We start from the raw sequence: 57,671 nt of genomic DNA on the forward strand, positions 1-57,671 counted from the left end.
CCCCTAGACAACCTACAGTCAGCAGCAACCCACACACTACAACGTACTTTTTCCAGTTCATTAGACTTGCTCCCAGTTCCTCTTATTTTTCTTAAGTCTGGCATGAGGTAGTTTGGATGAGTTCGGATACACGTTCATGGGTAACAGCGTCGCCGGGGACGCTAGTAACGATATTGCTACGCTCGATCAACTCAAAAGTAGACTGGCAAAGCTGGGTCAGAGACAAAGAGCGGGACAGCTAGCCATAAGCTGATCGAACTCTGCAAATTCTGCCGAGCCCACAACTGCCACAACTTCGGATGTGACTTTTCCGGCGTCGATCACCTCCACAAAACCGCCACAACAGCAGGAGCAATGTGAGCGATCGGCACAGCCGAAGAGCGGGTAAAAATCCAGCTACTTGACACCTAGGATTCCCCATTCATAAGGGTGCATTGTTTTTGTTTCTGCGTGTAAAAGTCAGGTTTGTACGGACAAAAACATTGCTTGCTACTACTCAAGAACAGCCATAACCTGCCTCAACAGGCAAATGTACGCTCGACACAAAAAAGCAGTAATTTGGCATAAAATTGCAGGCATTTGCAGGATATTTACAGGCATTTGCAGGTAAAGTGCAGCCCCTGCAAATGCCTGTAATCTCACTGATTTTATACTGCAAACGCCTGACTTTATACTGCAAATCCCTGATTTTAACGCCCCACAAAATTTAGCTAATTTTTAGCCTTTTTAACAACAAGTGAATTGACTTAATAGTCAAGTTAGAGGATCTAAATTGAATAAAAAATCAAATTTAAGAGTATGAGAAAATTGGTAACACAGTAGCGGTTATACCAGCCTTGACAGTCGCGTAAATTGCTGTTGTCGGACTCGCGCTTTGCAATGGGCTAAACTGTTGTTGTCTGATAAAGCTTGACAGTTGGCTAAAGATTTATTCCCTGACTTGGTTTACAGCAGTCGCTCGACTCCTAGCTATTAATGGCGGTTATAATTCTCCACCCTATTAGTCCAGGTAGTAAGGGACTTGCGGGAAAATAGAATACCAGTCACTCTAGAGAAGAGGAGACAAAAAAAGGCGACGCTCTTGCTCCAATCACACTTGACTCAAATAAGGATGATACTCGACGCAACCGTTAAAGCTACGTTCAAGGATGCCAGTGAGAAACTTACGGGATACCGTAAACGAGACTTCATGGCCAAGGTCACCGAAGATTACTTCGATGGGTCGGCGCGCCAAGCGGAAACCGTCATGGGGTGGAATCGCCAGAGCGTACAACTGGGGTTAAATGAACGGCGAACAGGACTCATCTGTGTGGATAACTATCAAGCCAGGGGACGACACAAAAGTGAACAAGTGCTGCCCAACCTAGAAGCAGATATCCGCTCTTTGGTGGACACGCAAGCCCAAGCCGACCCGAAATTGCAATCTACATTTTTATATGCGCGTATCAGTGCCAGAGCAGTGCCAGAGGCATTAGTGAGTAAAGCTGGCTACAGAGAGAGCGAATTACCCTCTCGCCAGACAACGGGCGAAATTCTCAATCGCTTGGGGTATCGCCTCAAAAAACACAAAAAACGAAACCCCTGAAAAAGATTGCTCAAACCGATGCTATTTTCGAGAATGTGTTCCAACAGAATCAGGCATCGGATGAAAATCCCCACTCGTTGCGAGTGTCGATTGATACCAAAGCCAAGGTCAAGATTGGCAACCTGTCGAGAGGTGGTAAGGCACGGACGTTGGAACCAAAGAAGGCTGATGACCACGATACTCACTGGCAGTCGGTTTTAGTCCCCTTTGGCATTCTCAACACCCACAGCGAACAGTTATCGATTTATATGGGTCAGTCGGCTGAAACCAGTGATTTTATCGTCGATTGTTTAACCGCTTGGTGGAAAGACAATCAACTGGATTATCCCGATATCTCAGAATGGGTGATTGACCTTGATGGTGGTGCAGCAACTCGTAGTGACCGAACGCAATTTATCAAACGCATGGTTGAACTATCCAAAGCGATTGATGTAAAAATCCGACTGATTTACTATCCTCCTTACCATAGCAAGTACAATCCCATTTAACGCTGTTGGGCTGCTAAGCGAAAATTATTGGAACGGCGCAATTTTAGACTCGGTTGAAGCCGCTATACAGTGGGCTGCCAATATGACTTGGAAGGGCATTGCACCAATTGTGCATCACGTCGAAACCATCTATGACAAAGGCATTAAAGTCCTACCAACTGAGTTAGAACAGTACCATCCTTTCTGGCAGCGTTCTGAGACATTGCCCAAATGGGATATCACGATTGTCCCCGGTTGATTGGTACCTTATTTTCTTGCAACTCCCTAACGATAACAAAGTAGCGCTCGGTTGCAGATGATTGGAGGAGGTGGAGCTTCCCAAAAATTAAGCAGTTGCCCCGCTGCAATAGTGTGCCTATGTCCCTCATTCGCTCAAATGGTGTGATACTGTTGGGGGCGACATCACCTGCGATTTAATCATCTAAACATCTAGATGTCTGGTTAAATAATTCACTGAGGAAATTATTCGACTACTAGATGTATCGAACTGCAAAAAGCAGAGGTCACTACGAAGTTGTTTCGCTCGGTAGACGATCGCTCATAGATCCCATAAGCAAAGGAGCGCACGCCTACTGCTTCGAGTTACTGTTGAATACAGAGAAAGCAACGAGGTCCCGATGACACCCAGTCACAGAACCAATACAAATTCAACCACTTCCCCGCGCGTGGGGATGCTCGCCACTGTGCGTAACCGTCGCGCTCTGATCGCTTCAGTTGAGCCATTCGACGGCACCCCAGAAGGGCGAATCCACCTCGTGCGTCTGGAATATACCGATTCAGATGGTAATCTAGAAGACAGCATCATCTGGGAACGGGAACTCAACGCCACCCTCCTAGAACCAACCGCCCTCCCTCAAGTCGCGACTGACCCCCCCATGCCTGAAGCCGACTTTGATGCCCTACAACGGGCCACTCGCTGGACGGCACTCTCTCCTTTCCTGAACCCCGATCGCTCCGCTGCACTGCCCCACTCCCCCATCGCTTCGCCTTTTTTTGGAGCCGTACAGGTGGAAGACTTTCAGTTAGTCCCCCTGCTCAAAGCTTTGCGGATGCCCCGAATTTCCCTGTTACTCGCCGATGACGTTGGGTTGGGCAAAACCATTGAGGCGGGGTTAATCCTGACGGAACTCCTGCTGCGCCGGCGAATTCGGCGCGTGCTGATTCTCTGTCCCGCTGCCCTCCGCAAGCAGTGGCAGCAGGAGATGAAAGCCAAATTTTCCCTCACCTTTGACGTCATCGATCGCGCCGAAACTCACGCCCTGCAAAAGCGCCTCGGACTCGATGCCAACCCCTGGCGGACTTATCCCCGTATCGTCACCTCTTACCATTATCTGCGCCAACCCGATGTCTTAGAGCAATTCCGAGCCGCTTGCAGCCAGCCAGATAGCTCAGCGCAATTGCCCTGGGATTTATTGATTGTGGATGAAGCCCACAACTTGATGCCGTCAAACTTTGGCGAAGACAGCGACTTGTCAAAAATGTTGCGCTCTATTTCGCCTTGGTTTGAGCACAAGTTATTTCTGACGGCAACGCCCCACAACGGTCACACCCGCTGTTTTTCTGGATTGCTCGAACAGCTCGATCCCGTCAGATTTACGCAAACCAGCGAGTTTACAGACGCACTCAAACAGCGAATTTCAGAAGTGGTTGTGCGCCGGCTCAAGCGAGAACTCAACCAGCTTGACGAGCAAGCCGGCCGCGCGCCTCGGTTTGGCGATCGCATCCCCGAACCGGTTCCCCTCTATTTTGGAGCCAAAGAAAAACGACTCTCCGCCGCTTTTGGGGAATTTCGCGCGGCTGTCAAGTCGGCAATTGCCAGAGCCCAAAAAACCGACCAGTTAGCCGGGTCGTTTGCCGTGGAGGTGCTAAACAAACGCCTGCTGTCTTGCCCTTATACCTTGGCGAACTCTTGGTATCGCTTTAAAGAAGGAATCGAGCGAGACGAATTAGCACAACTGGCAGAAGTTCAAGCTGCAAAACGAGCGACTTTGGAAGATTTGGATGACGATCGCGAAACGGAAGGTCGCTTGCAACACGCCGCTAAAACTACAGGGGCTTGGCTAAAACCTCTAGTTCCTCACCTGAGTGAAGAAATTGCCAAGATTGACAGGGCTTTGGAACAATTAAATTTAGTTCCCCCAACTCCCGACTCCCAACTCCCAACTCCCTCAGAAGATGAGCGGTGGGAACGCCTAATGAAAGTTATCAAGCAGTATCTTCGCAACGGCAGCGAGTGGGTTAAGAGCGATCGCCTGGTTATTTTTACTGAATATAAAACCACGCTAGACTATCTGGAACGCCGCCTCAAGGAAACTTTCAAAAAAGACCCCCAAGCCATTCGCGTCTTGTATGGCGGTTTGCCGGACAAAGACCGGGAGGAGATTAAGCAAGCCTTTAATGACCCTGACGACCCCGTTCGCGTTTTAGTCGCGACTGATGCGGCATCAGAAGGGTTGAACTTGCAAGAAACGGCCCATCTTATTTTGCATTACGATATCCCTTGGAACCCCGCCCGTCTCGACCAGAGAAATGGACGTTTAGACCGGCACGGTCAGGCGCGGGATGTAATTGTTTTTCACTTTACCAGTGAAGATGATGCTGACTTGAAATTTTTAGCACACGTTGTTAGTAAAGTCAATACCATTCGAGAAGAATTAGGCTCGATGGGGGAAGTGTTCGATGCTGCATTTCAGCGCCGATTTGTCGATTTAGAAGACACTCATTCCATCATCCGAGGATTGGATGATGCGCTAGCAAAACAGCGCGATCGCGTCCAGATTCCGCGACAGCCTCCTGTAGAAAATGAGCGCGACTGCGCGATCGCTCTCAAAGAATTTGAACGAGAAATTGACCTCACCTCAGAAACGCTCAAAAGTACCTTAGAAATTGCTTTGGGATTGGGGATTGGATTGCCAAGGTTTGAAGGACCGGACGAACAAGGAAAACTGCGATTGCGAATTCCGATTCCCCCAAAATGGGAACCTTTGATTGACGATTATTTGCGGGTGGAAACGGATAGCGGTCAGCGAGGGACACTGCCAGCCCTCGTTTTTGACCCGCAACATTTTATCCAAAATCGCAGCGGTCGCCCCGTATTTCGCCCTGCCAAAGATACGGTATTGTTGCACTTGGGACACCCCCTCTTTCACCAAGCACTGGCGATGTTTGCGCGGGCGAGATTTCCCGGCAGCGTTGAAAATCAAGTGGCGAGTCGGTGGACGGTGCGTTATGGGAAAATTCCAGCGGGGGCAGATGCTTTGCTGCTGCTAACTGTGGAAGAATTGGCAGTCAGTGAACTGCGGGAACCTTTCCACCATTGGGTGCGAACGGTGCGATTTCCCGTGAAAAATGGAGAATTGGGCGAACCGCTGCCACACGTTCCCGCCTCGGACGATCGCCCCCTATCTCGTCCAGTCAGCGAAGCAGATATTCAGCGATCGCGCGATTTGTGGGACGAGATTTCCTTTGAGTTGAGGGAGATTTCTAGGCAACTGGAGAAAGAGTTAACTGAACGCCTGCAAGCTCAACTCAAGGTAAACAAGGAAATTGCCCTCAAGGAAGAAAAGGAACGGTTTAAGTCTCGCTTGTCAGAAGTGGAACGGGCGATGAAAGAGACGTCGCTACAGAAAATCGAGAAAGAGCGGGATAAACTATTGGAAGATATGCAGCAATTGTCTTTATTCCCTGAAGATACTCGCTCGAAAGAAGAACGCCTGCGCGACTTACAAGATGAACTGAAAAGGCGAGGCAGCCACTATCAGGAATTGCTGGATTTTCTGAAAATAGAGCAAACCCGCGTGATGGAAGGAATTTTGCCCAAACGCTATACTTTGCGAGGCACTGCCCGAGTTTTCCCCGTTACAGTTGAAATTCGCCTGCCGGAGGTGGCAAAATGATGGTAAATTCCCTACAAACTGTAGACCGTTATTCCTGGTGGGCTTCTTTAAAACACGGGGGGCTGTTGGTTGCGCCGTCGAAGCTGGCAGAGTTCTTTCCTGATGAGATTTCGCCCTTGCCGCGTCACGTTGAAGATCGGTTGCGGCGAGACGTGAATCGAGTTCGCAGCGGCGACGAAGGGGCGATCGTCTCTTTGCTCGATACTGTTTTAGAAGACGTGCTGCAACTATCGAAAGACTGGTGGATTAAAGGCAGTGGGGTCGATAGAAGCTGGACGCAACAAGCGATTACTAAAGAATCGATTAAACCGCGTCGCGTCTGGTTAGATCCGCAGGGGGGAATTCTGCCTGTTTTTGTGGCAGATGCAGAAAGCAGAGTGGTGGCGCGGTTGGGAATTGGCAAAGGACGGCGTGCCGTTTCCCGCGCGATCGAATGGTTGCGAAAAGCCAATCAAAAAATTGCTTTATTAACGAATGGCCGGCAGTGGCGGTTAATTCACGCCGGGACGGATTACGATGCTTGGTGCGAGTGGGATATTGACCTGTGGTTTGAAGAGGGGCAGCCGGGGTTGCAGGTAGCGGCGCTGCGCTTGTTGTTGGGGCAAGATTCGCTGCACCCGGAAAAAGTAGAGTCCCCCAGTCGGCTGATTGCCGCGATCGTCGCATCTCGTCAAGGTCAAGCCGAACTGTCTGGCGTTCTGGGAGAACGGGTTAGATTGGCAGTTGAGCTGTTGATTCGGGAATCGGGGCTCGGCAGTCGGGAGTTGGGAGTCGGGAATCGCGATATTTATATAGCTGCCACCCGCATTATCATGCGCTGCGTGGTGATTCTGTTTGCCGAGGCGCGGGACTTGCTACCTCGAAACAACCCGATTTATCACGGTTCCTACGGCATTCAAGGATTGCGCGAACAGCTCGATCGCCTCGCTGGGGGACGGGCAACGGAACGGTTGCGAAATGGCTTCAGCGCTTGGCCTCGGTTGCTGGCGTTGTTCCAGTTGGTTGATCGGGGGTGTTCTCACGAAGCGCTGCCGGTGCCACGATATGGGGGCGGACTCTTCACCCCAGGCGATTCGGACGCGAAAGACGCGATATTGCGATCGCTCTCGGCATTCGAGCACCCGGAAAACGCGCCTTCGGATGCAGTGATTTATCGCATTTTAGAATTGCTGTGCCGCAGCAAGGTGAAAGTGCGTCAGAGGCGCAGCACCACTTGGGTGGAAGCGCCGGTGGATTTTTCCGATCTGTCCTCGGAGTATATCGGCATTCTATACGAGGGGCTGCTGGACTTCGAGTTGCGTCGCGCTGGTGAAGATGACCCGATGATATTCCTCAATTTGGGCGACCAACCCGTACTCCCTCTAGCGCGTCTGGAAGGGATGGATAATGCAGCTTTATCGAATTTGGTAGAGAAGCTGAAGAAAAAGTCAAAACTGGCGGCGGGGGAAGATTCCGAAGCGGAGGAAGAGGAGACTGAGGAAGTTGAAGAGGAAGCTGAGGAAGAGATAGAAGAGGACGCTGCCTTAGAAGCTGACATCGAGGAACTGGAAGCAGATCTTGATAAAGTTCAGCAGTTGAGAGAACGTACCCATCAGTGGGCGATGCGGGCGGTGGAAGCGGGTAAGCTGGTGGCTAAACCCAGAGGTACAAAAGCGGAAGCTTTGACACGGTATCAGCAGGAAGTCAGCAAAGCAGGCGATCGCCTGATTGCGCGAATCGTGTTGCCGGGTGAGTGGTTTCTGGTGCGGTGGGGAGGGACGCGCAAGGGTTCCGGGACGTTCTACACTCGCCCTCAATTGGCAATTCCTACCACGCGGCGCACGCTGCAACCGCTGGCCTATCAGGGGGAGTTGCCCAAGTTGCCGGAAGAAATTTTAGCGCTGAAAGTCTGCGATCCGGCGATGGGTTCGGGGTCGTTTCCCGTAGCGGCGCTGAGGTTTTTGACCGATGCGCTGTATGAAAGTTTGCATTACCACAACCGCATTGAAGCGCACGGGGATAAAACTTTGTGCCGTTTGGCAGATGGAGGGGGGACAAACTCTCTGCTAGAAGAAACCCTGCCTGTTTTGCCGGATGCGGATGATTTTGAGGAACGTTTGAAAGCCCGACTCAAGCGGTATATTGTGGAACGGTGCATTTATGGGGTGGATCTTGACCCCTTGGCGGTAGAGTTGGCGCGTCTGTCTCTGTGGGTGGAAACGATGGACAGGACACTGCCGTTTAGCTTCCTCGACCACAAGTTAAAGTGCGGGAATTCTCTAGTGGGGTGTTGGTTCGATCGCTTTCAGGATTATCCAGCGATGGCGTGGGAACGGAAAGGAGGAGATGAAAATCACACCCGTTTTGTGCATCATTTCCGCGAGGTGAACCTGAAGGGGAAATTGCAGCAGAAGGGGGACAAGTGGAATCAGGCAATTAAGGATGCCAAGAATGATCTCGTTAAAGCAGAATTGAAGCGACTGGTTGAGGCACTCGATCCGATTCGCCGCCAGCAGTTGAGCTTGCCTTTGCCGGAGTTTGAACTGCCCCAAAGTCCCGATACAATTCACGATGAGGCGAAGGCAGTTTTTGAAGAATTGCACGATTTGCCGGTCTTTGAAACCGAGGAACGAGAACGGCGCTATCAAGAAGGAATTGAGGGAAGTGAAGCGATTCGTTTGTTGCGGTTAGCGTTAGATACTTGGTGTGCGGTGTGGTTTTGGTCTGGGGAAGACATTGAGATTGCGCCAACACCGGGACGCTTTTTCAATCCGCCAGCGGAAACTAGGGAAATGATTGAACAGTTAGCGGAAAAATACCAGTTTTTTCACTGGGAGTTAGAGTTTCCTGACGTGTTTGCCAGTGCCAATGCGGGTTTTGATGCTATTATCGGCAATCCGCCTTGGGAAACTTTACAACCGAATTCGATGGAGTTTTTCTCCAATATTGACCCGCTTTATCGCACCTATGGGAAGCAAGAGGCGTTAAACAAGCAGTTGGAATATTTTAATAAGGATGCGACAATTGAGCGCGATTGGTTGGCGTATTGCGATTGGTTTAAAGCCATAACTAATTGGTACAAACAAGTTGCTCTTCCCTTTGGAGATGAAGCAGACGGGGGCGAAAAATTCAGCCTGTCTAAGTCCAAGAAAGAAAGTCAAGATTTGCACGAAGTCTGGCGCAGACAGCGCCAGAAGCGTCAAGGTTATACCGAACCCCATCATCCATTTCTCTACCAAGGGGAAGGTAAACCATATACTTATAAAATGTTCTCGGAACTCGGCTATGCTTTACTGCGGGACGGCGGACGCTTCAGCTTAATTATTCCCTCTGGGATATACAGCGACAAGGGGACGGGAAGTTTACGGGCTCTGTTTTTGAAGCGATGCCAGTGGACGCACCTTTATGCTTTCCAGAATGAGCGATTTGTGTTCAGTGCTATCGACCACCGCAACAAGATGGTTGTTTTTACTGTTACCAAAGGAGGCAGTACCTCTGCGATTTTAACTCGTTTTCGTCTCGGGCCAGGAGATTCCCCAGAAGCGCACGAGCTAGAAACAGATATTCTCGATTCTAAGCGCTACCTATCCGTACCGGCAAAGCAAATAGCGAAGTTTAGCCCCAAAACGGGAGCGTTACTAGAAGTCCGAACTGAGCGAGACTTGACCATTTTAGAGAAAATGTATGTCAACGGCGTTTTACTGGGGGATGACAGTCCGCAAGGTTGGGGAATACAGTATCGACAGGGCGATTTTAATATGACGAGTGACTCCAAGTTATTTCCACCCCGTCCCCAGTGGGAAGCCAAGGGTTATCGTCCTGACGAGTACGGTCACTGGTTAAAGGGCAATTGGCAACCTTATGAAGCGGGAGGCGGGAGTCGGGAGTCGGGAGTCGGTTTTTCGATTTTGCAGCGTCCAGAAGGTTGGATTTTATCTGCTGATGGTAGTAGCGCCATTCATATTGATGAGGTTGAAGATGTAGCACTACCTTTGTATCAGGGAGTGATGATAAGCCAACTGGAATCAAATCGTGCTCGTTGGGTTTCAGGTACAGGTAATCAAGCACTTTGGGAAAAAGATTTACCCCCTAATTCTCCTTATGGTTCACAGTTCCTAATTTCCAAAGAATCTGTTTTGTCTATTTGCCCAAATGCTTTGAATCCTCGTTACTTAATGCGAAATATTGCCCGGACAACCGATATACGAACCATGATCGGAAGTCCTGCACCCGGATTTCCTGCAGGTCACAGTTTGGCAAGCTTAGAAGTAAATTTAGGTTCAACACTAACTATCTGGAAGTTAGGAGGGATTCTCAGCAGTTTGACTTTTGATTGGTCTTTTAGACAAAGATTAGGGGGGACTAACTTGAGTTGGTCTTTTTTGGAAGAAATACCCACTCCTATTAGGGATAAATTAATAATATCCGTTATTAAAAAATCAATGTCTTTGTCTGCTGCTAATTTAAATTTTGCAAATCAATGGCAAGTTTTAAAAGTAACAAGTTCTGACATCACTAAACATTTATGGAAGAGTCTATGGGCAATTACCCCCTACGAACGCCTGCGCCTGCGCTGCATCCTCGATGCCGCCGTTGCCGAACTCTACGGATTAGAAATTGATGACTTTGCCTGGATATTGCGAGACTGCGACTATCCTACCGCCCAAGTCTGCGATAAAAAATTTGCCCGCACCCTCGAACCCAAAGGTTTTTGGCGCGTGGACAAAGAAAAAGACCCGGAACTGCGCCACACCGTTTTATCCCTCGTCGCCTTCCATGAACTCAAACGCCTCGGACTGGAAACCTTCCTCAACCTCAACGATGGCGAAGGGTGGATGCTACCCGAAACCTTGAGGTTAGCAGATTATGGCATAGGACATGATAACCGCGCCAAGGAACTGCAACCCGTCGCCGCCAGATTGGGCGATCGCTTTTTACCTTGGCAATTAGAAGGTACAGTCGAGGAATCGTGGCAAGAGTGCGATCGTCACGCCCAGAACCTGAAGCGACTGCTAGGGGATAAACCTATAGCAACCGAAACAGAACCAGTAAGTGCGATCGGCGAATCTGGGATACAACTAGACTTTTTCAATTTGCTAGAATCACAGGACTCTTAAAGGTAAAGAATTATGACAGTAAGTGCGACTCAATATCGAGCTAAGAGCGAAGTAAAATGCTTAGATAACCACCCTAATCTGAAAAACACTTTTCTTCCTTTTAAGCGATTTTGTGCTCTAATTATCAAAGATTTGGTAAAGATATAATGCTGCTTTGTATATTCGAGCTGCCAAGGCGGGTGGGCGATCCGCTAGTCAGAATGCTTGTCAAGTGAGTCCAACTATCCCTGAGCGATTTGTAAAAATATTTACCTGAGCGACCTCATTCTTTATTGCACACAACTTAAATATTTGGAGAGTGCCCATGAGCCTTTTTTTCTTTAACCAATCTAAGAACACCTCATTATCAATGACTTTAAAGGAGTTAATTGAAAAAATATCTAAAGATTATCCAGACGATAAATGGATATTTTACGCTATGACTTGTTATTTTAAGCCCGATATAGCCAAAAATGTGACAACATTTCTACGTCAAACATTGAAAAATTTATCAGGCGTTCATATACTTATCGATCGTGAAGAATGGATTAGAAATTTTATAGATATCGATATGTTTGTGAAAGATATATGCGAGCGAACGGGCTTACCAAAAGACAAGATTTCCTTGACTCCAATTAAAGCCTCCACTTTATTTCATGCTAAATCTTACGCACTTATTAGCGAAGAAAAAATTAATGATATTCATCAAGGATTCGCGATAATTACTTCAGGCAATTTTACTCAGTCTGGCTTCTCTAGAAATCTTGAAATCGGGCAAATTACTACCGCTAAAGATTCTCCCTACTTTTTAGAAGAATTCATCAAAATTTTTAGAGAAGCGAAAACAAATCACGGCATTACAAATTTATCAGAAGATAAAGAACTGCTGTTTGCTAGTAAACTATTATCTTTAGGAGTATTTTATCACCAATGGGATCAATCCCATCAAACAGATTTAATGTTTCGTTTAACACTTTCTGAAACAGAAATCCAAAGACGCAAAAAAATGGCAGATCGTACAGAATATAACAATTGGAGCGTAAAACAAAGTGGTATTCTTTCGGACGATCCAATCAATATAAAATCTTTTTTTGAAGATTACCCAAAACCTATTCCTGATGGTTTTTTGGGATTTTTTAGTATAGAAACTTTATTGGGTAAATGGGTTCCCCTGAATATTAGCAATCTAATTGAAAAAGAATTAGAGATTTTTGTAAATTTTTACTGTAAAATTCTAAAAAATTTTATAGAAGAGAAGCTGCAAAATCATTTGAGAATCATAGAACACGAAATCCGACGCCTACAAGAACTTAATATTATAAAAAGTTTAAAGGAAAATGAAGTTCAAGAAAAAATTCGCGAGTGGGAAAAAAAAGTAAAAAGAGTAACTGAAAACTCTAATCTTTTAAGACTTTTAATCTGGGATTACGAAAAAGTTAATATATCTATCTCAAATCTTGATATGACGTTTATAACCGTCTTTGCTGATAAAATTCAAAGTTTCTACCCCAAACAATTAGATTATTTAGATAATAATGAAAATTTAGACAAGCGAAACAAACAATCAAAAGCTCGGAAAGGAGTTGGTAACATTATCTCCGAGCTTAACTGGGAGGAATCTGAGACAATCAATGATGAATTATTTCAAGAAAAAATTGATTTGGCACAAAAAAAATTAAACAAAAATAAGCTTGGAGATTTAGAAACTCTTATTAAGCAACAAAAATCAGAAAAAAATACTTCTAAAAAAACGAAAACAAATCAAATTGTTTTTCTTGAAAATCCAGAATCAGAATCAGAATCAGAAAAAAATGCAGAAAAAGATGCAGAAAAAGATGCAGAAAAAGATGCAGAAAAATCGCAAAATTTTGTAGCAATATTGAACAGTAACACAATAGTTAAAGGCACTTTTGTAAAATGGGAACAAGAAGAAAAAGGTTTTTATTATATAGAACAAGAAGGAGGTGTAGAATATTTTTTAAAAAAAGACGAATTAAGAACATTTAAATGCAAAAAAATAAGTAAATAGATATACAAGTAATTATGCTCAACCCGATCTCCTACACCGAGAAAATTGTCAGCGACTTTCTCAAATATCAACTCACCGCGTATCCTTTCGCCGATACCAACCTTTACGCCCAAATGCGCCACCTCCTCAACTTAGAGGAAACCAGGCGCACGCCCCTTTTTAAAGGGCCATATATCAGCCTCAGCCGCATCTTTCGCAAAGGTGCCAGTCTTGCTGACTTAATTTCCGAAGGCATCTTACACCCGCACCTCCGCCAGATTGCCCCTCACCCCAACGTCTACGGACATCAAGAAACAGCCATCCGAGCGATCGCCGATAGCAAAACCACCTTAGTTTCCACCGGCACCGGTTCCGGCAAAACCGAATGCTTCCTCTATCCCATTATTAGCCACTGCTTAGAACTACGAGACGAAGAAGCACCAGGGGGAATCGTCGCCGTCATTGTTTACCCCATGAACGCCCTTGCCGAAGATCAACTCGGACGCTTGCGGGAATTACTCGCCGGAAGCGGCGTTACATTTGGAATGTACGTCGGCAAAACCCCAGAGAAAACAGCAGACGCCTCCGGCAAACGCCTCAAACAAGGCTCCTCGCACCTCGACTACCGCAAAGAAGCCGAAAAAGCCCAAAAAGAAAAACAATCCTACGCCGTCTATCCCCCAGAAGAACGAGTTTCCCGCGAGGAAATGCGGAAATCTCCACCCCGCATCCTCCTCACCAACGTCAAGCAATTAGAACTGCTGCTTACCCGCCAGCGGGATGTCAAATTATTTAATAACGCCCTATTAGAATATCTGGTATTTGACGAAGCCCACACCTTCACCGGGGCTGCTGGTGCCGAAACCGCTTGCTTAATTCGCCGATTGCGGACATTTTGTGGCAAAAGCGCCACTGAAACCACCTGTATTGCCACCTCCGCCACCATAGCCGATCCCCTACTGGGTAAAGAAGCAGGGCGAGACTTCGCAGCGCGGTTTTTCGGGGTTCGGAAAGATAGCGTCGCGATCGTCGGTGAAGAATACGAACCCGACATCTGGGAGACTTCGCGGCAAATTCCCCTACCCCTGGCTGGCAACCCAGCCGTTCACCTGAAAAACGTCCTCGAAGCGGTAGAAGCCGGAGAACAGGCGGGCATTCTAGTCAAAGCCGTTTTCCAAGGAATGACGGGAACTTCCCTTGATGCCACAAACTGGCAAGAAAGTCTCTACCACCACCTAGCCAGCAACGAACTGGTATTCCAACTTGCCGAAGCTTTAAGAAATCCGCGCTTGCTTTCAGAATTGATTGCTGACTTGGAACGGCGAGTCAGACGCCCCGTACCGGAAACCGAAGTTCTCGCCTGGTTGGCATTGGGTGCCACTTCTCGCAAAAACAGCCGCCCCCTGCTGCGCCCCGTCATCCACGGCTTCATCCGGGGTGTCGGCGGTGCTGTCGTCACTTTTCCGTCAAGTTCGGGAGTCAGGAGTCGGGAGCAAGAACGCCCGCGATTGTGGTTATCTGCCGAAGATGCAGCCGGAGAAAACGGCGACGGCTTATTTCGACTTCCTGTAACCACCTGCACCACCTGCGGGCAGCACTATTTCATCCATCAGGTTGCCGACTTCAAATTCTTTGACAAATTGCCAGAAGGCGGTCAATTAGTTGAAAATCAAATTGTCTGGAAACCTTTAAGCACCGAACAGGGAGGAACTCGCGTCATCCTCCTCGATCGCCTCGTCAACGACGATTTCGATGAAGAATCGGGAGATGAGAGTCAGGAGTCGGGAGATGGGAGTCGAAAATCAAGAGATGGGAGTCGGGAGTCAGTTCGTGGGAATCAACATTATCCCAATTCAACGGTTCCAATTTACTTGTGTCGGTACTGCGGCACCCTCCATTCAACCGGCCAAGATTCAAAATCTAACATTCTCAAGCGCTGCGACGGATGCGATCGCCCTAGCAACCTTGTCACCCTTCTCGCCGTCCGCCAGAAATCGAAACACCCCGGAAAACTCGCATCTTGCGTCACTTGTCAAGCCTTGGGGCGTAACAGTGTCGGCGGTTTCCGCGAACCCACCCGCGAGGTTCGCGCCGTCACGGTGTCTGACGTTCACGTTTTGGCGCAAAATATGATTCACCACGCCGAACGCCGCCGCTTGCTCGTCTTTGCCGACAACCGACAAGATGCTGCATTTCAAGCCGGGTGGATGCAAGACCACGCTCGCCGCTACCGCCTGCGAAGTCTCATGTACAATCGCATCCAGCAAGGTGCTGTCTCGATTGGCGACTTAACCGCCTACCTGGACGATCTCCTAGACGCCGACGACGAACTCAGTCGTACCCTCGTCCCCGAAGTCTGGCGCATTCACCGCAAAGAAGCTGAAGGCGTCAGACACAGCGAAGAACGCAAGCGATTTTTGCGAATTCAGGTACTCCGAGAAGTCGCCACTGGCGTCAAGCAGCGCATCGGTTTGGAACCCTGGGGGCGGATGCAAATTGAATATGCCGGACTCGTCCCGGCAATGCCATTCATTCTCAAATGGGCGGTACAGTTGAGAATTGCCCCAGAAGAATTAGTCAATGGCATTGCCTCCCTGCTAGATGTCACGCGGCGGGGGGCAGTGTTGTGCGATCGCGAAGGGCGGATTTTTTCCCGGTTCTGGCAAGAAGGCGACTTCGAGATCCAGCGCGGCTATCTCCCCTTATTGCAAGGCGTCCCCAAAGCCCTTAAACTGCAACGAGAACCGGGAGATGATAAAAACCGCGTCCAGCAATGGCTCAGCAATAAAGGCAACACCCTAGCGCGTCAAGCCGCGAAGCGCTGGGGCATTCCCCAAGACGACATCCCAGAATTTTTTGAAGAACTCTGGCAACTGCTAGCGGAAGATTTGCAACTTCTCACACCCGTCACCCTGACAGGATGGCGCAACCGAGCCATTCCTGGCTGTGCGGGCGTCCGGCAAATCGATGCCGACAAATTGCGCCTCGCCCCCCACAAAGGCATCTACCGCTGCAACTTGTGCCGCCGCGCCCACATTCGCCCCACCCCTAAAATGGCGTGCATGGCTTGGCGCTGCACCGGCACCCTGCAATTTGAAGCCGAAAGCGGCGATGATTACGATTTGATGGTGCTAGACGAGCAGTTTGCCACAATTCGCCCCCGCGAACACTCTGCCCAGGTGCCGGCTAAAGACCGAGAAATTTTAGAGCTGATGTTCAAAGGAGAGAACGAGCTGGTAAATACCCTCGTCTGTACTCCCACCCTAGAACTCGGCGTCAATATCGGCGCTTTGGATGCAGTCTTGATGCGGAACGTGCCGCCCCTACCCGCCAACTACTGGCAACGTGCCGGACGTGCGGGACGGCAGCACCGCATGGCTGTTAATTTAACCTATGCCCGTCAAGCCAGCCACGATCGCGCCTATTTTAACGAGCCCCTAAAATTGCTGGGAGGTTTGATTACTCCCCCTCGCTTCAATCTCCGCAACAACCTGATGATCGAAAAGCACGTCCACGCTACAGTGCTGACGGCACTGCACCAGTTGGTGCGATCGGCGGGAGTTGGGAGTCGGGAAGGGGAAGAAATTAACAGGGTGCTGGAACAGTGCTTTCCTAACCAGGTGAAGCAATACCTCTTTGATGAGAAAGGACACGTCCGTTCTCAAGCCCTCGATGTCAGCGCCTTTACTGAATTAATTACCAAACACGAAACGGCGCTATTCGACTCGGTTCGCCAAGTCTTTGCCCAGGAATGGCCACCAGAAATTGCCAATGTCGTCTTGGATGAAGTGCTGCGCGACTATATTGCAAAAACCGGCGAACACCTGAGTGAAGTCATAGAACGAATCTGGCGCAGGTTGCAGTGGGCGCTAGACCAGATGAGTCGCCTAGATAACGTGCGCCAGCGCAAGGGAACTTTAGATCCCGATGAAGAAGCTCTCAGACAGCGGTGCGATCGCCTCGTCAAGCGGCTCAAGGGCATTCAATCCCGCAAGAAACGCGAAGCTGAGGGGTTCGACGACACGAACACTTACAGCGTCCTGGCTTCCGAAGGCTTCCTCCCCGGCTACGGTTTGGAGGGGGGTTCGGTGTCAGGAACGGCACAAGTGCCGCGACATTTAGTAGGGGTGTCGGACTTTGAACTGCCTCGACCTCCGGCTATGGCCCTGCGAGAATACGTTCCGGGGAATCTGATTTATGCTAATGGCAATCGTTTCGTGCCTCGCTTCTACCACTTGGAACCGCAACAGCAGATTACGCTGTTCCAAGTAGATGTGGCTAATGAGGCGATCGCGGAAGTGGGAATAAAAGCTTCTGGAATTAGCGCCGGTTTGGGAGCTACATCCCTACAAGCCGTGCCTGTCTGCGATGTAGATTTGCCCCACCAGTCTCACATTACCGACGAAGAGGACTACCGCTTCCAATTGGCTGTATCGGTGATTGGCTACGAACAAAATCGGCACGGCGGTGGCAAAGCGTTTCACTGGGGAGAGAAAACGGTGCAGTTGCGTTCTGGGGTACACCTGCGCCTGGTCAACGTCGGCGCAGCGAATTTGGTTTACAGCGGAACTCTGGGGTATCCCGTTTGCTTGGTGTGCGGTCAAAGCCGGTCGCCCTTAGCATCACCAGCGGATCGGGAGAATTTCGCCAACGAACACGCTGAGCGCTGCGGTCAGTCCGTGCAGAATACGGGATTTTTTGCCGACGCGATCGCCGATGCTTTGAGCGTACTCGATTGCAGCGATCGCTCTTGTGCTTACAGCATTGCCGAATCACTGCGAGTGGGCGCGTCCCTGGTACTGGACATGGAATTGGAAGATTTGCAGGTACTCGCGATCGCCCATCCCGGTCAAGAAAAAGTGGACGTGCTGCTCTACGACCCTATGCCGGGAGGTTCGGGGCTGCTAGAGCAAATGATTGAACGCTGGACTGATGTAACTTCTGCTGCTTTAGAGGTTGCGGCGCGCTGCTCTGGAGCCTGCGACAGCGCTTGCATTGATTGCTTGTTTACCTACCGAAATTCGTACTACCACCGCTACTTAAACCGCCACAAAGCTGCTGAAAAACTCAACGATTGGGGGCACAGTCTAACATTTAGCCACGATATTCCGCCAAAATTACCCAATACCTATGCTGAGGGAGGAAAGCCTGTTAATGACAAAGAAACTATTCTGCGAGATATGCTGCTGCGGGCGGGTTTTCCTACTCCTATCGCACAGCATCCGATTGACTTGGGCAGACCGCTGGGAACAAGCATACCTGATTTCTTTTATGAAGACCCGTTAGAACGTTCTGACGGCATCTGCATTTACCTCGACGGCATGAGCCGGAATCTTCACGGAGATCCAGACAGACAGCAGCGCGATCGAGCTATTCGCGACGAGTTGCGGAACCAGGGTTATGAAGTATTTGAAATTCCTGTCGGCTCTTTGGATGACCCTCAATCGATGGCTGCCCATTTCTTCCGAATCGGACGGATTTTATTGGGTAAAGCAAAGGCAACTACTATTCGGGATCGTCCTGATTGGTTTTAGTCGCCTGTTACAAGGGGTAAAGGTAGCGAAGCTGCAACAAAGTGCCATGTGATGGCTGAAACCTGGACGAGTAGGAGAGCGAAAAATTTTAGGGGAGGCTGACAAGTACCCGTCGCCAGATCATGGGGCTGATGCCCAGCAGCACCACCTTCAGTTGATAAATGAAAGGGAAAGATGACTCGGACATTAGGTCATCTTACTGCCAGTCCCTATCTCCCCCAAAATTTTTCGCTCTCCTTTATGATTTGATTGCAGAGCGATCGCGCTGGGATACTTGAGAATTCGCGACCACCAGACGAATGGGGGGTAGTCCTTTAGATCCGAAAAAGGGTACTCTGAGTTATTAAACGTATACGTTAGTTTCTGCACGATTGCTACTCAAACACCGTATTTGTATCTCGGCTCAATCCCATTTAGACTTTTTGCTTTCCATAGAAGTTTAGAAACCGTAGACCTTGATTTCTAGATCACGGATTGAGCTTTCGATATCCCTCACCTTCTCGTATTTCGAGTCGATCTTACGCTGGATATCTCGAATCTGCTCCTCCAAATGCTCTCGAATTTCTGAAGCTCTACCGCCAGGACGTAAGTTGGACATGGTATCCCATTTCTGGTTGATAATTTGCTCATCATGACGGATAGAATCACGAATACGGTTCGCTTGCTCCTTTTTATTGGCAATAATCTCCTTCATTTTTTCCCGCCATTCCGCCTGCTTGCGTTCCCGCTCTTGTCGATCCCACTCAAAAACTTTGTTACAAGCTTGACGGAAGCGGTCTTGTACCTGTTCCAGTCGATCTCGAGGAACATGACCAATTGTTTTCCAATCAGCTTGAAGTTGCTTTATTCGCTGAACAGAGTCCCGAACGTTTCCTGCTATTCTTGCACCGATAGCAGAGATATCTTCTGCCTCGGCACACATTCTGAGCTTACGATCTAAGTTTTCAAGTTGTTCTCGTTCTTGGTGATTGAAATACTCACTTCTCCGTTCATGAAACTTGTCCCTAGCTGACTTGAATCGCTGCCAAAGTTTCTCCTCATGGTCTCGTCCAGCAGAACCTGTTGATTTCCAGCGAACGCTTAAAGCCTTAAATGTATCTCCAGCTTTTTTCCAGTCAGTAAAGTAGAGCAGCGATTCTGCTTCTCTGCAAAGTTGCTCCTTCTTGCGTTTATTTTCCTCATACTCACACTCCTTCTGAGCAAAATGAGCTTTACGGCGTTCGTAAAACGCATCGATCGAATTCTTAAAACGAAACCAAATTGCCTCGTCAAACTCTTTTCCCGCAGATCCTAATTGCTTCCACTCAGACTGTAACTGCTTTAAGCCCTCCTCAGCTTCCTTCCACTTGTCTGATTTATTCAATGCCTCAACTTGGCTACAGAGTTCACTTTTTTTCCGTGCAAAATAAGCCCTACGACGTTCGTAAAACGTATCTATTGCATATTTGAAGCGCCCCCAGGCTACGTCATCAAAAAATTTTCCTGCAAACCCTAATTTTTTCCATTCAGCCTGCATCTTCTTCAAGCGTTCTTCGCCATCTTTCCAGTTCGTTGAGTTACTCAATGCCTCGGCTTGATTACAAAGCTCACTCTTCTTATGACGGAGCTCAGAAATCCTAATCTCCAAGGCATTACAGAGATTAAGAATTAAGTTTTCTTCTACTTTTTCTTTAGATTCAACTAGACCAATCCGCTCAGCTTCTTGCAAACATGAAAGTAGGTCAACCTTATCAACCCCCCTCTTCCATTCACATCTCCCGTTGTACCTGGGAGTCAAAACGACAATAGCAATCGACTCTGAAAGATCTGGATCTCTAGACAGTATCCAGCGCAGAGTAAAGGTTTTGCCACTAGCAATATCCGCAGCAATTCGAGCATTGCCGTATCCCTTAGCCTCCATGTGCTCCTGTAGGCGAGTATCAATAGAATTGGCTTTCCCCACATACAAAATTTCATAATCACTTCCATCAGAAATTAGATAAATGCCTGATTTACCTCGACAACTCCAACGACTAATAACATCGGGGTTGTCCTTGCCACCAGTAAATCGATGCAGTCTCGACCAACCCTTATCAAAGTTCACTCTTGGCATATCAATTCACCACAAGTTTGACGTTCATTAAAATTAGAGTTTAGACTAAGCAGGTTAAAAAGTGCGATCGTCACCCAACTTTTGAATCTCCCTCGAAGAACGTCAACGGTCGCTGGTATTTATTTTCTGTTTGAGTCTGATAGCTTTTCGCCAGCGACCATTGCCCTTCTTGAGAACTGTTCGCTAGTCTCACAGCGCTCGCACTTTTTGACCTGCTTAGTCTAAACTCCAAAATGTTTTGATTGCAGGGGTTTAAGCGTTTAGTATTGCAGGTCGCTACAAGTAAGGATTTGAGGCTTTTAAATTTCAGATAGATCAATTGGTACAGGTTTATAAGAAACCATCGCAATATTCAAAACGGCACAATCATTTCCTTAGCGTAAGTTTCTGTTCAACTGCTCATTTCACCCCGATCTCTTAGCAAGCATAACGTTTTTTCTACGGTTTTTAGCCCAATTCCCTCTGTTTCTAGGAATGCGGCGAGACTGTATGTACGAGCACCCTCTATTACTTCCCGCACTCGTTTGATATAAGCCTTACCCAAACCCGTCACCTCTATCAGTTCACTCTCAGATAGTCTTAGAAATTCTGTCTTTAAGTCGGTAAACAGATCATCAGGCGCGTCAGGGTCAAAGTGGTAAATCTCAACAGGGATGTCGCAATGGCTTAAATATTTCTGCATGATCGCTAAAGATTCATCTGTAGGGATTCCCCCATTCTGAGTACCGAGTAGAGGAAACGCGATCGAGGTAATCCCTTTTTCTTTGTAAGTATTGACGAACTTCTGTAAGCCTAGCTCAAGAAACTTTGCATCTGAAGGTTTTTTCCAATGGTTTTTCGTCGGGAAATTCAGCACCCAACAGCGATCGCTTTTATAAAGCCATAACTTACCAATCTCCATCTGCTTTTGTTTACAAAGCTCAACATAGCGTGTATACATCTCTGGGTAGCGCAGACGAAACTCCAGCGCAATCCCAGCACCCATTACACCAACACAATTCACTGTGTTAACCAGTGTTTGGCACTTGGAGGCAAATAAATTGCCCTTAATAATTTCGAGATTCATTAGTGTAGATTAACCATTTTTTTTCACGTTCTTGAAAGTATACCATTATCGGGGTGTTGGGATTCGATTGTAGCTGAATGCAGATTCTTGATCGGGCATTATCTTTAGAGCTAATTTTTCCTTCTAGTGAATTTGCTTTAACAAAGCTAAGGATTAATTCACCTTCAATTTTAAAATCATCATATTTTTCGATTTTTGCTTCTATAAAACCTGCGTTATCCTTAACCTCAACAAATGGATTTTCGTGGTGGAACAGGTCGCGACAATTAGCTGCTTCCTCTTTTTCTGTGAACACCCTACTAGCGTACTTCGAGTTTGGCCCGATCAAGCACATTAAAGTTTTTTTCTCCTGATCGTTTCGGCAAATGATGGTGATGTCATCTAAGCTCAACTTAGCAATATCTAGATATTCATGCACAACAAACTCTTGCTGTGATGCCCTTAGAAATGTTTCTCTTCCTGCTTGAGTGCAGTACACATTATCAAAGTCAAAGTATTCCAGAAACTCCATACTATTGCCATAATGAGAACCAGAAGCAGCGAGGTTTCCACTACTAACGCCACATTTACTGCCGTGTGTGTCCAGTACACGCTTGAGATTCAGTCTAAAAAAGATCGGCACGGGACAGAGGGCGTAAATTTGACCATTACGTTTGCCTAGCCCCTCATTGTGCCATTGTGTCGGTGTTTTCGGACGTAAATAGAAGCGAGCTAAGTTTTTTACATCATTACTTGTGTGAGCAATCAGGCTTGCACCTGCCGAGTCTACAAATTTATTACAACGGTTACGCGATTGCAGTTGCTCACTCTGGAGAATTGAAACTGCATTCTCAACGTGAGTAAAGTGGTAAATGTAGCCTTTCCAATGTGAATGCTGGCGCTCAAGTCCCGCTAGAAGCATCTCTGCAAATCCTTCAAAATCGGCAGGCGATCGGGATGAATAAAAGTCGTTGCTAGTACAACGAGTGCTGATTTCACTGTTTGGATCGTGATCTTGAAAATCTTTCTCTTCTTCTGAAAATTCAGGTTCATTTGGACTTAAATCGCTTGGTGGAACTCCATAATTTTCTTCTCGCTTAATCCCGATGAGTACCATTAATTCGAGTGTCTCTACAATATTACGATCATTTGCCATCCAAGAGCTTGCAAGATTTTCGTAAAGCCTTTTTGCAAGTTCATCCCGATGATCTCCATGTAACAAGTAGTGGTGTACTGCATTACGTTTTGTGGTCGTTTCTGCCTGTAGCGCCCATTGCACAAGAACTTCTATTACAACGCTATCTCTTCGGAAACGACAAGCATAGAAGAAATCTATGGCAGAGGCGATATAGTTGGAATGCAACAGGCGATCGTCAGGAGCGAAGCCGACTAAACGTTTTTCTTCGGGTTGGTCAGATGTGGCTGAAAGCAATTGTTCAGAGAGTAAATCATTACCAGCCTGTGCGTTAAACCGAATGTTACCCAAGAAACTTTGTAGATCGGGATGCTCTGGAGATGTGCTGAGGGTATCTAAAAAAGTTTTTGATATAAGATTTCCTATTTGTTTTGCCTGTTCGGGTGTTACCTTTGGCTCAATGGTTCCAATTTCCTTTTGTAATACATCTATTAGTCGCAGGTTAGTAAAAGTATATTTTCCCTCAAATTTTACACCAATCAGCTTTTTTGCCTCTTCCCATCGGGTATGGGAAATTAGGTTGCCTTGATAGTTTTGCTGGAAGTGTGACCATTTAGAAACTTCACAGAAGCAAGAATACTCAGCGAGTTTACCTGTCACTTTGAAGTAATTAATGTCACTATGAAGAGAAATTAATTGGCGATAGTGATCATATAATCCGTTTGGTAGGGCTTCACTGTGGGTGATGAGATATCCCATGCCGCGATCGCCGCCTAAAATACCGCTAATCAGGTCACGCTGCTCATTAGTACCGAGTTTTTGCCAATTAACGGCTAGTTCTTTCCAAAGAAATTCCCAAAAGCTGTAACTATCTACGCTAGAAAAACCTAGAGCCACTTTTACATCTTGCCAGTTGGCTTCACGCAATTTCTTTAGGAGTTGACCGAGCGCAATGCCAATATTATTAGCAAGTTCTTTGTTTTGTCCTGTTGGATCTAACTTTGTCCTTCCTGTTGTTACTTTAAAAGCTGCATTCAATATAAAACCAACGTCAAGTTTTTCTTGTGTTGGTGCTGTTACCCAAAAAGTCGGTGCACTCTTAGAAGTAGTGCAACTAAGCCTACCGTCTCTCTCGGTCATGTCTAATAGCAGAGCAGATCCCGATGCTGTTCGCAGGCAAAGTCTTAGTGAGTATTCACCGTTGATTGTAATTCTATTTATTTCAACACCTTGAATACCCAGAAAAGGTTTTCTTTCCCATGTAAATAATTTTGAGTAATTATCTTCAATCTCGTTAATAAAACGATATTTTGTAATAGCCCGTGAAAAAACAGTTAAAATACCTGCTAGTTCTTGAAATTTCGTGATAATTTCTTGCGGCTGAACACCATCTAACTCTAGTTCGACAATTGTTGCATCTGAAGGCATCTTGTATGAGTCTAATTTGTCTTTCAAGGCTTTAGTTTCTTCAGGGGAGAGGCGTGATGGAAGTAGTCCACCCTCGACAGCAAACCCTAAGCGCTTGCTTAAAATGCGCGGTCGTTTACATAAGAGATAAACACTTTTGAATCCTAAGCCAAACATCCCTGTTACGCCAACTCCCTTGTCAGAGATGTTAAATGCCAACATCTTTTCAAGGTCGCGATGGTACCCCTCATCGCGATAGTTTATCTGTGGATTATCTGAATGTTGGAAACACCCAATCGGTCTACCCGCATGAATAAATAAAAGCTGGCGATCGCTCAATACCACCACAAACTGTTTTCTTTCTTCCTCAATTTCTTTTGTCGATGACATTTTTTGCCATTCAACTACGGCATCATCGGCATTTTGAAATAGCTCAAAGGGGATACTCTGGGGACGATAGCCATACTGCGTTATCTTTTCTCGTACAGACTTTAGTAAACTCTCTTTTACGCCTTCATTATTTTTTAGCAAATTTGAAAATTCAGAGAGTTTTTCTTGAATCTCTTTTTCAGTAGCTTGTTTTTTTTCATCCAGACCTTCTAGTTCGTATTCGGCTTCTTTGTTACGCAAGTCGTCTAAGTTGTTCAAGAGCATTGTTACACTGAGATCATGTATTCTAAGCGTCCTCAGAATATACGAAGCACTCTTTATTAACAAGTTTTCAGCTACTCGGATATCAAGCTGATCGGAATTTAGCAAATTTTCCCAAATTGCTTCTATCGAATTGGTTTCGACTCCATAAACTTTTTCAAGAAGAACTCTAGTCGAGTCTTTAATAATTCTCACTAACTCAGTACGATCAAGTTGTTCTGGTTGTATATGCAACAGTTCTAGCCGTTTTGTATTGCTGGCTAATTCACCTTCATTTACGAAAAAATTATCCGGATTAGTTAGATTAGCAAGTTCAGCTTCAAAAGTACATCCCAGTATTGAAACCGCATCGCACGTACGATTTCCAGCCTGACCAATACGCACTTGAAAAACTCGAATGGGTTTTTCTGTATTTTTCAGCAAGCGTGCTTGCAAATGTTCTATATTACGTCTGCCTAGATAATATTCCGCCTGTTTCTTAATCTTATTGTCAGAACTCTTGAAAAGACTCAGAAACGCTCCAATGGGTTCTAATTGACAGTGATCCTCCCATTTTTTAAAGTAATTTATCAAGATGCTATTTTTGTCTTCTAAAACTTCATCTGATTCTGGTAAATCATGATTGCCTTGAGTCTCTGATTTCAAGAATGAATGTATAATATTTAACTGCTTTTCATCTAGCACATAAGTCTCATCAATATTGTTGCCTTCCTTTATTAACTTATTAGGACTTTTCCACTGACCTTTACGATTAAGGAGATGGATGTGGGGTAAAATATCTGTGCTGAATGTTCCGTAATTAATAGCTAACCCAAGATAAGTATTGAAAATTTCCACATTAGCGGCATTAGCAGCATCGACTTGAGAAGCGGGACTAGAAAGCGATATTAGAAGCTCGCGGAGCTTTGCCACGTCCATTTTATCTAATAGGTTTGGCAACAGATACGTTTTAAATTTCTCTTTTTTTGATAGATTATTGGCAAAGTTCCAGGCAGGTAGAAAGCTAACATCAAACTGCTTGAAAGCTTCTAAGCATTTATCTAAGGGAAACTCTTCTATTATAGAAAACTCTCCAATCTGATATTCTGGCGCTTGCTTCAGAAGTTTACCAATCTCAATTAATGCTTCATCTTCCGTGATGAATACTTCTTTGGTTAACCACTTCCAACAGTCACTACGACTAATTGTTAGTGCTAAGTCTGAAGATGAAATATATTCCGAAAAAACTGTTGGTAGTAGTAGCAAGTCCTCTATTTCTTTACTCAAATCTCGGTAATACAGCACATTTTCAGGATGCACTGCCTTATTTTTTTGTTCGGTTGCCAGCCATGCCTTTGTTTTGAGTTTTCCTTGATTATTGGCGTTAGGCAGTTTTTGTGGCTGTTGACTCCATAGACTACTAAATACATCAAGAATGATCTGATAGTTTTGATGTGGCTCTGTTTGGTTGAAGATATATTCAAGAATATCATTTTCATCCCATGTAGAAAAAAGTTTCTGAAGAATAGGATAATTTTTGTGTTTGGTGATCTTTAACGAAAGTTGTCTAGTTTCTGTGTATTCACCAGCACTCAAATCCACTAATGTTGATAAGTGTTTCTGGAGTTTTTCTGGGATGATCATAATTTTCGATGGAGAGATTGTGCCACCATCCCCATTCAAAGCAAGCCAGCTTTCTGTTTTGAGAGATTCTTTTAAATCATTTGAAATACGTGATAAGGCATCAAGGATAACTTCACGGAAATACGTCCAATATTCAGGCGTTTTCTGATTATGAGCAAGCACTTTTTTGACGACATTTTCCTCGTCCCAAAAGTCGAACAACTTTTGAACCCAAGTGTATTGATCGGCACTAGATAACGATTGTGGTAACTTGTTTTCGGGATATTTTGTGCTGTCTAAGCTGGCGATCGTGTCTTCGTATCGCTTTATACTATTTGGCAACCTGAGTATGTCTTGTGGACAATATCCATTTGGAGGAAGCCACCCAGAACTTTTTAAAGATTCTCTGTACAATTCTTTATTTTCATTATTAGTCATCCTTTGCAGTGCATGGAGAATGATGTCATAGTATTGATGAGGATTCGGTAGGCTAAGAACTTTTGCGATCGCTGCATCAGGAGTCCATAAATCAATCCAATCCTGGCGAATTTTCCCATTGGATCGAATTAGAACAACATGATCCTTAATTCGTAGATCTAAAGGAAAATTTGGGTTTTCTAGATACACTCGACCTGCTTGGACATATTCGAGCGTACCATCAACTGTTTCATGTAGTTTTAGCGATCGCCATAAATCCTTATTAGCAGGGTCTTGACTGATATAGCGGAGAAGTTCATATCGCTCATTTAGTTCTAACTTATTTTCATCAAGATAGTCTGTATTTAGACGGAGTAAATTGATAACTTCATCAATTTGAAGCTTTTCAATCTTTAAGTTTTTAAACTGAGTTGAAGGAATATGATCAACTAATACTGAATCAATCAAGCGCCAATCTTCTTTCCGGCTCTTGAGAACTTGTAACCCAATCTTTTGCCATAGCGTACTTTCTTGAGAGGCGATGTATAAGGATGTTTGTACATCATCATATTTTTCCTTATTTCCATGCAGCAAGTAACGTAATTCTTTAGACATAACGGATTAACTCCTTCAATAGATTTATGCGTTTGTAAGAATCAGCCAAATTTGGTTTTTTGTCAAGCAGGTTTTTACAGCTATCAAGTGTGAGTGAAGAAATACCTTTCATACTTGGAATTTTGTTAAGTATGCTTGCGAGATCCTCCTCAATGAATATGAAGTCATAATCAGGAATGGCTTCATTTAGGGCAGCCGCTATGGTATTGTATTTACCTGTGAAAAGAAGGTTTTTGGAGCGACTTTCGCATAGTTTAGCATAACTCCAAAGGTAAGTCTTTTTCTCGCGATATTTATAGCCGGGAAATAATGACTTCTCAGCTAGTTTATCAATAATAATTAAAGGAAAATCAAACTTGCTAAGAACTTGTTTAATAAGGTTACAAATGTATATAGATCTATCTTCTTTCAAGATATTACTAAGACAAGTAAGTACCTTAACTGCTTGCTCAGGTTTCAGTATTGCTTGACTAGGTTGTGATGCAGGTTCAAAAATTTCATAGATAAGCAACAGATCGAGGTTGAGTGCATACAGCTCGTTAAGAACATTATGCACGGCGGTTGGCTCATTTGCGTCAAATTTGGCGATCGCATAACGATTTTTCGGTGACAGAAGTTCTACTAATTTCTTTACAAAGGGAAGAATTTTATCCTTTTGTAGTTCTGCTATACCAAGTTTTGCAAAAGCTTTATGAAGAAGTTCTCTTAAGCTTACCTGCACTTTTTCATCATTTAAGATAACCTTAGTTTCTTTCTGACTTAAAAAAGCTTGGAGGAAGCTAAGATTATCTATATTCGAGAAAATTTTGCTAGGTTCGAGTGAATTTATAATAGCGCATATTTCGTCTGATTTCCATGTGAGAGTATTTTTTCCTGCAAGTAAGTTCGGTTTTCCTTCAACGGTTAAGCAGTATTGCTCGGCAAGTTTCTCAAGTCGTGGGAAAAATGCCCAGTTTGGTCGTATTTTAGGGAGTATGCGTAGATGAACTTGCCCTGAAGAAATTAATTGCCAGCGTTCTTCTTGGGGATTAATTCGATAAATCCATTGTTTCTTTTCACAGATTTCTTGACTGTTTTCCCTAAATAAGGGTACTGTGTGTAAAGCCTTACAAAATATATCAAGCTCATCATTATTTAAGTCTTGGGAAAAATTTTCTAAAGCATCTAGAATGTTACCTAGCAAAGATTTATATAGAGTAAAGTTCCACTCTTTTTTCAAAAAAGTATCATCATCGTCACCCTCAAAACGCTGACTAGCAATTATATGCCGTTCATTATTCCAGCCCAGAATTCCTGTGCGAGCAAAGTCAACAAAGAAATATCCATGCAGTGTTAAGCAAAAGCTATTCTGTGATGATATATCGCTCAAACTGCTTCCTATTGGTAGAAATACCGCTGTGCGTATCATTAAATTTGCAGGTTGCGATCCCCAGCGACCAAAAATTATAGCCGTGTGTGGTTTGATATTCTTGAATTTTGTGGGAAAATTGTCACGATTGAGAATATTAGTAAAACTAGGATTTTCATGAATAATCTCTTGACCACTAAACTCAAAATCAATACAAGAAGACGTTGAAGTAAGATTTACTTTTCCTTTTAAAGCGTGAGGTTCAGAAGGATTCAGTTTTGATAAAGCGGCATGGCGGCGCTTTTCAGACTTAATAGCGATCAAATATTTTTCTTGACCACAATCCAAATCATTTTGCCAGTAACGAATAGTTTTTAATGAATGCAGTAAGGGGAGAAGAAGAGTAAATTCTAACTTAGTTGCTTCCTCTGACAAAAAACTGGGAATCTCTTTATTGAAAAAATCTGCTTTACCATTTTTAATACATCCTAGTTGGATACCTTCTTCTTCTGGTTTATGGGTTTGATGGCTGATTTGTCTTAGAGGTATCCATAGAATAAACCATTGGGATTGATACTCGGGTTGTTCAATAATTTTGCGAAGAGTCTCTTTGACTTTATTGCAATCCTCTGGATCGAATTCGCCCCATTCAGGGTGGTACAAATCTCCATCTCTATCTGCCCAAGGATTAAAAATGTCAGCGCGTTTGGATTGTGGGTTTTGAATCTCAGAACCGATGTAAAAAAATGCCTCACATAAATGAAATACACTTTTTAGTCCGAGTCCAAACTTTCCAATAGCATCTTGCTCTTTGGGCTTATTACTTCCCCCAATTATGTAGCGAATCGAACGAGCATTTTCGTTAGTAAATGTACCATCATCTACTATAAATAAAGCTGGTGTGCGTAATAAAGGATGCTTTGCATTTGAGATACCTTCGATCCAACCAAAATCAAAGTGGGTCGAACCTGCATCTTCAGCATTTTGAACAAGCTCTTTGAGAACAGGGAATCCTGATTTATAATTTTTTAGCAAATTCTCTCGAAGATATTCTATGTCACCTAGTGGATGATGTTCAGCCATATATAGTTTCTTTTACTTATGTTCTAAATTCTCAGTTCTTGCGATCAATGGAAACCATTATACGACATCTTAGAATATCTCGCCCGTGGCATGACGGAAACAGAAATTCTTGAAGATTTTGCTGAACTAGGGGTAAAGCCGAGATACCTGCATTCCGAGGACGTGACATTAAGAAACGTAACAAATAAGTCCCTACGTAGCTTTCGAGAAAGCTTGCAAGCACAAAAGCATCCTACTAAATTGGCTGACTGTTAAACCAATTATTGAGAAGGCAGAGTATTACTACTACTCTGCCCTTGTACAGAACCCCAAAACGGAAATCTTTTACTGCTAAGTATTTCAGGCTTTGCTACTTCAAGTCATTTTGTCTTATATTTACAAAACTTTACTTCTTGTCCTATTTTGCCCGTATCTCGGCTGCTGCCCTAATAGATTAACGAGGAAAGAATGGTATGTTACATTGATTAACCATTAACCGAGAGAATCGTTAGGTCATCGCACACGAGCGCTCAATTAATTGTTGTAACATCCGATCGATCTCAGCGATCGATCGGATGTTGAGACAAAAAACATTCTCAAGGGTAGCGCGTAACTCTGCAACCGTTGAAAGGACGCGGTGTTCTGTTCGACCATCCAAATAATGCACCGTAAACTGATTGTTCCACAAGGCATAACGACAATTTGAATCCGGTTTTGCCACCATCAAATTAGTAACAAAAATCGAGTTTGGATGAGTTGAAACGTACCAATTACTCACCTCATAATCTGGTAATTCTTGTTCCTGAAGATCGAATCTGTAAAGGGATTTCCACTCATGCTTGATATATGCTTGCATAATGTAGCTGCGATCCGCTGCGCTCAATCGAAATGGTTCGTGGGAGGTAGGTTGTTCAATATCCGGTGTCAAAGCAAGCGGCGCGGTAAGCGTTAATCCTCCGAATCCCGCATCTGCAATGTATGGCTCTCCATCAATATTGACCCCCAGCACCATATGACTGCGAGGTGCGATCGTCCCGGACGGCAAATTCCACAGCACGCGAGCTGCTAGATTCGTTACCTGAAAGCCAAGAGCAAGCAAAACAGCCCGCAACAGTGAGTTTTGCTCAAAACAATAGCCGCCCCGTCCCTGGTTGATGAGTTTTTGTTGCAAGGATGCTAAATCCAGCTTCACAGGTTGTTTCAGGAGCGAATTGAGGTTTTCAAAGGCGATCGTTTGGGAATGTCGTTGATGAATTGCCTGTAACGTTGTCAGCCTCGGCGAGCAGTCACCGCTATAGCCAATTCGTTGAAAATAGGCATCAAGGTCGATCTCAGTCAGTCGTTGTTGCAATTGCATATTTTATTATCAGAGTCAATGCTAAGTTTCTTCATGGGGAACAATTAATCATTACGCATCCAACGTTCCTTCATTTTTAGCATCGGAGAAATCATAGATTTCGATCGCTCCTTCACGTCGAATCATCCGCTTCCCCCGCCGATCGCTCCAAACATCCCATCAAGTAAATCAGTAATGTCTCTTTGGTCGGGGCCGCGATTATCGCATACACCATCAAGGTGTTTAAATTTTTCTGTCTGCTGAGTTTGTGCACTTTTCTTACATTCCCCTCTGTTGCGCCCAGTGCCGCCGTGATAACACTGTGTCTGATGCGGTGAGGGAACATCTGCTACTGGCGTTGCTTAATCAGGGTATGAAAAAAATAACTTGAAAATCCCGAAGTTTTGTGGATACTGGTTTCTCTGACTTGCATATTTAGCCGTTCATACCCTAAATCAGCAACGCTTTTCTATTTATTAAATACTAAAAATTTCAGCGTTTTCTGGTTTTGAGCGTCAAACTATTATAATAGCGTGTCTATACTACACATCTACTATTTACCCTCTTCACTAGCTAGAAAAACCCATTGGATGGAAACCAGAGCGAGACGATGAATTCAGCCCCTTAAGAATTTCTCGAACTTTTACAAAATCTTCTTTGTCCGAAATCTCTACATGAGCCTCAATTCTGAAAATATCATCAAGTCTTTCTTTGTCATTTTCTATAACTTTTAATATCTTCACAACCCTACTTCCAAACGAAAAGCATTCGTCACCGTAGTGAAGAATCAGCTCAATGTCATCCCCTACTTGTAAGCCGAGATTAAAATTGTACTTAGCAACTTGCATCGACATATTGACTTTTTCTTTGTCTACGTCTTTGTCTACGTCTTTTTCTTCAAGAAGGGAAGGAATCATTACAAAATACTGAAACATACAACTCGCTCCTAAATATATTAAAATAGTTTAGCTATGAACTTATTTTTTTTCATAGTATTTAAGATTTATTTAATTATTCAAGTTATAAAAAATTATAGAAAATAAGAGTTTTATTTTTAATCAACTCTACGGGTAGCACTTCCAAGTCCTAGATAGGGAAATAAGCGTTTTCCCGCCTAGATTGTTAGTGGCACACCCGCTCTGTAACGCCAGAAATTGTAGAATTAGGTGCTGAGTTTTGGTACGGGTTTTGACAATCTTAGGGGTTGCAGGCTTAACAAACCCTCAATCTGCTGAAAATTCTCACGGGCTAGGTCGATCGGAGCGATCGCCCCCATCGGGAAATTTCTCGCTCAAACTCTGATCGAAATAATACTGACACCAAAATTCTGCTACCTCCAACAACATGGGTACTGATTCAGCCACGATACCTGAACCAGACTGCAATCCATAGCCTTCTACATATTCTCTAGCTAGTTTATAAGTCCAATAGGGAAAATCTGTCTCTACGAAACACCGCAGTGAATACTCTAGCTTTAATAAATCTCCGCTACGGACAAAGCGCACCGTTGCCCACCTAAAATTACGGTAGTCATCCCCTTGCAAGCCATCAATGTCTCTCAATAAGTTTCTGATAGATTGCCTGCTTTCGTAACTAGGACTTTCTAAGTAACTTTGCATCAGTGTGATTGCTTCATCCACTAACTGTTGTTGCTGTGCCCATTCTTCACTGGTGAAGTGTTCGGGACAAGTCGCCTGATTAATCTGCTGCTGCACCAGTCGAGCAATGTAGAGCCCAAACTTTTCAGCGGCGACCTCATCAACGCACAGACTTTTGATACTCGTCAGCCTGGTTATCGGTATGGCAAATCGAGCTTTTTCAACTTCTTGGGTAGTTTGAATCCATTTTTTGATTTTCTTAGCAATAGCAAGCTGTTGTTTGTTTTGTTTCATTCTAAATTGCCCACGCTTAATATCCTGATTGAAGCAACGCTCCAGAGAGCAAATCTGTTAGTTTGAGTGTAACAGCCCACTGGTTCAAGTAAGCGATATCGAGTCCTTCCCTTTGCACCTTCAAAACTCCCAACACATCCCTCCACTGCTTTTGGGAACCGCCAGGAATTAGTTTATACCAACTGAGTTTTTGCAGGACGATATCTTCAGGCGAGTAGATGTAGATTCCCTCCTCTGTTAAACCGCTAACAGGGTAAAGTTGGCGTCGCCTCATCACCGAAGCCGAAAAAGGGTCCTCGCTGCCCATCACAAAAATATCCGCTTTCTCCATAGAAGGCAAATAGATGACATTGAACGATGATTCGCGGGGTGCTGCTTTTGACTTAGCGATTGCTTCAGTCACAGCCGACTCGCTGATGTAAAACTCACCTGACATGGCATCAATTAGTCTCTGCGCTGTTCGCGATTCCAAGTCAATCACTAAGTCCAAATCTTGCGTAGATCTGTTTTCTCCCAACAGCGAACTCGCCACCGAACCTCCCACCACATAGGGAATATTCAGCGGTAGCAAGATGCTGGCTATTTTTTGCGCTAATTCGATCGGATCTGCAATCACGAGTTCACCCCAATCGTTACTGTCTGATAAAATTTCTATCCACTCAGCGCCCAAGCACCTTTTAATAAATTCTTGCCGAACTTTTGCCTCACTAGCATGGGGATACTGGTTCTTGATTCCAGATATTGCCAACCTTCGCACCGCTTGATTGAAAGCGCAAGTCCGTTGTACTTTTTGTTGGGGCGTTAACTGTCGCAATAGCTGAAACATCAGCACGTCAGCTTCAATACTGGTATCGATAGATTGTGGCTTGTATCCTGATTTGACTGTGACTGTTGGCATTGGTGGCATGATACAATCTTGCTCCCCGGCAGAGATTTCAAAATTATATTACAGAATCCAAGTTTTTAAGACCGCTTTATAAAAATGATATTTTTTCTTAATTATAATGAAAATTTAACAATAAAAAGACTTGCTATAATGATGTCCAAAGCAAAGGCTATAGTTACCAGAGCCACTAACCAGATGGCAAGATTTAGACGTTGTAATGTTTAATTATCCAACGACCAATTCTGACTAAGACTTTTTTAAACAACTGTTCGGGAGAAAGATGAAGATATGGACTTAAATCAAACGTCTGGAAATCGCCGATGGCGAGGGCGACTAATAAAAGCTGGAGGGGGTATTCTACTAATCTTCGGCACAGGTTTAAGCGTTTTTACCTGGAAACTCTTCTCGCCACCTTCTGTTGACCGGCTACCACTTCCCAAAACTTTAGTTTCTCTAGAGTCACCCCAAGGACAACAGCTATTGGGCCAGAGCAAGAGCAAACAGGATTTTCAACCGCTTAGCACCCACATTGAAACTCAAAAGCGTCCAGCCTTTTGTGGCGTGGCTAGCAGTGTGACGGTTCTGAATGCACTCGGCAGCAAAAGACAGGGATATCGCCCAGTAACCCAAGACACCTTTTTTGACGGTCAAACCCAGAATATCCGTTCTCCTTATGCAGTCACTTTTTCGGGGATGACTCTTGATGAATTAGCGACTTTGCTCAGAAGTCACAACGTCAAAGTTGAGGTCTACTATGCGTCAGAGACAACACTTAAGCAATTTCGTACCCAAGCTAAAGCCAATCTTGGCCGTTCTGGCGACTATATAATCGTGAACTACCAACGCTCTGTTTTGGGTCAGGGTAAAAGCGGGCATATTTCTCCCCTTGCTGCCTATCACGAGCAAAGCGATCGATTTCTGATTGAAGATGTAGCCAGTTATAAATATCCGCCTGTATGGGCTTCTACGGAGAATCTTTGGAAAGCAATGAATACTACTGATTCAACTTCCAAAAAGACACGGGGCTATCTCGTTGTGCACCAATAAAATAGATAATTAGGCATTGCATAACGGGGCTTCAACACTTACTCAAAAATGGCAAGAGTGCGGGTGCGACCAAAAGTAATTGGAGTATTATGCTATTTTTGATTTGAACTTTATCAGTTTTAAAAAGCATTATGTCTAAACTTTTTGCCATTGTTGTAGCAACCATTCCAGAGTATTACGACTACAAAATCGCTCATCCAGAACACGACCCAAATCAGGTAGCTTGGTTTCGCGAGCAACAGGAAAAAGGAATACTACTGTGAATAAAGCCCGTTTTTCCCCCATGATGGAACGGGGCTTTGGGTGATTCAGGCAGAAAGTGTGGAAGAGGCTCAAACAATTGTTAACAGCAGCCCCCGTGCGCGGGATGGTATGTTAGCAGAATCTACCAGAGTAGTGGAGTGGCAGGTGCATATTGGGCGTGAGCGTTTTGAGGATAGTAAATAGGCAGGGGCTATTTTGGCAGCGGGATAAACTCTGTCTCTTGAGGAACCTGACCAAAGCGTCCCTCTCTCCAATCGAGTTTGGCTTGCTCAATGCGCGAGTGCCGGCTCGAAACAAAATTCCACCACTTATGCCGCTCGCCGACAGGTTCACCGCCAATCACAATACAGCGAGCCTTGCCTGAAGCAGAAATGTTTACTTCAGTGCCGGAAGTGAGAAGTGCCAACCGATGTTGTTCCAAAGGCACTCCATGAATAAGAAGTCCCTCTGCTACGCTGTAAAGCGCTTGTTCGCTGTAATGACTCGTACCTTCGATATTACGATCAAAAACTTAGTTAAGATTTTGGAAGAGTAGGCGATCGCTAAAACTAGGAAGTAGAGTGATAGCTTGGCGGATTAGGGTACTGATGGAGGTAATTGCGGGGTTGACTGTGGGTGACTTAACTCGATTGAAACTCCTAGTTTCTCAGAAAGTTCCAGAACATTATTGCTAAAGTCAGCCGCTCCAGCTAAAACTCCAGCACTCATCGTAGCAAATGCCAGCAGGGCAACTAAGCGGGTTTTAATTCTCTGGGGTTTTCGCTTGTCAGGAGTATTGATGTCCTCTTGCAAGTCATCCAGATGAACTAATGCTTCTTCACGTTCGGCTTCGGGGAATTCTTGAGCCATATCGCGGAGAGAATTGATTACCCTAGTAATTTCATCAACATTCTGTCCAATATTTTGGGAAAAGCTGGAAACACTACCACTGCCACTCTGAATAAAACCAATACTAGAATTGGGAGCCTGGATGGTGGTTTCGTTAGTAACAGATTCATTTTGATTGTGAGTCATATTAACATTGCTTCCTATGATTATGGTACCTTTATTATTATTACCTATGTATAGACCAGAGTGTATCCGGATTTGTTTATAAATTTCTTCTTCTAGAATGTTAGTATCAGAACGCAATATGGACAAAGCTTGTAAAAGCATCTGCATATTGTGTTTATTAGATGCTCCAATATCAGATTGCCTAGCAAGTTGAGCTTGCAGGTGCTGAGTGACTGTATGAACATTGTCGCAGGTAGTTTGGAGCCATTCTACACATTTCTGGGGATTATCACAGATTTGTTCACACTCATTCCATATTAACTGAAAAGTTTGAGCGATGGCTCTTTTTAGGGCAAAGAAGAGGAGAGCGGCTCGCGCACTATCCTGTACGGAGTTAGAAAATTCAATACAGTGTTCCAATAATGCTTGCTCGATTGATCGTTCTAATTGAGTTAATCCCAAAGTTTGGGCAAGAGTGGGTTTAATGCTACAAAGCCATTTGGCTAAAGCAAGGTCATCAACAGTCATAGCCTTGACTAAAGGCAAAGTTCTTGCTCTCCAATTCACTGAGAGGATGCTTGCAGCATAAGCACTGAGCAAAAATGTCCAATGATCACTCTGGATTAATCGTTGTTCTCCTTGGGTGAGGATATCTCGCAACCATTTTGAATGATCGGGCTGACTTTTGTAGTAGTGGCTAATGCCTAAAGTAATACCAAGCAATTCTGTAGGACGATAGAAAAACGATGTCCGATCTGCGGGAAAATGGTTCCGACCAGATAATCTAGTTAATCCATTGGCCCAGCTTTCGAGAAAATCTTCACTAAATTGTCTGCCACAGGCAAGACTATAGCCTACGGCTGCCAGAACAGGTGCTTCACTAAAGCGTTTGGGTGAGAGTTTTGTTATGTCTATATCGTTGGCTACTTCAAAGGAAATATCACTGTTTGTTTGATGAAAAACATAGTTAGCAAAACCGCTTTCTGGTGATTCACTGTGATAGTTCGCCTGTAAATACTGTGCAATGCTTTCTAACTGAGAATTGAAACAGTTCCTAATTACATCTATCATAGGAACCATTTACTTGCACGAAGTTTGATATTGAGCATTGCAGGCGACCATCCCCGAACATTCTTTAGGCGAGCGAGTAACCCGGCAATTAGTTCAGAGTAATAGATGGTTACAGGATCGGATGCGGGTAATAATGATTTCCAAGACAACGAAGTAAACTTCAGCACTTGTTCGCTGAGATAGGTCAGGTCGCGGTAAGTCGATTGAGGATGAAGATTAATGAGTAAGGGGGTCGGTAGAGGTGTGCTGGATCGTTTAATCAGCTTCGATCCATTTGTACTCAGCAAGCGAGTGTAGCGCCCAAGTTGCAGAATAGTACCTCGTTCTGGTGCATAAATACCTTTGCGTTCGCCTTCTTTTACGTTAACACCCTGTTGAGATTTATCGAGCATTGTGAATGGGTGATCGTGGGAGATCGTTAAAAACGCGAATTCAACATTTTGTTCGTTACCGACTTGAGCGACACACTCAGCAATAATATTAGCAACGTCAACATCTTTAAGTGGTCTCGCAGCGTGAAATACCAGTCTTACCGTATCATCTGGTTGCCAGCCGTTGCGATTCTTTATTTCCTGCAAGATTGAGAGAGTGGAATTCCTTAATATACTAGGATATTCATCATAAGTACAGTCTTTAGACAAATTCCCCAAAAGGTAATTACCATCTCCTCGAAACACTGTGGTAATTCCCACAAATCGCTGTCGTTCCGTAAATCTACTACCTGATAATTCGCAGGTGCCAACACCAATAACCAGTTCATCATGAATAGTCAGATCGTGATCTACAGTCCAAGGTACACCATTCATTTTGGCATAAAGTGCAACCGTCAAATTTTGTAAAGTGTATTGCAGCTCATTTTTCGATTGATTAATTGTGGCTAAACGAACCTCTTGAACGGGAATACCTGCCATTAATAGAAGTGATTTGGAGTGGAGGTAGGGATTCTCGGAATCTGGTAGCCGTGTATGGTTATCCAGAAGCACCACCATTGCGGCATCAGGCATAATCTCTCGACTAGCTAAAGTTCCTTCAATTGTTTCCCTATAAACAATGGCGGCTGGATTGTGTGTATTTTTCAACCACGGAAGGGGTTCTAATGTAAATTTTGGGTTAACAAGACCAAATATTTTTGCCAATCCACCAGTGTACCGGGATGTTTCTTGCCACTCTACATTTCCATCCTCATCAATTTTTTTCTTCTTAATGCTGATACCGTCACGTAAGGTAACGAGAAATTTTTCAACTGCACCTTGTGCTGTATCTGGGAAAAAGACAATTATTTCTGGAGTCTTCTTAGAAAAAGTTTGACGGCTGAATGGTCCATATTGATCGATGCCAAGCCAAGCATAAGGTGATCTTTTAGTCCGTGCTGCATCAAAGCAATACTCAACTGATGATGCTGTAATTACAGACTGATATTCTTTCGTATTTATCGCTGCAATGCGATCGCCAATTTTTCCATGCAAATCTGGTGCGATATTCAAAGGGGAGTGATGGGCTAAAAACTCGTGCATTTTAGTAAGAGTGGTATCAACCGCAGGACCAATCAATAACTTACTCTCCTCGTTACTAAGCGCCGATTCAAAATTTTTGTACTTGTCGCCCAATATTGCTTTCAGACAACTACTAAACGAAGCTTTAGAGCCTTCTAGCCAAACTTCTTCCTCATGAATAGAGTCTATTTTGTCAAAGAATTCAGAAAGAGAAACAATTTTGTCTGAAAGCCGCTCAATGCGCCCAACTAAGCGTCGCTGACCAGGAGTACATTGACGGCGAACGACATATAAGTCTCGAAGCTCAACACCCTCATTTTGAAGTGTGCTTAGGGATGCCTGAATTTGCCAATTAGTTTTGAGGCGAAGAAATAATCCAATATCACTTTCGTCATTATGGAGTTCAACAATCTTGGATTCGAGGATATACTTGGGAAAGATTTTGAAACAAGAAATAAGTTTAGGTAAATCTGGAATACTGTTGCTAACGGTGCTGATGATTTCTTTTTTTTGAGCAAGGAAAGTAAACGGTTTGCGCTTTAAAGGATTATATTGTGAGAAAATATCTGGTAGTAAATAGCTTATCCTACTGGTTAGAAGTTGTAAATGTTCGTTACAGTTCAAATCCTCCAGTTGACCAAAGGGCTTATAGGGATTGGCGAGTTTGGGAATACCGTACAGTTTGCCTTTTCGCCAGTGAAAAAACCACTCATCTCCCTGTAATTCTATAAAACTCTTTAATTCCTGGCTATCCGGTAGGTTTTGCACATATGCTTTGAAGGTTTGTGCAGAGAGTTCTACCTTAAAACCGTTGAGTTGAATATCCAATTTACTCATAAATATACTTATACTCAAATAAACTTTTTAGGATTTGTATTATAGGTAATTACTCAATAATATGAACGTGATAAAACTGGCATTATTGGAAATAATATTATATTTCAAGGATGTAATTTTATACTATAAAATGAGTCTTGTATATTATTTTAGCGTTGAAAACTTATAGGTATCCTACATAAATAAAGTAGTGATTACCGTACTTGCCTCTACTGCGATCATCTATAGTTGTAGTAATGCACCTAGTCTAAGCTGAAATAATTTATAGCTGCAGTGTAAGCTCATCTAATTTGGTATAAATTGTATTTAGCAAAAAGGGCAAGATATAAAGGAACATCCTGTCAATAGCGGTTCTTTTGAACCCATTTGAGATATTTTGACGATGGACAGACAACGGGCGATGGACAGATAACGGGCGATGGACAGATAACGGGCGATAGACTCGCAGCCTCAAAGATGTCAAATGGGTTCTATACAAATAGCTATCTCTAGAGAGTTATAGCAGTGACTTGTTTAAACTTTCCCAACGGGAAGCCGCTGTAGAGTGTCGAGTTCTCAACGAGCATTCTGCTTACGAGACGATGGAGAGTTCGTCAGTGACTTGAATCCGACCTTTGACCAGGGAGCGAATCAAGCGATCAAGCGAGCCGCGTTCTTCTTCGCTGATGGACTCATCGAGGATGGCGGCCATCATGCCGTAGCGGTCAGCTTTAGTGAGGCGGTGAGTATCGGTGACAGTGGCAATTAATTCGTTGATGGCGCCTGGGAGAAGGTTGAGTGGAGACATGGGATTGTTTTGAACTCGACACCTTAATCATCGCCTTGTTTCCCTTAAGAGCAAGTGATAGTGCTGCTATTTTTCCGTGATAATACCGAAGGTGTTGGGTAAGCCACGTCCGTGTTACCAGTGATGGAAATCACAGTAACTTAGTGGAACTGTGGAACAACTAGAACTTTTAGCGCTGCTGAATTTAGGTACGATTGAGGCGGTGAGCAATTCATAAAAAATAATTCAACCCCAGTCGTATTCAGCAATATTCACCTCGCGCGATCGCACTTATCATGGCTCGATACAGCAACGCCCGATGAAAGCTTAGCTCCTAAAGTGTCGGAAAAACCCACACCCTGCGTTTTTCCACACACTCGCCTGTACCTCCTTTCCCTCATCGCTACAGACCGCCAATAATGCTTCGGCTGCTGCGCCTGAATTTATGCGGATGCAGCGATCGCGCTGTATGACGGTCAGCCGAGGAACGGGCTAATTTTGTCCAGTCCCGTCTTCAACCCAGCGACGGATGCTGTGTATTCTACGCCCGAAGTGAGCTGGACTACCACGTTAAGAAATACCCCCGACCGATGCAGCAATGCAGTATTTGCGGCAAACTCTGTGGTATCGGGTCGAGTTTACCAAGATGAAGATAGAACGGCACGGACAAGCCAAAATACTCACGCAACAGGAAATCGAGCTTTTGTTCAACGAAGGTTTGCAAACCGCTCGCGATCGCACGCTGTTCGGAGTTTGTCTCTACACCGCCTGTCGGATTGCCGAAGCTTGTTCCCTAGAAGTCATCGATATTTACACTGCCAGAGGTACAGTCCGACCTACAATCAACTTCCGCAAGGGCAACACCAAAGGCCAACTCCAAACCAGGACGATTCCGGTCATTGAAGATTTGCGAAGTCTCCTGACATCTTGGCGTTCCCACGCCGGCCAGACTTATTTATTCCCCGGCCGCCACCCTTCGCATCATTGGAAGCATCTGCACACCAACTCAGCGGATCAGATTTTGAGAGAAGCGTTCGAGCGAACCGGCATCGAGGGAGCCTCCACCCACAGTTTTAGGAGAACGGCTCTCACGCAGATGAGCAACGCCGGAATTCCGCTGCGGATTATTCAAGAAATCAGCGGTCACAGTAACCTCGAACAGTTGCAGCATTACTTAGAGGTGAAGCCGGATCAAGTCAAAGGAGCGATCGCGAGTCTTTCCATGCTTTCCTACACGGGGAAACCTACATTTCCCCCTGTAGAGGATGAATTGTCTGCTGTGCCGTTACCAAGAGAGCAACTGTCACAACTGTCACAACCCGAAGCAGACTCTTGGCCTGAAGAAATTCCTGATTGGTGACGATCGCAATTTTAGATTTTAGATTTTAGATTTTAGATTTGGGATGCAAGGTTAAAGTCACGCATCAAGAGCATCGAGTGCCGATCGCTTTCTTTCCCAAGGCAGAAGCCCTCACCCCTGGATTTGTTACAATTCTCGATCGTGTGGAGCAGGTGCATCTACGAAAACCTGCTTTTAGGAGAACTTTTGACTATGTGGCTTAAATTTGGTGTTGCTCCCAGTGGCGAACTGACGGGCATTGATGAAGCTGTGCGCGGAAAAACTCAGCTAACTTGCCTCTACTGCGGTGGCGGACTCACAGCAAAAAAGGGTTCGGTGAAAGAACATCACTTCGCACACACCGGGGACACTTGCAAGCCCGTGTCACAGCGGATTAAAACCAAAGCATTTCCCTCGCTGCCCCTTTACGACAACTTCACCATCCAGCTTAAGGGTGATGAATTAGAACAGTTGAAGGTGCTGTGGAAAGAGTACGGCGCACAAAATTACGGCATTCCCAGAGACTTGGTAAACTTTCGGTGGGAGCTCAAAGGATTGGTGGAGTCGTCGGGCGATCGCACTTATCAGTTTACCGACTTGGGTAAAATCCCCGTCGGCGCTCTTCCCCTGGCGCTGTTCAACAAAGTCCAAGAACCGCTGCTGCTGTCGGAGCTGGCTTCATTGGAAGGCTCTGTAGAGATTGCTGAAGCTGCGGGGTTATCCTGCTTAGAAGAACGGCGGGCTGATTTGCTGATTTATCGAGCACAGCTTCGTCGGATTTTGGTGAATTCGCTCTATTTTCTTGAGGTCAAAGCGGACGGCCACTGCTTCTATAAAATTGGAATTACTACTCGATCAATCGAGGAACGCATCGCCGAAGTGCAGCGGGATGTCAGAGCGCATTACTCAGATGTGGTTGTCAATTTGCTGGGACTGTGGGAACACCGGGGGAATGTGGAGCTGTACTTCAAGCACCGGTACAAAGCTTTTAATTATCGCATCGGCAAGCTGACAGAGTATTTTGTATTTCCTGATGTCAAAGCCGTGCTGAATGATTTGTATGGGATGGAACCTAAAGTGCTTAGTGATGTTGAGGTGGATGTTCTCAGCTTGCGCGATCGCCTCTGACTAAATCCCGCAGCAGTTACGCATCGTCACCGAACTATAAGGACTTGTGGCAGGTTCATCAAACTAGATAAAGTTAGCAATCGCTACAAGATTTGGAGCTACTTTGCAAGCGTCTAAGCCTTCAAGATAGGGAATCAAGTTCCAGTCTACCTTATTAATAAAACCTGTTCGGGTTTCTCGCAACTGGATAACTAATGTAGTTTTCTTGGACGCTCCGCGACATAAAAATTATTTTGGTTTGCACGCGGGGATATGGTTAAAGCTATACTTCGTAACAATATCGAGTTTTTTATCGATATTAGGCTCCGCCATCGTCAATATGAATGGAGCGAAGTGCTTTTCCTCAATACTATTGAGTTAAGTCTCAAAATTTCGCATCATCAGTCAGACTGTCACCCTTAAGTGAAGCATATTGAAGTATGGAACAGCTTATCCGTAACTCAACAGCGTTAAACTGTAGTTTACCTCAGAAGCCCAAAAATCAACACTTTCTCCGATCACCCCCCATAAATAAGCATCTATGCCTACTTTCTCCGCTAATCCCGACAACTTTGGCGAATTGCTGCAAATGGTTAAAGATGGACACGAGATCGCTTTGACAGGAGGGGAATATAAGGGGCCATTTACCATTGAACGAGCGATATTGCTTCGGGGGGAGGGAGAAAACAGCGTCATTTTTGCCACTGACGAACCTGCCTTAAAAATCACAGTTCCCGGAGTGAAACTGGAAAACTTGACCGTTCAGCGGACTGTCGGTGGCAATACGGGAGAAGTTGCGATCGCAGCCGCAGTAAATACCGCGCCAGTTTTAGATAGAGTAAGATGTCTAGGAACCGCTCCCCACGTCCAGTGGCTAGGAGTAAGCTGGGACATTCCCGCCGCCGTCTACTTTGGGGAAATCCAAACCGACCGACACTTGGAACGAACCGAACAACTCCAACTTGGCAGCGACTGCACAGTTTCCTGCTCCCAGCCTTGGTTACAAGTACAGCAGCCTTACCTTTGTTGCGGCTTGCAGAAACTAAATATTATCGTCAATTCCAAAGATATTCCAGCCGGAACTAACCTATTTGGCTCTATTGTTTTGCAAGCATCTAGCCACAACATCTCGATAGAAATTTCTGCAATTGTTACAGCACCTCAAATAAGTAATAATCCCTCCCCTGTCTCACCACAGATTGCCACAACAGCTCTCAATCAAAATAATGAGGAAAATTGGGGATATCGGTTTTTAGGGAATCAGGCGATCGATTACCTAATCCGTGAAATGGAAGGTAAAGATGCTCTCTTAAAGTATCCAGAATTTAGCGATCGCCGCGATCGTGCCGAAGACTTGCTATCTGATATTTTAGGAGACGAACCAAGGCTTTTCTATGTCCGCCGCAAAGGGCCAGGAGAAGAAGCGGGAGAAGAAAAATGGGAACTAGCGATCGCCACAGATATCGAAACAGTTAAACTACCAGAAATCCTTGAAAAACGGCAAAAAACATTAAGTTTATTAGCTCTTGTCACAGAAGGCAGATCCGATGGCTTGCGCTTACTTTCCGCTCGTTTAGTTTCCCCAGAACGGGGACGTAGTGACGGTTTTTCCGTTCTTTTCTCCCTGCGTTTGCACCTCAATCACCAGTCTCGAATGGGAGTACCGATTTCAGCTTTAAATCGCATGAAAACAGTTCCCTTTTGCGGGGATTGCGTGCCAACCGAAGAACAGTTAAAAGCTTGGAAAGCCTTTTTAAAGATTGAAGAGCGAATTGCCAAAACGCGAGAATTTTTCGTACCTTTTTTCGGTCATAACTACGGCTCTGCTACCCGCAAAATCACTTTTGAGATTACCGAATCTCTAGCGCAACTCGACAAATCATCAGGAACCGCTCTCAAACAAGATGACTTCTGGACGAGAGCAGCTAAAGCGAAAAATGAGGATATAAAACTTGTAGTTCGAGTTGAAGAAATTCGCAAGCAAGATGATAACACATCCGACGATAGAGAATCTGTCCCGCAGCTTTTCAAGTGGCAGGCAATTTTATTAGGATCTATTGAAGAGATTGACAGAGCAAAGGGATTTATCCGGGTGAGACTGGATGCTGAGTTAGTAGAAAAAATAGGAGAAGGAAACTATCAATTGCCGAAAATAGGCTTTTTGTCTTTCGAGGCGGCGGGAGATTTAACTCAAATTAAGCGGCAGAAAAAAGCTTTAGACGATTTGCAAATGGGAATTGCTCAGAATCCCTATGTAGGAGAATTTTTCTTCGATGCTTCTCAGGCAAGAACCCCGCAAACAACTGTTAAACTCAAACCAGAAGATTTGTTGTTATCTGGGGCAAATGCCGACCAAATTGCAGCAGTAGAAGCTGTCTTATCTGCACCAGATTTAGCGCTAATTCAAGGCCCGCCTGGAACGGGAAAAACAACAGTCATCGCCGAAATTTCCTATCAAGTTGCGCTGCGGGGCGGGAGGACTTTAATTGCTTCTCAAGCAAATTTAGCTGTTGATAATGCGTTGAGTCGCTTAATTCACAGTCCCGTTATCCGCGCTTTGCGAAAGGGCCGTGCGGAGCGAGTTGAAGAGGAAGGATTGCGGTTTTTGGAAGATAAAGTAATTGGCAATTGGCTGAGAAATACGGCTGATGACTGCGAGAAGCGATTGCTGAAACAGCGGGAAAATATAGAATTTTTTAGGAACTTGTTAGTAGGAGCGGAGCGGTTTGATGCGTATTTGCGAGAAGAGGAAAAGTTACAAGAAAGTCAAGAGGAGTTGCAATCGCGCAAGTTAAGGTTAGAAGAAACCTGTAGAGTACAGGAAAGTGTCTATGAAGAAGCGGAAGCTAAACAGCGTGAAATTGTTGAATATCTCCTTCCGGGTTTAGAATCGCTAATGTCTGTATCTTTAGTTAATTGGGAAGATGTAGCAGTAATTAATTTATTGACAGCAGCTATCAAACTCGGCGACAGTACCAAAGACATTAAATTGGGGTATATTCCTGAACGAAACTTCAAGGAAAATGTTGAAAAAGCAGTTAGGATGGCTGCCGATTTAGGTCTTCAACCCCCTCAAAATTTACGGCTCAATCATTTTCATTTAGCGGCTTGGTTAAAAGATCAAGGTCTTCCACAAATTCAAATGTCATTCTCTCATTTCCGAGATGCGATGTCATGCCTCAGAGAAGCGGCAGATACTTCACGAGCGATCAGTGAGAAGTCAGCCGCCGTTCAACTTTTGGAAACAAATTATCAGCAAAGTCTTACCAACCAGAAAAATCTACAGGAAACCATCAAACGTTGGGAAAATCGAAAATTAAAAATTGTTGCACTCAGAACTGCAATAGACCAGTGGCAGTCCACCGCTTATGATAGCGTTTATGTAGCGATGAAGCAATGTGTAGAAACTAATCGAGTCTTTACAGACGATCTGATTCAATTGCCGCCAGATGGGTTGTTATTTGTGAAAGTTAATCCCGTACCTTGGCGATCGCATCTTGATAGATGCAAGTCAAAAATTGCTAATTTAATTGCCAAACAAAGTGAGGTGAAAATCCACAACTTTGATGCGGAATTAAATCTCATTGCATCTGAAGCGATTAATGGTATTGCTGCCAGTATATCTCAATGGCTAGATCGGCAGCAACAGGAATCTGAAAAACAACTCCAGCAGCTAAAACAACAGCTTAAGGAACAGCAGCAAGCGACAACTAAGCAACAGCAGGCAATAGCAGCTAAAAGGGAATTAGATGCTCTTAATCGCGAAGCTGAAGCCAAGCTACAAAGAGCGATGCAAGTCTTAGCAAAATTGAGCAAGGAGTCAGGTATTCCCGCAAACTTACGAAGTTTAGCTATGCGGTATCAATCCTTTCAGTCTCTTTCACAAGCGATCGCTAACACACCTGTATCAGAATTTTCTGAACGAGCCAAGTCGTGGGAAAATCAGATCAGTCAGCTTGAACAATTAATCTCCTCACTCGATCCATTATTAAAAGTACAAGAAATAAAAGAGACTCTCACAAGCATTCAAGCAAGCTTACAAAAGGCGATTAGTAAAGCCTTAAATCAACTGCGAGAATGTCAAAATCTGCTTCAGGAAATGGAAGTTCAACTGCAACAAATTCAACAACTGCAACTACCACCCACTTTAATTTCTGAACGAAAATGGTGGGAGTCAGCGTGGCCAAATATCCCCGATCGCATCAAACCACCAATCCCCGCCAACGGCTTATTCGATCTCAATTTATTACGCACAGTAAAAACGCAATTCGATGCTTGGCATCAAGAACTAACTCAAGAAGAATCCCAGCTCAAAGGCTATGAGAACCTAACTCATGATTGGATAGCCAAACTCCGTAACCCCTCCGAACAAGATCAGAGTGAATTGAGGCAAGTGTACATCGACAATGCCAACGTCATCGGTATTACTTGCAGCCAAGTAGCAGGTTACGGTTTCAAAGAATTTACTAATTTCGATGTAGTCATCATTGACGAAGTGAGTAAATGCACGCCTCCAGAAATTCTGATACCTGCACTCAAAGGTAAAAAATTAGTATTGATTGGCGATTACCGCCAATTACCTCCTATGCTACATGAAAAGAGTTTAGAGGAAATCGCAACAGAAATGGGAAGCGAACCGGATGATATTAGCTTTCTGGAAGAATCTCTCTTTAAGAAACAATTTGAAGCTGCACCAGAAAGCATCAAGCGACGGCTGACTATTCAGTATCGGATGCACCCCTACATTATGGGAGCGATTAATCAATTTTACGACCATAGCCTGCGTTGTGGGATTATTGAGCCTGAGAAGGTGCGATCGCACAATTTAGCAGGCGACATCATCCGATCAGAACATCACCTGATCTGGGTAAAAATGCCGCAAGAACAGAGTTTTCAAGAGCAGTTAGAGGGAACTTCAAGGTATAATCTTAAGGAAATCGATGCGATTGACATTCTCTGCGAGCAAATGGAGGATGTTTGGAGCCTAAAAGTTGCCGAAGGACAACCCAAAAAAGAAATTGGTATCATTACTTTTTATGGTGCTCAATTGAGGCGAATTGAAGAAATGCTTAGTGACCGCCAATTTCCTTCACTTTCAATTAGAACGGGGACTGTTGACAGATTTCAGGGTATGGAACGGCAGATTGTTATTGTCAGCATGGTGAGGAACAACCCTAATGGAGATATTGGTTTTGCTAAAAAGCCAGAACGGGTAAACGTCGCCTTTTCCCGCGCTCAAGAATTGCTGGTAGTTGTGGGATGCCATTCACTTTTTACACAGCACAAAGGTAAAGTTGGAAGTATGTATTCAGAAGTAGCAAATATTGTACGCCGAAATGGAGGACTGATTGATGTTTCTAGTATCCTCTCCTAAACCAATTGACCCCCAATTACAGGATTTTGTTCAACAAATAGAAAAGCAAAGTCCGGCTGGCATATCAGTGCTGGCTGGTCGTCAATTCCGCTATCCTTTAGAGCAAATATCAGTAGAAGTTACTATTAGCGAACCTCGCAAATTTAACATTCTGGAAGAATTTATTCTCCGCGCTGGTATGGAGAGTGAATTGATACCCACTGAAAATGAACTAGCAGCAGCATTAGGTCTTGATCCCGTATTTGTGCAAAATACTGCTAAGACTCTGCGGAGTTTAGAAACTTTAGCTTGGACATCAGATGCCAAAATTATTCTAACCCCTCAAGGTCGGCAATTTTATCTAGAAGGTTCTGTGCCACAACCACCACAAACAAAGCACATTTATGCGCTCGCTGACCCCTTGCAAGGAAATCTATTTTTTGTATTTTCCCCTGTAGAGGCAGTAGAAATTGACCTACCCAATTTTGGTGATTTTATCACCCTGGAAAATCGGTGTCAAGAAATGTCTGAGTTAGGACTTGAGGAACTCCAACGAATTATTCAGGGTTCTGGTTTAGGATTGCACGTTCCTGAAGATGGGAAAATCATTACTGCTGCTTTTTTCACCAAGGAGAGCCAAAATATCTGGCAATCTGTTTCAATTTTTGTGATTTTTGATGCGCTTGAAGATGCCATTAAGTTGCAAGTGAGACGAGGAAAACAAATTTTACACTATGCCTCTGATTTACTTGACATTTTCCAAAGTGAAGGAAAAGTTTCTTTACAAACTTTGTTATATTTGAGTGATGAAACGATTGCTGCGGAGCGTGAACAGCTCCTCAATCAACGAAATAAAGAAGTTGAAGACAGAATTAAGAAGATTGAACAGCAGGCAATTGAAACTGTTAAAGAATTGAGGGACACTGGGAAACAAGTTCCGCCGAAGGGAAGTCAGGAAAAAGACCAGGTAATTTTACTGCGAGATATTCAAATTCGCCAATCTTTTTTAGAAACTTTGAGAGGAGGGAATCATCAAGTCTTAATTTATTCTCCTTGGGTAAGCCAGGAAGTAGTAGATAATGAGTTTATCCAATTACTTCAAAATTTAGCTAATAGGGGAGTATGGGTTTTAATTGGTCACGGTATTTCTCGGAGACAAGAGAATGAAACCAGACCCATACCGCCACAAGTTGAGCAAAAGCTAAGAGAAATTAAAACGCGGGAAGGTTTGTCAGCAGTGCAGGTATTTTGGCTGGGAAATTCTCATGCGAAGGAAGTTGTTGTAGATCGGGAAGTTCACTTGTGCGGTTCTCACAATTGGCTATCTTATCGGGGCGATAAGCTACCACGCGGTGAGACGGTTTATAAGGTTACGGCTACTGATAAAGTGGAGGAAGCTTATGATTTTCTAGCAGTTCGGTTTAAGGATCATGCTCGAAAATTATGGGAGTTAGCGGTGAAAAATCGGAATGCTAATTTAGCTGAAACATCGCTTTGCACTTGGGGAGCGTTGGGAATGGAAGAAATGGCATTAAACGAATTGCAACTCGCTAATTGGTTAGAACTTTATCCGGTATGGCTAAATGTGGTTCGTCAGGGGTTAAGAGCGAAAAAGATATCCCCGGATTCACCTTATTTGGCAACAGGAATTTCAATGGTGAGTCAATTTTCCGAGGCAGACCCTAATCTTGAGTTATTGCAGTCGAGTTTGCGTCAAGTTATGGGTGCGATCTCCGCGTTAAATCGCCACCAAGCTTTGAAGCTCTTAAATGAACATTGGTCACAATTCCGTCGCCTGAACATTGCAGACTCGGCGTTAGTAAAGCCTGATGATTTTCTTTTAAAATATGTTGTTAGAGAACTCGATCGCCCTCAAAAAACATCAGGTAAAAAAGCATCAGGTAAAAAAAATAGGAGTAAGCAAGGTTGAAACAGGTACAGCATTTATTATTAGTTGCTGCCCGACACTAAAAATGAAAGGTGCTATTGAGATTTCATCTATTTTTGGTACTTCTGCGAATGTAACTTTAATACTCACACCTTTCTCTTTGTAATTAATTTCCTTTAAATAGCCAGCAGATTGATTTATCTGGTACTTGGACACAGGTCACGGCCAGTTGGCGGTTTATGGCGCGCTTGTAGCTTTCTTCTTCAGAAATCCGTTGTAAGGTGGTGGGATGGCGGAAATATACCACACCGCAGACACCATCTATGCTCATGCTATCCTCGGCACAAGGTCTTTCTCCGCGCCCTTGTAATCCCCACGTCATTTTTGTTTGCCCGCCATCTTCCCAGCGCAAAGTCCTTCCTCCGCCTCCAGCCCAAGAAACCGACTCATAGATACAAGTTTGTTTAAGTTCTACTTTGTCTTGACGAAGCAACCAACAGGAAACAGATGCTCCCTCAATTCGGCCTGCGCGTGCAGGTGTGACAACAATGCCCAGTGCTAGAATCGGTAGGAAAACCGACAAAGTTTTCAAGTTTTTATCCACGGTTAACATATTCGGAAATAAGGGGAGTGTCAGGCTTAGCAAGTTCTATTGTCACTATGACCAATCTATTACCAAACTGGTTGCCGATCGCCACCAATACGCCAATTGTTGGAGAAACCGAGCCAAACCCAACACCAACTCATGCCCCCAATCTCGAAGAGTGCGGTCGCTACACTTTCTATGCACGCAACCCGAGCACCCATTGCATCGGCAAACTAAGTAATTATTTCGCATTTCCCAATGTCAAGGTGGTGCTGCGGGGTTTGTACGAGATGAAACCCAAAGTGCTGAGTGATGTTGAGTTGGATGCGCTCGGCGATCTGGATGGAACAGGATGCGAGTCAAAATTGAGAGAGCAGCGGGTTAGATAAATGCGATCGCCCCCAAGTACAGGCATTGACCGTTACACCGTAATTGAAAAACATAAAAAACCTGTAGTGTGATATACTACATAAATTATTCAGCAAACAAATATATGTTATCTAGCAACTATTTACAGAATCCAAAGCTTTACGAAGGACACCAACCTAATGAGCCGATACTGTTGTATGAAGGTGCGGCTGAAATTGTTCAGGAAAGTAATGTTATTGAGGGAGAAGCAACTGTAAAGTTTACATGGTTTCCCGCACCACATACTAAATTTGAATTTATTTATGCAAATCAAACAGACTTAGAATCCGGGCAAGTGACTCTCAACCTGACAGAAATGGGAGTCATAACAAAACCCTACCCTTTGAAAATCACAAGTAACGGCAATCGCAGCCGAATTGAGATTGCTGGATTTTTTAATGAGCCAGTTATTGTTGGCACGAAAGTAAAAATAAAATCCCTGCTCTTTCATTTAACTAACATTCCCTTTTTTACCGCCCATGCTTGTTCTCAACGGGAAGACGACCCCGGCAGGGATTGGGATTTAGACACTTGGTTCGGGCAGTTTTTTTACACAACCGATCTGTGGCGGATAGTGCTGGTAACAATGAACAGCGCACCAGATACGAAAGAACTGCTTGAAGAACAAGGAGGTTATGCCTTCACTCATGTGTGCAAATTGGAACGAACTGACAAAAACCTGTTTAGCCTGGACGAAGCCAACGAACTGTTAGAAGCATTTTCAGAATATCTTTCTTTCGCACGAGGAATAAGAATCGCTCCCATATTTTTGACGGGTTATGATGAAGCAGGAAAGCAGGTCTGGGAAGAGTGGCCCGCTCTGGTCGAAGCAGACCCTTGGCAAAATGGCTGTATCTGGTTTGACATTGATTCTACAGAAGTAGTTGATATATTCCCAGGGTTTATGCGCCGCTGGCAAAATGACAACTGGCGCGAGCTAGTGCAAGAGTCAATTCACTGGTATTTAGAAAGCAACAAGAAAGCGGGTGGCATAAATGGTTCAATTGTTTTGGAGCAAACAGCTTTGGAAAGGTTAGCGTGGGTGTTTTTGGTAGAAGAAAAGAGAAGCATCAGCCCGCATGGATTTGAAAAACTTCCAGCCGCCGATCAAATTAGATTGTTGCTCTCACAACTGGGGATTGACTCGTCAATACATCACCGTTGGACTGCTTTGGTTCAACAGTCAAAGGAATACAACTGGGTTGATGGGCCGCAGGCAATTACCGAATTGCGAAACGCCATAGTTCATCCCAGAAGCAAAGAGCGCAGGAAGGCAAGCCGCATTTCTGACAGTACCAAATATCAAGCGTGGCAATTGGGCCTGAATTACCTGGAACAAGTTTTGTTGAAGCTCTTTGATTATCCCTGGCAACTTGATTGGGACGACAGCGAATGAGCGAGGAATCTTGCGATAACGCAGTTTACCCCTTCAAAGTGGTGGTGCATTCTTTCCCCCAATACCGCCTATTCCCTTTCCGACGCGCTTGCCAAAACAGTGCTGCAAACCGTACTTTCTGGGTTCGGTAGTCCGCAAACTAATTTTTTCACCACAGATATAATTGATTGATTAGTCAACATCACAGTACAGGTTGACTTATAGTTGTGGTGACAGTAGAGGAAATAGATGGCGCTTTCTAACACACAGAGTTCTCAACAAGAAGTTCAAAAATTGGTAGCATTATCCCAGGCTAATTATGCCAGCCAGTTTTACGAACACCTAGCTAATTTGATTATTGATTTTGACTTCTTTGTTGGATAATGAGCATGAAGTTGGGGTTAGGCTCGTTAATTTTGGTCAAACAGTCGTGTTTTCTCTCGAAGACATGAGGTACTGCGATCCTTCTCTGATATCTTTTATCGGTCGCACTCAAGAAGGGCAACCCGTGGAGTTAATCCAACACGTCAATCAAATTAGCATTCTCTTGATGAAGTTACCTCGTCAGTATCCGGCAGAACCCAAAAAACCCATTGGTTTTCGGCTAGAAGAAAGAGAGTGATGAGATTTCTCGTTTCTATTAAAAAACCACTCAATGAGCTTTCTACACTTTTCTCGCACTTAGAACTAATATCAACTAACAAATGACAGTCAAAGCTATTTCCGCCACCATCCTTTTAGGTGCGATTCCGCTTGATGTTTACCAACTACCCGACGGCGGCTACAAAGTCGATGCGATTGGAGTTATGAATGCGGTGGACAAAAAGGGCAGCGCCTTGAGCCGGTTTCTCACTGGGAAATCGGCTTTAGCTCTGCCTTTTGGCGGATACAATTTTACACAAGCTCAAAGCATTGCAGTGGAAGGCAACGCTCAACTAATCAAGCCCATTCCCATTGCATTAGCTACGGCATACTGGCTCAATGAAGCAACCAAAGGCAACGTGAAAGCTCAAGCTTTGGTTCAAGCCAGCATGGCAGAATCCATCGAACGGCGGGCTGACACAGCATTCAGCATCAAGCGTACTGAACCAGAGTACAATGTGCGGTTTGGTGAATTCGTTGAGTCGGTTATGTTGGAGAACCGGCAAGAGATTACGAACAGGAGATTGCCTGGTGATGATTTGTACTTGCCAGAGGGGATTAACTGACCAGAATTGCGATCGCTCCTACAGCTACGCTAGTTTATTGATTAAAGTGTGTCCCGAGAAACAGCTATGTATATCTCCCGTTTCCAGTTACTTAATTACAAATCCTTCCGGGATTCTGGGGTATTAGAATTCCAACCTGGCATCAATATTATTGTGGGAGCCAACAATGCAGGAAAAACAGCGTTGCTGGAAGCTTTAAGCTTAAATTTCGAGAAGAAATCCCATCGCACTCTCAAAACATTGCTACATTTTAATTCAGACTCATGCGCCAAAGTTTCTCTAGTAGCAGACAAGTCTGCAATCGAAGAAGTTGCCAAAAAACTATCAATTGATTTTCAGTTCGTTTACAGCGACAAAACAGACCGAACTCTATCGGCTCAAACTATGCACAGCCTTTTTCTAGAGTGGTTGGAGGTTCGTGCTGCTGTAGAAATTAGAGTTAGGATGGAGGAGAGCTGCAAAGTAGCTGAAATAGAGAAAAGCTTAAGCGATAGCCTAACCTTTAACATCTATTGCGTCAACAAACAAGACTACCTTATTGATAGAGCGTCGGGTGCTAATTTCAATAGGAACACTGCCGACAACGAAATAACAACCAGAATTGTTCAATATTTTAGTTGCCATACATACAGGCTTTATGCAGAACGCCCCAATTTAGGAAGCTGCCTTTTTGGCGATAATTCCGAATTGGAACCGGATGCCTCGAACTTGGCTGAAGTTTTGAATCAACTTCAACAGCCTGGAAAAAGGAAACTTTTTAATCGTTTTTTAACGTATGTATCCACTATTTTTCCTGAAATAGGCTTAGTTTCTGTCAGACCTAAGTCCGCCATCAAAGATTCGATAGGAATTGATACGAGTCGAAGAAGTCGCGAATTAGAAATTTTAATCTGGTCGCAAGAAGCGAATGAAAATGAGAGAGAAGATTTAGCGTTTCCCCTATCGGAGTACGGAACGGGGACGGGACAGGTATTGGCGATTCTTTACGCGGTGTTGGCTTCCCCAGAACCCAGAACGATTATCATTGACGAACCCCAATCTTATTTGCATCCTGGTGCTGCCAAGAAACTGATAGAAATTCTCAAGGAGTTTCCGCAGCACCAATATTTTATTGCCACTCATTCGGCCGAGATTATTTCCGCTGCCAATCCCTCAACTATCGTGAAGCTGCGGTCTGAGGGCGGGGAAACGAAAGCATCAATGATGAATTCGCAAGATATCAAGGAACAGCGCTCTCTATTAGCCGAACTGGGAGTCAGTTTGTCTGACGTTTTCGGTGCGGACAACATCCTCTGGGTGGAAGGGCCGACCGAGGAGCGGTGCTTTCCGTTAATTTTGGAAAAAGTAGCCAAAAAGCCTTTAAGGGGTACTCAAATTATTGCTGTTAAGAATACTGGCGATTTTGAGGGAAAACGCGCTCATCTCGTATTTGATGTTTACGACAAACTCAGCGGTGGCAGCAGTTTGTTTCCCCCGACGGTTGGATTTGTGTTCGATCTGGAGGAGCGCTGTTTGCAGGAGATGGAGGATTTGCAGAAAAGAAGTCAGCACCCAGTTAAATTCCTGGAGAGGCGAATGTATGAAAATTACCTGCTCCATCCCGATGCTATAGCAGCCGCACTCAATCAAGAAGATGCGGGGCGAGAACAACCGGTTAGTGGCGAAGAAGTTCGAGAACGACTCGAAACCCATAAATTAAATAAGAATTACTTCCCAAAACCCAATACTCAGCGCTCAAAAGACGATACTCCAAAACATCTAGCTAATGCCAAATGGATTGACAAAATTGATGCTGCAAAAGTGCTCGCTGCGCTATTTGCCGAGTTATCAGAAGCGCGGGTCCAGTTTAAAAAAACCTCGCACTCACTAATGCTCACGGAATGGCTGCTTGAAAATAACCCAGAACACTTTGCCGATCTAGCCCAATTTTTGCGAGATATCCTTGACAAAGGTAAGGCAGCGCTGGATTGACGCGAGTGCGATCGCTCCCAACACCCGGATTTTGGGAGAAACTAAAACCAAACCCCCAACCCACCCGCCATGCTCAAACTTCCCGATTGCGTAGGCTCCATCCGGGGCGGAGCCATCGCTGCCTTCTCGCTCGGGGAGCAATCCCCACCTAGTCTGTACCGTCCGAAATCCTCCACTTTATCCCGAATTATCTAATGAATCAAAAAATCTCTGAAATAGATGAGCAAATTGCCCAACTTATAGCTAGCTTGCCCAGCGATCGCCTCCTACAGCAAGCTAAGACACCAGCTCAGATAGAGGAATGGCACAAAGCAAGACAAACCCAAATTCTGTTGGCTGAGTGCTGGAAATCTAAGTGGCTTGTTAAGGACTATTACCCACTTGAGGAAGCTGTAAAACGGCAAGAGATTTCTCAAGGAAAAGCTGAGTTAATGAACTGCTGCGTTAATGAAAAAAAAGCTCGGTGGGAGCTTTGCCAAGTTGCCCAAAAATATGTCAAAAGACGCCACGCACTTCTCCAAATCTGGACGGGTTATGTGGAGCATTTTTCCAAGCCCTTAGCCCATTTTTGGTACAAATTTTTTCACCAAGCTAGCCTGAGACAATATCCATTTCAATCAGCCTATGATTTATTTGCGGAAACTTTAAAAGAAGAGGCGGACGGTTCTTTCTCTGTCTGTCTGGAACCCTACTATGAGGTTCCGATGAAAAAGTGGAGGCAAGTAGGTAAGCAGTACACTCAACTTCTGGAGCGAGCCGAGTTGGATGGTACTTACCCACAACTTAAGAAGGCAGAGGAGCAGAGATTCAAAAGAAACTTAGTTTGGCACAAAGTGGGTTTTTCTTGGATTGGGATGGTTCTGTGGACGTGCCAAATTGAGGCAGAAAATGACCCATTGCTCAGTAAGCAATTGGTTGCCTACAACAAATCACTGTGGGAAGCACTGAGTTTAGGAGTGTCAGCTAGCCGCAATTTGCACGGCTGGGCGTGGCACAATGGGGAATTGCTTTGCGCGGATAAGGCAGGCGGTGTTTACCGCAGAACTTAACAAAACTTCAAATCTGGATCGCATTGCCTCTGACGCTTGGGCAGACCACCTATGCTGGATTGCAATAGTTTCAGAAAAAGGAGTCTTTTTCCTCATGTTCGACCCTCAAACCGCTATCGTTGTGTCAATTTTCCTTGCTGCTTTCATTAGTATAGCCAAGTTTCTGCGAGATCCAGTAATGCTTTCAGGGGGCTTGGCTGCTTTCGGTATCTATTACTTTCTGTTTCTGCATAACACCTTACTAGGTATTTTCAAGCTGATAGCACTGGGTCGTTAGACAATGAAAGTGTCTTGGCTGTTTTGAATTACTGCTTGGGAGAATTTATTAGTTAGCTGTGGGTAACGCCCCGCTGGTGGAGGCGTTAATGCGGGACTCCCACTCCCGCAGCTAGCTATATCAAAACTTTGTTTTTAAGAAGGGGATTAGGCGATATCCCTCATACAGCGATGGCTATGGGAAAGCAGCTCACGCCCGCTCTGCACGTCCTTACCCTATTACACATCACCCGCACCATGTTTTTGGTACGGTTAACACCAGCGATCCTTCCGCCGACGCTCACACGCCAGCAGAGTTCGCTCGGCAGGGTCATCATGTGGTTGCCACAGCATGATGAGGTTTCTAGGAATAGCTTTGTACGGTTTTCTTCAAAGCCAATTAATCTGATTGTTTCGCACTAATTCTGGTAACTACGACCAACCCAGTAGGGTTCTCCTGACTGTTATTACCGCTAAATAATCGGCATCATAATAACTGTAAGCAACGAGCTTCAACCCAAACATTCGTTATAAAGCTTTACCATCTTTGAGGTGACAGATTATGTTGATGCGCTACTGGCAACCCT

Annotated in this window: 38 protein-coding genes (2 of these 38 cut by a window edge); 23 read left to right on the plus strand and 15 right to left on the minus strand. The window is 44.5% G+C overall.

Annotated elements, in window-relative coordinates; all coding sequences use genetic code 11:
- On the minus strand, window positions 1-61 hold the 5' end (the start) of the coding sequence (locus QUA36_RS06755) for a DUF2511 domain-containing protein (RefSeq protein WP_333456313.1). Its footprint begins 296 nt before the window's first position; 61 of the gene's 357 nt are visible here — the first part of the coding sequence; the start codon lies at window positions 59-61; its stop codon lies beyond the left edge, outside the window.
- A 1,128-nt stretch (window positions 62-1,189) separates the two neighbouring features.
- Between QUA36_RS06755 and QUA36_RS06760 the strand changes: the two genes are divergently transcribed.
- From QUA36_RS06760 to QUA36_RS06790, 7 genes are all read left to right on the plus strand, one after another.
- Window positions 1,190-1,585, plus strand: coding sequence for a hypothetical protein (locus QUA36_RS06760; protein ID WP_333456315.1), 396 nt, complete (start codon window positions 1,190-1,192; stop codon window positions 1,583-1,585).
- A 5-nt stretch (window positions 1,586-1,590) separates the two neighbouring features.
- Window positions 1,591-2,073 carry an ISAzo13-like element transposase-related protein gene (locus QUA36_RS06765; RefSeq protein ID WP_333456405.1) on the plus strand — a complete coding sequence of 161 codons (483 nt, stop codon included), beginning with the start codon at window positions 1,591-1,593 and terminating at the stop codon, window positions 2,071-2,073.
- Between the two features lie 10 nt (window positions 2,074-2,083).
- On the plus strand, window positions 2,084-2,311 hold the full coding sequence (locus QUA36_RS06770) for an ISAzo13-like element transposase-related protein (protein ID WP_333456407.1): 228 nt from the start codon (window positions 2,084-2,086) through the stop codon (window positions 2,309-2,311).
- A gap of 379 nt (window positions 2,312-2,690) precedes the next feature.
- Entirely contained in the window at window positions 2,691-5,969 is a 3,279-nt protein-coding gene (gene drmD / locus QUA36_RS06775) for a DISARM system SNF2-like helicase DrmD (protein WP_333456317.1), read from the plus strand.
- Window positions 5,966-11,065: an Eco57I restriction-modification methylase domain-containing protein gene (locus tag QUA36_RS06780; RefSeq protein WP_333456319.1), complete on the plus strand. Its 5,100-nt coding sequence runs from the start codon at window positions 5,966-5,968 to the stop codon at window positions 11,063-11,065. Before drmD ends, QUA36_RS06780 begins: the two co-directional genes overlap by 4 nt.
- Window positions 11,066-11,369: 304 nt before the next feature.
- Window positions 11,370-13,073: a hypothetical protein gene (locus QUA36_RS06785; protein ID WP_333456321.1), complete on the plus strand. Its 1,704-nt coding sequence runs from the start codon at window positions 11,370-11,372 to the stop codon at window positions 13,071-13,073.
- Window positions 13,074-13,087: 14 nt separating this feature from the next.
- Window positions 13,088-18,586, plus strand: a complete 5,499-nt coding sequence (locus tag QUA36_RS06790; protein WP_333456323.1) for a DEAD/DEAH box helicase — start codon at window positions 13,088-13,090, stop codon at window positions 18,584-18,586.
- Between the two features lie 439 nt (window positions 18,587-19,025).
- On the opposite strand, the gene QUA36_RS06795 is transcribed toward QUA36_RS06790, so the two are convergent.
- The 9 genes from QUA36_RS06795 to QUA36_RS06835 all read right to left on the minus strand — a co-directional run bounded on the left by QUA36_RS06795 (window position 19,026) and on the right by QUA36_RS06835 (window position 34,095).
- Window positions 19,026-20,678: a DUF349 domain-containing protein gene (locus QUA36_RS06795; RefSeq protein ID WP_333451194.1), complete on the minus strand. Its 1,653-nt coding sequence runs from the start codon at window positions 20,676-20,678 to the stop codon at window positions 19,026-19,028.
- 391 nt (window positions 20,679-21,069) lie between these two features.
- Window positions 21,070-21,744, minus strand: coding sequence for a macro domain-containing protein (locus tag QUA36_RS06800; RefSeq protein ID WP_333451192.1), 675 nt, complete (start codon window positions 21,742-21,744; stop codon window positions 21,070-21,072).
- Window positions 21,725-27,550 carry a DUF4433 domain-containing protein gene (locus tag QUA36_RS06805; protein WP_333451190.1) on the minus strand — a complete coding sequence of 1,942 codons (5,826 nt, stop codon included), beginning with the start codon at window positions 27,548-27,550 and terminating at the stop codon, window positions 21,725-21,727. Before QUA36_RS06805 ends, QUA36_RS06800 begins: the two co-directional genes overlap by 20 nt.
- A complete protein-coding gene (locus tag QUA36_RS06810) occupies window positions 27,543-29,981 on the minus strand; it encodes a sacsin N-terminal ATP-binding-like domain-containing protein (RefSeq protein WP_333451188.1) in 2,439 nt (812 codons plus the stop codon). The genes QUA36_RS06805 and QUA36_RS06810 overlap by 8 nt, the downstream gene beginning before the upstream one ends.
- A 487-nt stretch (window positions 29,982-30,468) precedes the next feature.
- The gene (locus QUA36_RS06815) at window positions 30,469-31,317 is read right to left on the minus strand and encodes an arylamine N-acetyltransferase (protein ID WP_333456326.1); all 849 of its coding nucleotides are present in this window, start codon (window positions 31,315-31,317) and stop codon (window positions 30,469-30,471) included.
- Between the two features lie 112 nt (window positions 31,318-31,429).
- Window positions 31,430-31,570, minus strand: a complete 141-nt coding sequence (locus QUA36_RS06820) for a hypothetical protein (RefSeq protein WP_333456328.1) — start codon at window positions 31,568-31,570, stop codon at window positions 31,430-31,432.
- Window positions 31,571-31,865: 295 nt separating this feature from the next.
- Entirely contained in the window at window positions 31,866-32,231 is a 366-nt protein-coding gene (locus QUA36_RS06825) for a hypothetical protein (protein ID WP_333456330.1), read from the minus strand.
- Between the two features lie 306 nt (window positions 32,232-32,537).
- Entirely contained in the window at window positions 32,538-33,188 is a 651-nt protein-coding gene (locus QUA36_RS06830) for a hypothetical protein (protein ID WP_333456332.1), read from the minus strand.
- A gap of 16 nt (window positions 33,189-33,204) precedes the next feature.
- On the minus strand, window positions 33,205-34,095 hold the full coding sequence (locus QUA36_RS06835) for a hypothetical protein (protein WP_333454511.1): 891 nt from the start codon (window positions 34,093-34,095) through the stop codon (window positions 33,205-33,207).
- Between the two features lie 267 nt (window positions 34,096-34,362).
- Between QUA36_RS06835 and QUA36_RS06840 the strand changes: the two genes are divergently transcribed.
- The 3 genes from QUA36_RS06840 (at window position 34,363) to QUA36_RS06850 (ending at window position 35,568) form a co-directional block, all read left to right on the plus strand.
- On the plus strand, window positions 34,363-35,121 hold the full coding sequence (locus QUA36_RS06840) for a phytochelatin synthase family protein (RefSeq protein ID WP_333454510.1): 759 nt from the start codon (window positions 34,363-34,365) through the stop codon (window positions 35,119-35,121).
- 131 nt (window positions 35,122-35,252) lie between these two features.
- Complete coding sequence (locus QUA36_RS06845; RefSeq protein WP_333454509.1) at window positions 35,253-35,384, plus strand: hypothetical protein; 132 nt, start codon at window positions 35,253-35,255, stop codon at window positions 35,382-35,384.
- Window positions 35,385-35,424: 40 nt separating this feature from the next.
- On the plus strand, window positions 35,425-35,568 hold the full coding sequence (locus QUA36_RS06850) for a hypothetical protein (protein ID WP_333454508.1): 144 nt from the start codon (window positions 35,425-35,427) through the stop codon (window positions 35,566-35,568).
- 7 nt (window positions 35,569-35,575) lie between these two features.
- Here QUA36_RS06850 and QUA36_RS06855 read toward each other — a convergent pair whose 3' ends face one another.
- The 4 genes from QUA36_RS06855 to QUA36_RS06870 form a co-directional block, all read right to left on the minus strand.
- Window positions 35,576-35,881: a pirin-like C-terminal cupin domain-containing protein gene (locus QUA36_RS06855; RefSeq protein WP_333229567.1), complete on the minus strand. Its 306-nt coding sequence runs from the start codon at window positions 35,879-35,881 to the stop codon at window positions 35,576-35,578.
- A gap of 80 nt (window positions 35,882-35,961) precedes the next feature.
- On the minus strand, window positions 35,962-37,449 hold the full coding sequence (locus QUA36_RS06860; protein WP_333229545.1) for a hypothetical protein: 1,488 nt from the start codon (window positions 37,447-37,449) through the stop codon (window positions 35,962-35,964).
- Window positions 37,446-39,779: a Piwi domain-containing protein gene (locus tag QUA36_RS06865; RefSeq protein ID WP_333454507.1), complete on the minus strand. Its 2,334-nt coding sequence runs from the start codon at window positions 39,777-39,779 to the stop codon at window positions 37,446-37,448. Before QUA36_RS06865 ends, QUA36_RS06860 begins: the two co-directional genes overlap by 4 nt.
- Before the next feature lie 571 nt (window positions 39,780-40,350).
- A complete protein-coding gene (locus QUA36_RS06870) occupies window positions 40,351-40,566 on the minus strand; it encodes a hypothetical protein (protein WP_333230047.1) in 216 nt (71 codons plus the stop codon).
- 577 nt (window positions 40,567-41,143) lie between these two features.
- Between QUA36_RS06870 and QUA36_RS06875 the strand changes: the two genes are divergently transcribed.
- The 5 genes from QUA36_RS06875 (at window position 41,144) to QUA36_RS06895 (ending at window position 50,274) form a co-directional block, all read left to right on the plus strand.
- Window positions 41,144-41,905 (plus strand): tyrosine-type recombinase/integrase, encoded by a 762-nt coding sequence (locus QUA36_RS06875; RefSeq protein ID WP_333456335.1) that lies wholly within the window; start codon window positions 41,144-41,146, stop codon window positions 41,903-41,905.
- Window positions 41,906-41,943: 38 nt separating this feature from the next.
- Window positions 41,944-42,108, plus strand: a complete 165-nt coding sequence (locus tag QUA36_RS06880; protein ID WP_333456337.1) for a hypothetical protein — start codon at window positions 41,944-41,946, stop codon at window positions 42,106-42,108.
- Window positions 42,098-43,012, plus strand: coding sequence for a GIY-YIG nuclease family protein (locus QUA36_RS06885; protein WP_333456339.1), 915 nt, complete (start codon window positions 42,098-42,100; stop codon window positions 43,010-43,012). The genes QUA36_RS06880 and QUA36_RS06885 overlap by 11 nt, the downstream gene beginning before the upstream one ends.
- Window positions 43,013-43,532: 520 nt before the next feature.
- Complete coding sequence (locus QUA36_RS06890) at window positions 43,533-48,365, plus strand: AAA domain-containing protein (RefSeq protein WP_333456341.1); 4,833 nt, start codon at window positions 43,533-43,535, stop codon at window positions 48,363-48,365.
- The gene (locus QUA36_RS06895; protein WP_333456342.1) at window positions 48,343-50,274 is read left to right on the plus strand and encodes a hypothetical protein; all 1,932 of its coding nucleotides are present in this window, start codon (window positions 48,343-48,345) and stop codon (window positions 50,272-50,274) included. Before QUA36_RS06890 ends, QUA36_RS06895 begins: the two co-directional genes overlap by 23 nt.
- Before the next feature lie 124 nt (window positions 50,275-50,398).
- Here QUA36_RS06895 and QUA36_RS06900 read toward each other — a convergent pair whose 3' ends face one another.
- Window positions 50,399-50,845 (minus strand): hypothetical protein, encoded by a 447-nt coding sequence (locus tag QUA36_RS06900; protein ID WP_333456344.1) that lies wholly within the window; start codon window positions 50,843-50,845, stop codon window positions 50,399-50,401.
- 47 nt (window positions 50,846-50,892) lie between these two features.
- Here QUA36_RS06900 and QUA36_RS06905 point away from each other — a divergent pair, with 47 nt between their 5' ends.
- From QUA36_RS06905 to QUA36_RS06940, 8 genes are all read left to right on the plus strand, one after another.
- Complete coding sequence (locus tag QUA36_RS06905; RefSeq protein WP_333456346.1) at window positions 50,893-51,207, plus strand: hypothetical protein; 315 nt, start codon at window positions 50,893-50,895, stop codon at window positions 51,205-51,207.
- A gap of 104 nt (window positions 51,208-51,311) precedes the next feature.
- Window positions 51,312-52,622 (plus strand): hypothetical protein, encoded by a 1,311-nt coding sequence (locus QUA36_RS06910; protein WP_333456348.1) that lies wholly within the window; start codon window positions 51,312-51,314, stop codon window positions 52,620-52,622.
- 228 nt (window positions 52,623-52,850) lie between these two features.
- Window positions 52,851-52,985 (plus strand): hypothetical protein, encoded by a 135-nt coding sequence (locus QUA36_RS06915; protein ID WP_333058056.1) that lies wholly within the window; start codon window positions 52,851-52,853, stop codon window positions 52,983-52,985.
- A gap of 46 nt (window positions 52,986-53,031) precedes the next feature.
- Entirely contained in the window at window positions 53,032-53,223 is a 192-nt protein-coding gene (locus QUA36_RS06920) for a DUF6173 family protein (RefSeq protein WP_333456350.1), read from the plus strand.
- Window positions 53,224-53,305: 82 nt separating this feature from the next.
- Complete coding sequence (locus tag QUA36_RS06925; protein WP_333456352.1) at window positions 53,306-53,809, plus strand: hypothetical protein; 504 nt, start codon at window positions 53,306-53,308, stop codon at window positions 53,807-53,809.
- A 66-nt stretch (window positions 53,810-53,875) separates the two neighbouring features.
- Window positions 53,876-55,780 carry an AAA family ATPase gene (locus tag QUA36_RS06930; RefSeq protein WP_333456354.1) on the plus strand — a complete coding sequence of 635 codons (1,905 nt, stop codon included), beginning with the start codon at window positions 53,876-53,878 and terminating at the stop codon, window positions 55,778-55,780.
- 194 nt (window positions 55,781-55,974) lie between these two features.
- Window positions 55,975-56,829, plus strand: a complete 855-nt coding sequence (locus tag QUA36_RS06935) for a hypothetical protein (RefSeq protein WP_333456356.1) — start codon at window positions 55,975-55,977, stop codon at window positions 56,827-56,829.
- Between the two features lie 817 nt (window positions 56,830-57,646).
- Window positions 57,647-57,671, plus strand: partial view of an Hsp20/alpha crystallin family protein gene (locus tag QUA36_RS06940; RefSeq protein ID WP_333456358.1) — the beginning only. 458 nt of this gene lie beyond the right edge of the window; only the first 25 of its 483 coding nucleotides appear in the window; it begins with the start codon at window positions 57,647-57,649; its stop codon lies beyond the right edge, outside the window.

The sequence above is a fragment of the Microcoleus sp. Pol10D4 genome, assembly GCF_036701555.1.
GTDB lineage: Bacteria > Cyanobacteriota > Cyanobacteriia > Cyanobacteriales > Microcoleaceae > Microcoleus.

Bases quoted from the DNA above. Each gene is read 5' to 3' on its own strand.
- QUA36_RS06760 (WP_333456315.1), top strand. From the start codon at position 1,190: ATGGCCAAGGTCACCGAAGATTACTTCGATGGGTCGGCGCGCCAAGCG.
- drmD (WP_333456317.1), top strand. From the start codon at position 2,691: ATGACACCCAGTCACAGAACCAATACAAATTCAACCACTTCCCCGCGC.
- QUA36_RS06780 (WP_333456319.1), top strand. From the start codon at position 5,966: ATGATGGTAAATTCCCTACAAACTGTAGACCGTTATTCCTGGTGGGCT.
- QUA36_RS06785 (WP_333456321.1), top strand. From the start codon at position 11,370: ATGAGCCTTTTTTTCTTTAACCAATCTAAGAACACCTCATTATCAATG.
- QUA36_RS06790 (WP_333456323.1), top strand. From the start codon at position 13,088: ATGCTCAACCCGATCTCCTACACCGAGAAAATTGTCAGCGACTTTCTC.
- QUA36_RS06795 (WP_333451194.1), bottom strand. From the start codon at position 20,678: ATGCCAAGAGTGAACTTTGATAAGGGTTGGTCGAGACTGCATCGATTT.
- QUA36_RS06800 (WP_333451192.1), bottom strand. From the start codon at position 21,744: ATGAATCTCGAAATTATTAAGGGCAATTTATTTGCCTCCAAGTGCCAA.
- QUA36_RS06805 (WP_333451190.1), bottom strand. From the start codon at position 27,550: ATGTCTAAAGAATTACGTTACTTGCTGCATGGAAATAAGGAAAAATAT.
- QUA36_RS06810 (WP_333451188.1), bottom strand. From the start codon at position 29,981: ATGGCTGAACATCATCCACTAGGTGACATAGAATATCTTCGAGAGAAT.
- QUA36_RS06815 (WP_333456326.1), bottom strand. From the start codon at position 31,317: ATGCAATTGCAACAACGACTGACTGAGATCGACCTTGATGCCTATTTT.
- QUA36_RS06825 (WP_333456330.1), bottom strand. From the start codon at position 32,231: ATGTTTCAGTATTTTGTAATGATTCCTTCCCTTCTTGAAGAAAAAGAC.
- QUA36_RS06830 (WP_333456332.1), bottom strand. From the start codon at position 33,188: ATGAAACAAAACAAACAACAGCTTGCTATTGCTAAGAAAATCAAAAAA.
- QUA36_RS06835 (WP_333454511.1), bottom strand. From the start codon at position 34,095: ATGCCACCAATGCCAACAGTCACAGTCAAATCAGGATACAAGCCACAA.
- QUA36_RS06840 (WP_333454510.1), top strand. From the start codon at position 34,363: ATGGACTTAAATCAAACGTCTGGAAATCGCCGATGGCGAGGGCGACTA.
- QUA36_RS06845 (WP_333454509.1), top strand. From the start codon at position 35,253: ATGTCTAAACTTTTTGCCATTGTTGTAGCAACCATTCCAGAGTATTAC.
- QUA36_RS06860 (WP_333229545.1), bottom strand. From the start codon at position 37,449: ATGATAGATGTAATTAGGAACTGTTTCAATTCTCAGTTAGAAAGCATT.
- QUA36_RS06865 (WP_333454507.1), bottom strand. From the start codon at position 39,779: ATGAGTAAATTGGATATTCAACTCAACGGTTTTAAGGTAGAACTCTCT.
- QUA36_RS06870 (WP_333230047.1), bottom strand. From the start codon at position 40,566: ATGTCTCCACTCAACCTTCTCCCAGGCGCCATCAACGAATTAATTGCC.
- QUA36_RS06875 (WP_333456335.1), top strand. From the start codon at position 41,144: ATGCAGTATTTGCGGCAAACTCTGTGGTATCGGGTCGAGTTTACCAAG.
- QUA36_RS06885 (WP_333456339.1), top strand. From the start codon at position 42,098: ATGTGGCTTAAATTTGGTGTTGCTCCCAGTGGCGAACTGACGGGCATT.
- QUA36_RS06890 (WP_333456341.1), top strand. From the start codon at position 43,533: ATGCCTACTTTCTCCGCTAATCCCGACAACTTTGGCGAATTGCTGCAA.
- QUA36_RS06895 (WP_333456342.1), top strand. From the start codon at position 48,343: ATGTTTCTAGTATCCTCTCCTAAACCAATTGACCCCCAATTACAGGAT.
- QUA36_RS06900 (WP_333456344.1), bottom strand. From the start codon at position 50,845: ATGTTAACCGTGGATAAAAACTTGAAAACTTTGTCGGTTTTCCTACCG.
- QUA36_RS06905 (WP_333456346.1), top strand. From the start codon at position 50,893: ATGACCAATCTATTACCAAACTGGTTGCCGATCGCCACCAATACGCCA.
- QUA36_RS06910 (WP_333456348.1), top strand. From the start codon at position 51,312: ATGTTATCTAGCAACTATTTACAGAATCCAAAGCTTTACGAAGGACAC.
- QUA36_RS06915 (WP_333058056.1), top strand. From the start codon at position 52,851: ATGGCGCTTTCTAACACACAGAGTTCTCAACAAGAAGTTCAAAAATTG.
- QUA36_RS06925 (WP_333456352.1), top strand. From the start codon at position 53,306: ATGACAGTCAAAGCTATTTCCGCCACCATCCTTTTAGGTGCGATTCCG.
- QUA36_RS06930 (WP_333456354.1), top strand. From the start codon at position 53,876: ATGTATATCTCCCGTTTCCAGTTACTTAATTACAAATCCTTCCGGGAT.
- QUA36_RS06935 (WP_333456356.1), top strand. From the start codon at position 55,975: ATGAATCAAAAAATCTCTGAAATAGATGAGCAAATTGCCCAACTTATA.